The sequence below is a fragment of the Pedobacter sp. Leaf132 genome, from assembly GCF_920984695.1.
In the GTDB taxonomy this organism is placed as follows: Bacteria; Bacteroidota; Bacteroidia; order Sphingobacteriales; family Sphingobacteriaceae; genus Pedobacter.
Genome location: NZ_CAKLBO010000003.1, coordinates 377,332 through 435,002 on the forward strand (window position 1 = coordinate 377,332; position 57,671 = coordinate 435,002).

At 39.8% G+C, this 57,671-nt stretch carries 48 protein-coding genes and 1 riboswitch (1 of these 49 running past the window's edge); of the genes, 34 read left to right on the plus strand and 14 right to left on the minus strand.

Annotated elements, in window-relative coordinates; all coding sequences use genetic code 11:
* Positions 1 to 53: 53 nt before the first annotated feature.
* From LUA86_RS08930 to LUA86_RS08945, 4 genes are all read right to left on the minus strand, one after another.
* Positions 54 to 683 (minus strand): arylesterase, encoded by a 630-nt coding sequence (locus LUA86_RS08930; RefSeq protein ID WP_231460275.1) that lies wholly within the window; start codon positions 681 to 683, stop codon positions 54 to 56.
* Between the two features lie 194 nt (positions 684 to 877).
* Positions 878 to 4,108, minus strand: a complete 3,231-nt coding sequence (locus tag LUA86_RS08935) for an error-prone DNA polymerase (protein WP_231460276.1) — start codon at positions 4,106 to 4,108, stop codon at positions 878 to 880.
* Positions 4,109 to 4,136: 28 nt separating this feature from the next.
* Positions 4,137 to 5,597 carry a DNA polymerase Y family protein gene (locus LUA86_RS08940; protein ID WP_231460277.1) on the minus strand — a complete coding sequence of 487 codons (1,461 nt, stop codon included), beginning with the start codon at positions 5,595 to 5,597 and terminating at the stop codon, positions 4,137 to 4,139.
* A 32-nt stretch (positions 5,598 to 5,629) separates the two neighbouring features.
* Positions 5,630 to 6,367 carry an ImuA family protein gene (locus LUA86_RS08945; protein WP_231460278.1) on the minus strand — a complete coding sequence of 246 codons (738 nt, stop codon included), beginning with the start codon at positions 6,365 to 6,367 and terminating at the stop codon, positions 5,630 to 5,632.
* Positions 6,368 to 6,957: 590 nt separating this feature from the next.
* On the opposite strand from LUA86_RS08945, the gene LUA86_RS08950 reads away from it, so the two are divergent.
* The 13 genes from LUA86_RS08950 (at position 6,958) to LUA86_RS09010 (ending at position 20,297) form a co-directional block, all read left to right on the plus strand.
* The gene (locus tag LUA86_RS08950) at positions 6,958 to 7,410 is read left to right on the plus strand and encodes a JAB domain-containing protein (protein ID WP_231460279.1); all 453 of its coding nucleotides are present in this window, start codon (positions 6,958 to 6,960) and stop codon (positions 7,408 to 7,410) included.
* A 1,479-nt stretch (positions 7,411 to 8,889) separates the two neighbouring features.
* A complete protein-coding gene (locus tag LUA86_RS08955) occupies positions 8,890 to 9,999 on the plus strand; it encodes an XdhC family protein (protein WP_231460280.1) in 1,110 nt (369 codons plus the stop codon).
* Positions 9,999 to 10,589, plus strand: coding sequence for an NTP transferase domain-containing protein (locus LUA86_RS08960; RefSeq protein ID WP_231460281.1), 591 nt, complete (start codon positions 9,999 to 10,001; stop codon positions 10,587 to 10,589). Before LUA86_RS08955 ends, LUA86_RS08960 begins: the two co-directional genes overlap by 1 nt.
* The gene (gene moaA, locus LUA86_RS08965) at positions 10,586 to 11,566 is read left to right on the plus strand and encodes a GTP 3',8-cyclase MoaA (protein ID WP_231460282.1); all 981 of its coding nucleotides are present in this window, start codon (positions 10,586 to 10,588) and stop codon (positions 11,564 to 11,566) included. The genes LUA86_RS08960 and moaA overlap by 4 nt, the downstream gene beginning before the upstream one ends.
* 4 nt (positions 11,567 to 11,570) lie before the next feature.
* The gene (gene glp, locus LUA86_RS08970; protein ID WP_231460283.1) at positions 11,571 to 12,749 is read left to right on the plus strand and encodes a gephyrin-like molybdotransferase Glp; all 1,179 of its coding nucleotides are present in this window, start codon (positions 11,571 to 11,573) and stop codon (positions 12,747 to 12,749) included.
* Positions 12,750 to 12,756: 7 nt separating this feature from the next.
* On the plus strand, positions 12,757 to 13,497 hold the full coding sequence (locus LUA86_RS08975) for a sulfite exporter TauE/SafE family protein (RefSeq protein ID WP_231460284.1): 741 nt from the start codon (positions 12,757 to 12,759) through the stop codon (positions 13,495 to 13,497).
* Between the two features lie 32 nt (positions 13,498 to 13,529).
* Positions 13,530 to 13,763, plus strand: a complete 234-nt coding sequence (locus tag LUA86_RS08980) for a MoaD/ThiS family protein (RefSeq protein ID WP_231460285.1) — start codon at positions 13,530 to 13,532, stop codon at positions 13,761 to 13,763.
* A gap of 6 nt (positions 13,764 to 13,769) precedes the next feature.
* Positions 13,770 to 14,882, plus strand: coding sequence for a HesA/MoeB/ThiF family protein (locus LUA86_RS08985; protein ID WP_231460286.1), 1,113 nt, complete (start codon positions 13,770 to 13,772; stop codon positions 14,880 to 14,882).
* Positions 14,879 to 15,322, plus strand: a complete 444-nt coding sequence (locus tag LUA86_RS08990; protein ID WP_231460287.1) for a molybdenum cofactor biosynthesis protein MoaE — start codon at positions 14,879 to 14,881, stop codon at positions 15,320 to 15,322. The genes LUA86_RS08985 and LUA86_RS08990 overlap by 4 nt, the downstream gene beginning before the upstream one ends.
* Position 15,323: 1 nt before the next feature.
* Entirely contained in the window at positions 15,324 to 16,229 is a 906-nt protein-coding gene (moaCB, locus tag LUA86_RS08995) for a bifunctional molybdenum cofactor biosynthesis protein MoaC/MoaB (protein WP_231460288.1), read from the plus strand.
* A gap of 110 nt (positions 16,230 to 16,339) precedes the next feature.
* Positions 16,340 to 17,119 (plus strand): (2Fe-2S)-binding protein, encoded by a 780-nt coding sequence (locus LUA86_RS09000; RefSeq protein WP_370634340.1) that lies wholly within the window; start codon positions 16,340 to 16,342, stop codon positions 17,117 to 17,119.
* Between the two features lie 21 nt (positions 17,120 to 17,140).
* Positions 17,141 to 18,154 (plus strand): xanthine dehydrogenase family protein subunit M, encoded by a 1,014-nt coding sequence (locus tag LUA86_RS09005; RefSeq protein ID WP_231460289.1) that lies wholly within the window; start codon positions 17,141 to 17,143, stop codon positions 18,152 to 18,154.
* 16 nt (positions 18,155 to 18,170) lie between these two features.
* Positions 18,171 to 20,297 (plus strand): xanthine dehydrogenase family protein molybdopterin-binding subunit, encoded by a 2,127-nt coding sequence (locus LUA86_RS09010; RefSeq protein ID WP_231460290.1) that lies wholly within the window; start codon positions 18,171 to 18,173, stop codon positions 20,295 to 20,297.
* 264 nt (positions 20,298 to 20,561) lie between these two features.
* Here LUA86_RS09010 and LUA86_RS09015 read toward each other — a convergent pair whose 3' ends face one another.
* The gene (locus LUA86_RS09015) at positions 20,562 to 21,107 is read right to left on the minus strand and encodes a pyridoxamine 5'-phosphate oxidase family protein (protein ID WP_231460291.1); all 546 of its coding nucleotides are present in this window, start codon (positions 21,105 to 21,107) and stop codon (positions 20,562 to 20,564) included.
* Between the two features lie 856 nt (positions 21,108 to 21,963).
* On the opposite strand from LUA86_RS09015, the gene LUA86_RS09020 reads away from it, so the two are divergent.
* On the plus strand, positions 21,964 to 23,064 hold the full coding sequence (locus tag LUA86_RS09020) for an AI-2E family transporter (RefSeq protein WP_231460292.1): 1,101 nt from the start codon (positions 21,964 to 21,966) through the stop codon (positions 23,062 to 23,064).
* Positions 23,065 to 23,193: 129 nt separating this feature from the next.
* Here LUA86_RS09020 and LUA86_RS09025 read toward each other — a convergent pair whose 3' ends face one another.
* A complete protein-coding gene (locus LUA86_RS09025) occupies positions 23,194 to 24,102 on the minus strand; it encodes an SMP-30/gluconolactonase/LRE family protein (RefSeq protein ID WP_231460293.1) in 909 nt (302 codons plus the stop codon).
* 373 nt (positions 24,103 to 24,475) lie between these two features.
* Between LUA86_RS09025 and LUA86_RS09030 the strand changes: the two genes are divergently transcribed.
* The 4 genes from LUA86_RS09030 to LUA86_RS09045 all read left to right on the plus strand — a co-directional run bounded on the left by LUA86_RS09030 (position 24,476) and on the right by LUA86_RS09045 (position 29,348).
* Complete coding sequence (locus LUA86_RS09030) at positions 24,476 to 27,277, plus strand: PAS domain-containing protein (RefSeq protein WP_231460294.1); 2,802 nt, start codon at positions 24,476 to 24,478, stop codon at positions 27,275 to 27,277.
* Positions 27,278 to 27,657: 380 nt separating this feature from the next.
* On the plus strand, positions 27,658 to 28,332 hold the full coding sequence (locus LUA86_RS09035) for a YceI family protein (RefSeq protein WP_231460295.1): 675 nt from the start codon (positions 27,658 to 27,660) through the stop codon (positions 28,330 to 28,332).
* A gap of 218 nt (positions 28,333 to 28,550) precedes the next feature.
* Positions 28,551 to 28,973: a ribonuclease inhibitor gene (locus tag LUA86_RS09040; RefSeq protein ID WP_231460296.1), complete on the plus strand. Its 423-nt coding sequence runs from the start codon at positions 28,551 to 28,553 to the stop codon at positions 28,971 to 28,973.
* Positions 28,974 to 29,099: 126 nt separating this feature from the next.
* Complete coding sequence (locus LUA86_RS09045) at positions 29,100 to 29,348, plus strand: DUF3072 domain-containing protein (RefSeq protein ID WP_231460297.1); 249 nt, start codon at positions 29,100 to 29,102, stop codon at positions 29,346 to 29,348.
* 187 nt (positions 29,349 to 29,535) lie between these two features.
* Here the strand turns inward: LUA86_RS09045 and LUA86_RS09050 are convergent, their stop codons facing one another.
* The gene (locus LUA86_RS09050) at positions 29,536 to 30,528 is read right to left on the minus strand and encodes a GlxA family transcriptional regulator (protein WP_231460298.1); all 993 of its coding nucleotides are present in this window, start codon (positions 30,526 to 30,528) and stop codon (positions 29,536 to 29,538) included.
* A gap of 141 nt (positions 30,529 to 30,669) precedes the next feature.
* On the opposite strand from LUA86_RS09050, the gene LUA86_RS09055 reads away from it, so the two are divergent.
* On the plus strand, positions 30,670 to 31,107 hold the full coding sequence (locus LUA86_RS09055; protein ID WP_231460299.1) for a VOC family protein: 438 nt from the start codon (positions 30,670 to 30,672) through the stop codon (positions 31,105 to 31,107).
* Between the two features lie 174 nt (positions 31,108 to 31,281).
* Here the strand turns inward: LUA86_RS09055 and LUA86_RS09060 are convergent, their stop codons facing one another.
* Positions 31,282 to 31,584 carry a hypothetical protein gene (locus LUA86_RS09060; protein ID WP_231460300.1) on the minus strand — a complete coding sequence of 101 codons (303 nt, stop codon included), beginning with the start codon at positions 31,582 to 31,584 and terminating at the stop codon, positions 31,282 to 31,284.
* A gap of 630 nt (positions 31,585 to 32,214) precedes the next feature.
* Between LUA86_RS09060 and LUA86_RS09065 the strand changes: the two genes are divergently transcribed.
* The 6 genes from LUA86_RS09065 to LUA86_RS09090 all read left to right on the plus strand — a co-directional run bounded on the left by LUA86_RS09065 (position 32,215) and on the right by LUA86_RS09090 (position 39,936).
* Positions 32,215 to 34,605: a TonB-dependent receptor gene (locus LUA86_RS09065; protein WP_231460301.1), complete on the plus strand. Its 2,391-nt coding sequence runs from the start codon at positions 32,215 to 32,217 to the stop codon at positions 34,603 to 34,605.
* Between the two features lie 34 nt (positions 34,606 to 34,639).
* Positions 34,640 to 35,881 (plus strand): DUF4374 domain-containing protein, encoded by a 1,242-nt coding sequence (locus tag LUA86_RS09070; protein ID WP_231460302.1) that lies wholly within the window; start codon positions 34,640 to 34,642, stop codon positions 35,879 to 35,881.
* 198 nt (positions 35,882 to 36,079) lie between these two features.
* Positions 36,080 to 36,316, plus strand: coding sequence for a hypothetical protein (locus tag LUA86_RS09075; protein ID WP_231460303.1), 237 nt, complete (start codon positions 36,080 to 36,082; stop codon positions 36,314 to 36,316).
* A 5-nt stretch (positions 36,317 to 36,321) separates the two neighbouring features.
* Positions 36,322 to 36,600: a hypothetical protein gene (locus LUA86_RS09080; RefSeq protein WP_231460304.1), complete on the plus strand. Its 279-nt coding sequence runs from the start codon at positions 36,322 to 36,324 to the stop codon at positions 36,598 to 36,600.
* A 4-nt stretch (positions 36,601 to 36,604) separates the two neighbouring features.
* On the plus strand, positions 36,605 to 38,251 hold the full coding sequence (locus tag LUA86_RS09085) for a PepSY domain-containing protein (protein ID WP_231460305.1): 1,647 nt from the start codon (positions 36,605 to 36,607) through the stop codon (positions 38,249 to 38,251).
* A gap of 473 nt (positions 38,252 to 38,724) precedes the next feature.
* Positions 38,725 to 39,936, plus strand: a complete 1,212-nt coding sequence (locus tag LUA86_RS09090; protein ID WP_231460306.1) for a S41 family peptidase — start codon at positions 38,725 to 38,727, stop codon at positions 39,934 to 39,936.
* 63 nt (positions 39,937 to 39,999) lie between these two features.
* Here LUA86_RS09090 and LUA86_RS09095 read toward each other — a convergent pair whose 3' ends face one another.
* Together LUA86_RS09095 and LUA86_RS09100 are read right to left on the minus strand one after the other, a co-directional pair.
* On the minus strand, positions 40,000 to 40,290 hold the full coding sequence (locus LUA86_RS09095; RefSeq protein ID WP_231460307.1) for a hypothetical protein: 291 nt from the start codon (positions 40,288 to 40,290) through the stop codon (positions 40,000 to 40,002).
* Positions 40,291 to 40,377: 87 nt separating this feature from the next.
* Positions 40,378 to 40,866: an Hsp20/alpha crystallin family protein gene (locus LUA86_RS09100; protein ID WP_370634342.1), complete on the minus strand. Its 489-nt coding sequence runs from the start codon at positions 40,864 to 40,866 to the stop codon at positions 40,378 to 40,380.
* Positions 40,867 to 41,614: 748 nt separating this feature from the next.
* Between LUA86_RS09100 and LUA86_RS09105 the strand changes: the two genes are divergently transcribed.
* Positions 41,615 to 42,064, plus strand: a complete 450-nt coding sequence (locus tag LUA86_RS09105) for a hypothetical protein (RefSeq protein WP_231460308.1) — start codon at positions 41,615 to 41,617, stop codon at positions 42,062 to 42,064.
* A complete protein-coding gene (locus LUA86_RS09110; protein ID WP_231460309.1) occupies positions 42,061 to 42,768 on the plus strand; it encodes a transglutaminase-like domain-containing protein in 708 nt (235 codons plus the stop codon). The genes LUA86_RS09105 and LUA86_RS09110 overlap by 4 nt, the downstream gene beginning before the upstream one ends.
* 452 nt (positions 42,769 to 43,220) lie before the next feature.
* On the opposite strand, the gene LUA86_RS09115 is transcribed toward LUA86_RS09110, so the two are convergent.
* Complete coding sequence (locus LUA86_RS09115) at positions 43,221 to 43,682, minus strand: Lrp/AsnC family transcriptional regulator (RefSeq protein WP_231460310.1); 462 nt, start codon at positions 43,680 to 43,682, stop codon at positions 43,221 to 43,223.
* A 162-nt stretch (positions 43,683 to 43,844) separates the two neighbouring features.
* A riboswitch (cobalamin riboswitch) is annotated at positions 43,845 to 44,028 on the plus strand.
* A gap of 316 nt (positions 44,029 to 44,344) precedes the next feature.
* Here LUA86_RS09115 and LUA86_RS09120 point away from each other — a divergent pair.
* From LUA86_RS09120 to LUA86_RS09130, 3 genes are all read left to right on the plus strand, one after another.
* Positions 44,345 to 45,349 carry a putative oxygenase MesX gene (locus tag LUA86_RS09120; RefSeq protein WP_231460311.1) on the plus strand — a complete coding sequence of 335 codons (1,005 nt, stop codon included), beginning with the start codon at positions 44,345 to 44,347 and terminating at the stop codon, positions 45,347 to 45,349.
* 26 nt (positions 45,350 to 45,375) lie between these two features.
* Entirely contained in the window at positions 45,376 to 45,945 is a 570-nt protein-coding gene (locus LUA86_RS09125; RefSeq protein ID WP_231460312.1) for a hypothetical protein, read from the plus strand.
* A 117-nt stretch (positions 45,946 to 46,062) separates the two neighbouring features.
* Positions 46,063 to 46,437 carry a hypothetical protein gene (locus LUA86_RS09130; protein ID WP_231460313.1) on the plus strand — a complete coding sequence of 125 codons (375 nt, stop codon included), beginning with the start codon at positions 46,063 to 46,065 and terminating at the stop codon, positions 46,435 to 46,437.
* A 322-nt stretch (positions 46,438 to 46,759) separates the two neighbouring features.
* On the opposite strand, the gene LUA86_RS09135 is transcribed toward LUA86_RS09130, so the two are convergent.
* From LUA86_RS09135 to LUA86_RS09145, 3 genes are all read right to left on the minus strand, one after another.
* Entirely contained in the window at positions 46,760 to 47,569 is an 810-nt protein-coding gene (locus LUA86_RS09135) for a helix-turn-helix domain-containing protein (RefSeq protein WP_370634343.1), read from the minus strand.
* A 147-nt stretch (positions 47,570 to 47,716) separates the two neighbouring features.
* Entirely contained in the window at positions 47,717 to 48,616 is a 900-nt protein-coding gene (locus LUA86_RS09140; RefSeq protein ID WP_231460314.1) for an SDR family oxidoreductase, read from the minus strand.
* A gap of 780 nt (positions 48,617 to 49,396) precedes the next feature.
* Positions 49,397 to 50,830 (minus strand): arabinose isomerase, encoded by a 1,434-nt coding sequence (locus tag LUA86_RS09145; RefSeq protein WP_231460315.1) that lies wholly within the window; start codon positions 50,828 to 50,830, stop codon positions 49,397 to 49,399.
* Positions 50,831 to 51,094: 264 nt separating this feature from the next.
* Between LUA86_RS09145 and LUA86_RS09150 the strand changes: the two genes are divergently transcribed.
* The 4 genes from LUA86_RS09150 to LUA86_RS09165 all read left to right on the plus strand — a co-directional run.
* A complete protein-coding gene (locus LUA86_RS09150; protein WP_231460316.1) occupies positions 51,095 to 51,979 on the plus strand; it encodes an AraC family transcriptional regulator in 885 nt (294 codons plus the stop codon).
* Positions 51,980 to 52,328: 349 nt separating this feature from the next.
* On the plus strand, positions 52,329 to 53,810 hold the full coding sequence (locus LUA86_RS09155; RefSeq protein ID WP_231460317.1) for a family 43 glycosylhydrolase: 1,482 nt from the start codon (positions 52,329 to 52,331) through the stop codon (positions 53,808 to 53,810).
* 223 nt (positions 53,811 to 54,033) lie between these two features.
* A complete protein-coding gene (locus LUA86_RS09160; protein ID WP_231460318.1) occupies positions 54,034 to 57,237 on the plus strand; it encodes a TonB-dependent receptor in 3,204 nt (1,067 codons plus the stop codon).
* Positions 57,238 to 57,248: 11 nt separating this feature from the next.
* Positions 57,249 to 57,671: the beginning of a RagB/SusD family nutrient uptake outer membrane protein gene (locus LUA86_RS09165; protein ID WP_231460319.1), read on the plus strand. It continues 1,098 nt past the right edge of the window; only the first 423 of its 1,521 coding nucleotides appear in the window; the start codon lies at positions 57,249 to 57,251; its stop codon lies beyond the right edge, outside the window.

Genomic DNA, 57,671 nt, shown 5'->3' on the forward strand with positions numbered 1-57,671 from the left:
CTATTATTTTATTTATTAATATATCTTAGCTATTTGGATTGTACGAAGGAATTTTATTCTTCAAGGGTTGATTTGAGCAAAGGCCAAATTCGAGCTGAAATGATTTTGTAGCCCTCTTTATTAGGATGTACCAAGTCCGACATATTTAAATTTTTATTACCAATCACCTCTTCGAGCATAAATGGTAAAAAAACCAAATCGAATTTGTAAGCTAAGTCAGTATAAATATTTTGATATCCGCTCAAGCTTTGGTGCGCTATCCATTTAGGTAGTTCCATACCCAGGAGTATGATTTTTGAACAATGGTTTGCCAATCTTATTTTTTGAATTATTGATTCAATGTTGGCAGCCATTTTTTTTGGATCATATGCACGAAGTATGTCATTCGCACCAATACCGATAACAAAAATATCAATATAATCAGTCAATACTTTTGGGAGTCTCAGCAAGGCACTTTGGGTGGTATCACCACTAACGCCAGCATTCATGTAATTAAATTCAAAGCCTTCAGCTTTTGCTCTTTCTGCCAGCAAAGCAGGGAAAGATTCTAAAGACGGATTTGAAAGCCCATATCCTGCAGTAAGACTATCTCCAAAGAAAACAATACGCTTCATTTTTTTTTTGACGCTATTCATTATTATAAGGGTCAATATAGGTAATTTCAAAGGTAATTGAACAGACATTTAAGGTCAGGCTCAGATTGATTATCTATTGCCCCATCGACTTTCCTTGTTTATAAGTTTTCTAGCACCAAAAATCCGCACGAATTCCTGGCAATTGCTGATTGGCGGCAGCATTTATCGTAGTAAAAAGATTATGGAATTGAAATATACAAATAGCTGCTAGGTTAAGTTACATGAATAACTTTAAAATTTCTCTATTTAAAATTGCGTCCCCCATCAAACACTTGATGAGGGGAGACCTGACGAACCTGTGAGCGTTTGTTCTGAGTAGGATATGGTGGCTCTTTCTCACTTGATAGGGATAAGGTGAGTATAGGTAGGTGATCATCGTCTTTTTCAGTCAGTCCTTTAAGCAGTTTTGTGAAATCAAAGCATTTTGACACGATAACATTAGTCTCCTCGCCCTCTTTCTGAACTTTACCCTCCACCATTAGCAACCTTGAATGTAGAATTTCTTTTCGGTAGCTTTCGAACAGTTTTTCAAAAATCACCACATTAAACCATCCAAATTCATCTTCCAATGAGATAAAGCATACCCCGCCAGCTGTTCCGGGTCTCTGGCGAACGATAATTAATCCGGCGACCTTGATGTGGCTGCCATTCGAAATGGTTTTGATATCCTGTGATGACTTAATGTTAAAAAGTTGTAATTTTTCTCTTATCAGACTAACCGGGTGGGCTTTAAGTGAAAGGGAAGTTGAGGTGTAGTCTTGCACAACATGCTCTCCCTGAGACATTAATGGTAATTGTATCTGTTGTTCTTTTTCTGATGAAGATGGCTGTCCCTTGAAGGCACCTATGGGCCGGTCTTTTAATGCAGATATTTCCCAGAGAGCCTGCCTTCTATCCATACCTATTGATCTGAAAGCGTCAGCATCTGCAAGGATTTCAAGCGCAGCAATAGATACACCCGCATCCAGTAGTGAATGTAGGTTCTGATAGCCCGAGAATCTACTTTTTATCAAAACCTCTATATCCTCCTCTTTGACTCCTGATATTTGCCTAAATCCTAATCTTAAACCACAATATTTTCCCGTTTTCTCTTCTAATTTATTGTCCCAGTCTGATAGATTTACGTCTATTTCTTTAATTTCTACACCGTGATTGCGAGCATCGATAACCAATTGAGCAGGCTGGTAAAAGCCCATTGGCATAGAATTCAGAATCGCACAGGCAAACACGTCAGGATAATAGCATTTCAGCCAGCAGGAGACATACACTAAAAGCGCAAAACTTGCTGCGTGGCTTTCTGGGAAACCATAACTTCCGAATCCTTCCAATTGCTTAAAAACTCGGCGTGCAAATTCTTCTGTGTATCCGCGGGCGGTCATTCCGTCCACTAATTTTTTTTCAAATTTAGTCACCATTCCATGCATCTTGAAGGTAGCCATGGACCTTCGCAGTTCATCAGCCTCGGCTGGAGTAAAACCAGCGGCCACAATAGCGATCTTCATTGCCTGTTCCTGAAATAGCGGTACTCCGAGGGTTTTGCCTAAGATTTCCTCAAGTTCCTTTGAAGGATAGCTTATGGGCTCTTCTTTATTTCTTCTGCGAAGATAAGGATGGACCATATCACCCTGAATAGGTCCTGGACGTACAATGGCTACTTCAATAACCAAGTCATAAAAACAGGATGGGCGAAGTCTAGGAAGCATCTGCTGCTGTGCCCGGCTTTCGATCTGAAAGACGCCTATTGTGTCTGCATGGGAAATCATCTCGTAAACCTTGGCATCATCTTCTTTATTGATTGATGCCAGTGTAAGGTCTAAGTCATAATGTTTTTTAGCGAGATCGAAGGATTTGCGAATGCAGGTGAGCATACCTAAAGCTAGCACATCTATTTTGAGGAAACCTAAAGCATCAATATCATCTTTATTCCACTCAATATTTGTCCGATTCTCCATGCGTGCATGAAAGATCGGGCAGAGGTCGGTAAGTTTTCCAGCGGTGATCACAAATCCCCCGGTGTGCTGGCCAAGCTGACGGGGAAAGCCCATCATCTGTTTTGTTAAATTTAGTACTTTTACCAATAACGGATCTCTTGGATTCAAGCCCTGCTCAGAGACCCGTTCACTTTCAAACCACTCATCTGTAAATTCCCAGATAGAAGCAGACAGCCGGTCAATTGTATCGGTTGATAGACCCATTGCTCTGCCAACATCTCTCAGTGCTCCTTTTTGGTGGAGCTGAGTTACCGTAGCTACAATAGCTGCCCGGTCCCGGCCATATTTCTCATAAATATACTGGATCACTTCCTCCCTTCGCTCATGTTCAAAGTCTACATCAATGTCTGGGGGCTCATTTCGGGCAGAAGAAATAAAACGCTCAAATAGTAAGTCAAATTTTGTTGGATTGACGGAGGTTATCCCGAGGCAATAACAAATGGTGGAATTTGCCGCAGAACCCCTTCCCTGGCAAAGTATTCTCTGTTGCCTGGCAAACCTCACAATATCATAAACAGTCAGAAAATAAGAGGCATAATCCATTTCCTTCACAAACTTCATTTCATGGGTTATGTTTTTGATTACTTTTTCGGGTAGGGGAAGTCCAAACATTTCTTCAGCACCTTTCCAGGTTAGGTATTCCAGTTCTTCCTGTGGGGAACGCTCACCCGAAAGTATTTCATCGGGATATACATATTTTAGCGAGTCTAAACTAAATTGGCATTTTTCTGCAATAATGGTTGTATTCTCGATGGCCTCTGGATACTGCCGGAAAAGGCGGTGCATCTCTTCTATAGGTTTTAAATGCCTTTCGGCATTCATTTTTAAAAGAAAACCTGCATTGTAAATGGTTGATTTTTCACGTACACAGGTTAAGATGTCCTGAAGTTCTCTTCTTTGCTGGTGATGGTAAAGTACATCATTTGTAGCCACCATACCCAGTGCAAGCTTTTTACTCAGTTCATTCAGTCGGAATAGCCGTTTTTGGTCCTGCCCCTGGTACAATCGATTAGCAGCAAGGTAAAGCGAGCTGCCAAGCATGTCTTTGTATTCTTTTAATGCTGCAATAAAGCGTGAGTCAAATTCAAAGCCTAGTGAAAGTTCTTCCGGGGCAATGGCGATGAAAAGTATCTCCTTTTGGTTAATGTAGATGTCATTTTTATAGAGAAAACATTTTCCTTTCTCAGCGCGCATGTTGCCCTCGCTCAACAGAGCAGATAAGCTGCTGTAGGCCTCTTGTGTGGTTGGGTAGGCGAGTAGTGGTGGTCCGTCCAGCAGTTCAAGTCTGCAAGCCGGAATAATTCTAATATTATGATTTCTTGAAGCAGTGTGTGCACGTACAATTCCGGCCAGGGTGTTCACGTCTGTAATCGCAATCTTGGGATAGCCGAAAATCGCCGCCTGTTCGATGAGCTCCTCCGGATGGGATGCACCTTTCAAAAAACTAAAATTGGAGGTCGTTTGCAGTTCGCAGTAGCTCATAATGAATTCTATTCTTAACTTTTATGGTTTACGCGAAAAATCCGTGCAGGAACCACTCAGATGTATCCTCATTGTAGTGGCCCGATCTGAATACCCAATATCTGCATCCCTTATCATCTTCTAATATGTAGTAGTCACGGTGCTCTCCCTGAGAGAGCCACCATTCCTGCTCGATGCGCTCTGGCCCATCTGCTTTTTTTACCCAGTGCAGCTCCTCCTTGTAACGAAAGCTCAATGGCGGGTAATCAGGTATAGGCGCTGTGACTTTGATGGCAGCAGGATTATGCAACATTTCCATGGGGCGGGGATTTGCTTTCTGCCATTTAATTTCCGTTTTTTCATCCAGTGTTATGGCCTGACGAAGAGAGCGCTCCGGCCAGTAGTGGGCCTGAGGGATGTATCTTTTTATGGCTTGATGGCCAACCTTTCCTGCAAGTCTGTCCAGTAGCTGGGCAAGATTCTGATCTTCAAGCCCGAAGTTTCCGCCCCAAAGTTTCTCTTGCTCAATAAGGACCTGCTCGGTTTTACTTGCCGTCAAGATAAGAAGTTCTATGCCTAGCCCAGGCGCTATTTTATCTATCTTAAGCCCAAATAGTTTCGTCAAATGTTTAATGTTATGGGTGGACTGATTGGTGCCAATTTGTATTTCGGTTATTTTACCATCCAAACGGTAGCATTGCAAGTCGGCTAATCGGATTCCCTGTCCTTCCTTTGATAATCTTTTGCATAGCAATTCTAGCAGTTTCTCAATCCCAATTTCAATGGCTGAGCGGGTTTTGATAGGTTCTAAGCAAACCAGACGCTCCTGGTAGGGCGCTTTAAAAATGATTGGCGTAAAGGCTTCCTCTTCAGTGCCAAGTGCTTGTCCAAGACGGCTTAGCATTTCGGTTCCAAACCTTCTTCTTAATATGGATGCTGGCATTTGAATAAATTTTCCAATTTTATCAAATCCGAGTTTATGTAATCTTTCGATAACGGGTTGCGTTAGGCGTAAGGCGACAGGGGGTAGGTTAAGTAAGGCATTATACTGTTGTCCGGAAGGTATTATTGGTAATTTATGCCCAAATCTTGCGATAGCCCAGGAGGTACCTATTGAATCTGATAGGCCCCCAAGACAGTAATAACCGAATTGTTCAAGTTTGCTTAGAATGTTTTTCAGGTATTTTTCTTCTCCTCCAAAAAGGTGAGCGCAGCCAGTGCTGTCCAGCACTATGCCGTCCGGTAATTCTACGGCAACATTAGGTGAATAGCGTATTGCCCATTTTGCGATTCTAAAAAGTAGCTTTTGATTGAAATCAATCTTTTCATCAAATGCTAATATATCCGGCACTAATGCCTTGGCATCTGCAAGAACCATGGGAACATGTATGCCTTGCTTTTCAGCCTGGCGCGATGAGGCAGTCACCATCATTCTATTTTTCTGGGACATGGTAAAAACATAACAGGTATCCTTAAGTTCTGGTTTTCTGATGGCAAGACTATCTGTCAAAAGGTTTGGAAAGTATATACTTAGGTACCTGCTCATGCAATTTTTTCCTTCTCTTCTTTTAAAACAACTGGATGACTACTTTCTACCGGAAGAAACCTATTATCCGCCCATTCCAGAAGAAACGTACCGCCTTCAGCATTTTTGACCTTAATTAAATTTATCTCCCATCTTGGATTTCCTACCCCAGGCAGGTTATTTATCGTTGCTGATGGATAAGGTTTGATCGCCCACCTAGCGGTACAAGCAGTAGCGGAGATTCTTGATTTTGATCGCTTTCTTAAAATAAATCCGGTAACATGACTTTTTTCGGTAACAAGTTGCAACCTTCGACTTTGTGCAAAATCCACGTCTGGAAGCTCCGCAATCACGCAGGCAAGCCCCTCACATTTCAGCGCTTCTTCCAACACCCATAGAATATCTTTTTTATAGTTTAGGTCGATAAAGATGATGTGTTGTGGATCGGCACCAAAGATTTCCAGTGAGGGCGGAAAAAGTTTTCGCTCTTGGCTAATCCATAAGCAGGAGCGCCCGTTTTCCATGAGCTTTGACAGCAACCCTGTCATGAAACCTTCGCTTGCTGCCGCTTCTTCTGGGCTTTCTGCAAGAAATTCGTGAATGGTTCCAGTAGGAAAAGTGCTGGTTGGAAAACAGGATTCAATGGGACCGAGACCAAAGCTATTGCCTGATGCTTCCGGGAGTGATTTATACCCCTGCATTTCTAATAGCTGCTGTCGCAACTTAGCTAATATTTCCTGCTTTTCCACTATCATTGAATATAACTCTGCTAATTTTAAGCTGATTTCAACTTATTATTATACAAATATATTACTAACAATATTAGTAATTACTAACAAAATTAGTTATTTTTTCAACAATTTTACATTTCTTACTTCCCGGTTATAGACAAGATTATCATAAGTTTTATGCGTGATTAGGAGGGTGTTTTATTTCAATTCTTATTAGTTACGGATTATTCTACTACTTCCACTTTTTTTTATTGTCTCGGTATAAAACTATTACATAGGTAGATTAGCATTCTTATCTGATATTTGCTTCTGCCAATCTGTGATTGAAGGTTATATTTTTTAGGTAGGTCTTATCCTGAATGATATAAAAAATGGTTCCGTTTTACCTTGCATTTTACAGTTTCGTATTTCCTGAAAGTTCTCGAATTGATGTGTGATGAAGTGGGTCTATCTAATTTTGTTTCAAATTTAAGGTTCAGTTGCGGCATGCAAAGGAATTTCCGGCATAAACCCACTTATAGCCTTTTCAACTCGAATCCATTTATTCCATTCCTCCTTTTGCTTTGGCGCAAGGGCTGAACCTTTTAATGCACCATAATTAAATCTTAAATATTATGGAAAAGCAATTTAAAGTTTCAGAAATCGAAATCAGTTATCGTCCGGCTTATAAACTTTCGGAAAAACCTAAGGTAATTTCTTCGGATACTGCTTATGGGGTTTTCAATCAGTGTTGGAATGCTGACAAAATGCAATTACTTGAAGAATTCAAAGTGATGTTGCTCAACAGGCAGAATGGGGTGCTGGGTGTACTCAGTGTCGCTCAAGGTGGCTTTTCAGAAGTTATGATTGATCCAAAGGTGGTGTTCTCCGCGGCGTTGAAAGCTTGTGCGAGTGGGATAATCCTCGCTCATAATCATCCTAGCGCTGAACTATGCCCGAGTGAGGCCGACATCCGATTAACCAAAAAAATGACGGATGGCGGAACATTGCTTGGGATAAAGGTGCATGACCATATCATCCTTTCCGCTTATGGTTATTATAGTTTCACTGATGAAGGCATGATGTAAGATAGATAAGTATTTTGAGCTATTTCTGGGATTTTTAGCTTACAAGAGCGTTGTCCTTAAACAAAAAAACAAAGCTGAAATTCCCGGAAAAATCCAATACTTAAATAATCCAATAGCGACATAAATAACTTTCAGTTCTTGAGTTTAGGCTCTATTCGAAGGTTTTAACTTTTTCAGAATGCTTAAAAAAAGGATATTTAGATTTAGGGCTGGTAGCAGCTGCTATTAAAACAATGGTTAAAATGAAGGTTGGCCAGTTTACCTGAAAGCACCATTATTGGAATTCGCTTTGACTAAATCATTTTGTATCAATGTATTTTATAAACAAGCTTTTCTCACCGGGCATGAATCCCGTTTTAGGCTAAGCAGTCAATTGTAATATGATGCATGAATCAGTGCCAATTACCTTAGGATAGCCTTTTCTTATTTGTCCAGACCACAATCAAAAAATAAAGATATCAGATACTTAAAGACCCCAGCGGATGCTAGGGTTTTAATCTATCTTTAATTGGACGGTACTGAATTTGTGGTAGAATCCGTTCGGACAGTATCACTCATTTGCTGATTGTTGGTCGCTGTGGTGTCAATTGTATCGGTATTAATTTCCGACTCACGATTTTTCTCTTCAGTATTGTTATTGCATGCGCCTAAAAATAGGAACACTCCGGCAATGGCGATTAATCTTAATGTTTTCGTAATTTTCCTTATTGATGTAATTAAAGAACATCATAGTTACAGAAAGGTTCGAATTCTTTTAGGATGGATGAAATTTTAACTGAGCCATTATACAACTCCCATAATTTCCGGTTTTTAATACTTTCCGTTTTGCATCCAATCGCTGGATTTAACTATTCTAAATCTTGTTTTTTACAACTTCAAAGGATTGAACATGATTGTATAACTTTTAGACAAAAATCTTCGGCATAAGTATCTTAACCAATCAATACTTAATATTGAGTATTATTTGTAGAGATTAAATTATATAGGATTGCAGAAGACATTGTAGTCATGGGGATCAATGGATGACGATCCTCCAACCTTTCGGATGAAAGAAGAATCCTCTGATATGCAAATACCAGGGGATTTATTTTGTCTTTTTATTTCATTCGGTGTAAACGGTAATAGGTTTTCAGCCTACCAACTTTATTAGAAGATTAAGATTTTAAATATATCAAATTGGAAGAACAGGATCTTTTTGACATAGAAACAGATGAACATGCCGATACCATAAACCCCCTATTTTGATTTTTAGCATTGGAAGCCTGTTGTTTTAGCCTTGCTGATGTAGGCACACCGAGCATTAATCTGATGTGTGAAAAATAGCCGCTTTCAACGTTTCCGTATATATACTAAAACTGAAAATTATACATTGCGCTTATTGGTAATTTATTTAACACAACAACACTTTAAAGTCTTTCTTCTGTTACCTTTGGACGAGCTGATTTTTTATTTTGAATTTTTAAGTTTTGCAAAATACCTATGAAAGAAATTGTTGATATCCTTGATGCGTACAAAGAAGCTGTATCGACAGGTAAAAGAGCTGCTTTGGCGACTGTGGTAAAGGTGGATGGTTCCTCATATCGCAGGCCGGGCGCAAGGATGTTGGTCACCGATGATGGAAACCTAACGGGTGCGATAAGTGGTGGTTGCCTGGAAGGGGATGCTTTGAGAAAGGCCTTATCTGCAATTCATCAGGGTGAGAATAAACTGATAAGATACGATACCACCGACGAAGATGATGCTAAGTTTGGTGTGCAACTGGGTTGCAATGGTATTGTCCACATTCTCTTTGAGCCCATTTTTGCGCAGGATGAGATAAATCCAATCGAGTTATTGAAAGCGGCAAACGCCAGTCGAGAAAACTGTGTAATGGCTACACTTTTTGCGATGAATGATAAACAACAGCCTGGTTCTGTTATGCTTTTTAGGGAGAATGACTCGACGGATAAACTCGATTCTGAAATTGCCGGTTCGGTTAAAAACGATGCTTTTGATGTGCTCAAACTCAAACGCTCCACAATGGAGTCTTATGTAGTCTCGGGCAAAACATTTGATGCTTTACTGGAGTTCATTCCGCCTCCTATACAACTTGTGATTGCTGGGGCCGGAAATGATGCGCAACCGTTAGCAGAAATGGCGACCTTTTTAGGCTGGGAGGTAGTGGTTGTGGATGGGAGGCAAACCCATTGCACGGCCCAGCGGTTTCCAAAAGTGAGCAAGACCCTGGTGTTGAAACCTGAGCAGTTGCTGCATCAGCTACGAATTGATGAACAGACAGCCTTTGTGCTCATGACCCATAATTATAATTACGATTTAGCATTGCTGGGCATTTTGCTTCATTCAGAAGCCCGATATATTGGTACTTTAGGTCCCAAAAAGAAATTACTAAGAATGTTGGAGGATTTAGCGCAGGAAGATGACGCTGAAAGGGTGCACGGACCCATTGGCTTAGATATCGGAGCGGAATCACCGGAAGAAATTGCAGTTTCTATTGTAGCAGAAATTAAAACTGTTTTTACCGGCGCATCCGCAATGATGTTGAAAGAAAAGAAAAACCCCATCCACTTTTACCAGGTGAAAGCAGATTAATGAGTACGGCAATTATCATACTGGCCGCTGGGAATTCCAGCAGATTAGGCAGACCAAAACAGTTATTACAATATAAAAAGCAAACGCTTTTAGCCTCAGTGACCGCTTCAGCTTTAAATACCCCGTTTCATCCGGTCATCGTTGTGCTTGGTGCATACGCAGATGCTATTAAAGCCTCACATAATGATCCGCAGGTTATTTATCTGATCAATGAAGATTGGGAAAAGGGGATCTCATCAAGCATCAGCCTGGGCGTTAAGAAGGTTTTAACAGATTTTAAAAATATAGAAAACGTAATAATCACTGTCGCAGACCAGGCCCATATCAACCCGGAGGTATTTAAAGCATTGCATACAAAGCACCTATCGGATAAGAAAAACATTGTAAGCTCAGCTTATTCAAAAACAACAGGTACACCAACCTTGTTCAATAAGAAGTATTTTACTAAATTGGTAGGCGTTCAAGGCTCCCATGGCGCCAAAGAATTAATACAACAGCATATCGATGATAGTGCTTCAGTTGCATTTGAACTTGGAAGCATTGATATCGATACTGAGCTTGACTACCAAAATTTAATCAACCCTAAATGATAGCAGATTCCTTCGGCAGAGTGCATGATTATTTGCGTATATCGTTAACCGATAACTGTAACTTCCGCTGCTTTTACTGTATGCCAGATGAAGACTATGACTTCACACCAGCATCCAGGCTGATGCAGCCTGCGGAAATTTTATCGATTGCTAAAACTTTCATGGAACAGGGCGTAAAGAAAATCCGACTTACCGGTGGGGAACCCCTGGTCAGAAAAGACGCTGCAGAAATTATTTTGGGTCTTGGAAAACTTCCGATTGAATTGGTTATCACCACCAATGGCACCCGTATCGCTGAAATGCTGCCTGTTTTGCTGGAAGCAGGCATAAAAACGGTAAATATCAGTTTAGATACATTACAGGCTGAAAAGTTTTTGCTCATTACCAGAAGAGATGTTTTTCACCAGGTGCGGAGTAATGTTGAATTACTGTTGCAACATAAAATTTCGGTGAAGATAAACATGGTGGTGATGAAAGGTTTAAATGATAGCGAAATCAAAGATTTCATCGATTGGACCAGACATAATCCAATTCAGATCAGGTTTATAGAATTTATGCCTTTTGCAGGGAATAAATGGACCAGTAACAAGATGTTTTCGCTGGATGAAATCCTGAAAACAGTTGAGCAGCATTTTATAGTCTTGCCGGTTAAATCTGCTCCAAACGATACGGCAAAAGCCTTTATGATTCCAGGACATGAGGGCTCATTTGCGATAATCAGCACCATGACTGCGCCATTTTGCAGCACCTGTAACAGAATGCGCTTAACCGCTGACGGTAAATTAAAAAACTGTTTATTTTCAGTTGGGGAAACGGATCTATTAAGTGCTTTCCGCGCTGGGCAGGATATCCTGCCTTTAATAAAGGCCTCCATTTGGTCTAAAGAAAAGGCGCTTGGTGGACAGTTAGGTCAAAATTTTGAAAACCTGGACCCCCAAACCCTTAGCAATAGAAGTATGATTACCATTGGTGGCTAATTTAATGATAGGGGTAGAACAAGCAAAAGAGTTTATCGCCGGGCATTCGATAATGCTTTCACCGGTCGAGCAGCATATTTCCTGCTCACATCAGCATGTTTTAGCAGCAGACGTATTTGCCATCTGCAACATTCCTGCCTTCAAACAGTCCTCTATGGATGGTTATGCCATAAAATTTACCGATAGACATTCAGCGCTTGATCTGGTTGGTGAAATGGCAGCCGGAACTTCACAAGACGGTGAAATTTTAAGCGGGCAAGCCTGCAGGATTTTTACGGGGGCACCATTGCCAAAAGGCGCAGACACGGTAGTGATGCAAGAGAAAACAGGTTTCGATGGCGGCCAACTGGTCATTCAAGACCCAAATCTTTCTCTAGGTTCAAATACCAGAAACGAAGGCTCAGAAATTAAAACCGGAGCGCTAGCCATGCTCAAAGGTAATCTTTTGACTCCGGCAGCCATTGGATTTTTAGCTGGCATAGGCATCACTCAGGTTTTGGTGTATCCCATGCCGAAAGTTTCGATTATTCTTACGGGAAAAGAACTGACTAAGCCGGGTTCAGTCCTGCAGTTCGGGCAGGTTTATGAATCCAATTCCTATTCATTGAGGGCTGCGCTGCAACAGGCTGGAATAAAGGTGCTAAAAATATTTGAAGCGGATGATGATCTCGAGGTTTTAATACAGGTTATTCAGCAGGCGTTAGATATAAGTGATGTGGTGATTTTAACAGGTGGGGTTAGCGTTGGCGATTATGATTTTGTTTTAGATGCGTCCAGATGCTGTAATATTGAGCATATTTTTCATAAAGTAAAGCAAAAACCCGGTAAACCATTATTCTTCGGAAAACTCAATCGGAAACTGGTGTTTGGTTTGCCTGGTAACCCATCATCTGTTTTAAGCTGCTTTTATAATTATGTTTTACCTGCCATATGCGCTCTTTCCGGTAAGCAAAATCCCGTAAATCAAATTAAGGCAGAATTGTTAAATCATTATAAAAAACCTATCGGACTCACTCATTTTTTAAAAGGAAATTATTTGGATGGCAAAGCATCAACACTGGATGCACAGGAATCCTTCAGACTGCGTTCCTTCGCGCAGGCAAATTGCCTGATTATCCTGGATGAAGATCGTGACAATTTTACACCAGGCGAGATTGTGAATGTTTTATTAATACCCGAATAATAAGAGAATGCAGGCAGAACTCCTACTTTTTTTCGGGCTTTTATTCATTGTAGCTTTTCTCTATGCTTCCGTTGGGCATGGTGGCGCAAGTGGCTACCTTGCTTTAATGGCTATTTTTTCAATATCGCCTCTGATAATGAAACCAACGGCACTACTATTGAATCTTTTTGTATCCTCAATTTCCTTCATTCAGTTTTACCGTGGCAGGCACTTTAAATGGAAAATATTCTGGCCTTTTGCTTTAGCCTCCGTTCCGCTTTCTTTTTTAGGCGGCACGATGGCAACCGACAGCAATCTCTACAAAAAAATATTAGGCGTTTTATTGCTTATACCGGTAATACGTTTTTTCTTTTTTAAAAATACCGAACCAAAAGATTTTAAAGCGGCAAATTTTGCCCTTTCTTTAATTATTGGGGGTATTATCGGTCTGCTTTCCGGTATGATTGGTATTGGGGGAGGTATTATTCTTTCTCCTATTTTGCTCCTTTTGAAGTGGACAGATCAAAAACAAACAGCGGCCATAAGTGCGGCATTTATTTTCGTCAATTCAGTTTCAGGACTTGGCGGCCAATTGGTTAAAGGCATCACTTTTAATCAGGATATGATTGCCTATGTTCTTGTGGCCTTTGTTGGCGGCTGTTGTGGCGCTTATTTTGGCGCTTTAAAATTTCCTCAATCAATCTTAAAAAATGTTCTGGCCTGTGTACTAGCACTCGCAGCATATAAATTACTTTTCACTTATGCTTAAGATATCATAGATTCTTAAGGTAAATTAGCAATATGGAAATCAATATTCTGAGCTTTGGCAAAATTGCCGAAATTATGACCATCACTAGTCTGAAGACTGATGAGCCTATGGATACAGATGGCTTAAAACTGCAACTGGAAGAATCTTATCCTGCGCTTAAAACAATTAAATATAAACTGGCCTTGAACAAGCAAATTGTGCAACAAAACCGCAAACTTTTATCGGGTGATGTTGTTGCGATTATGCCACCTTTTTCCGGAGGATAGCAATAAATGAGTGAACGTTACAACAGGCAGGTGATATTAAATGGCTTCGGGCTGTCCGGTCAGCAAAAGCTTGCGAAGGCGAAGGTGCTCGTTATCGGGGTTGGCGGGTTGGGTTGTCCTGCGCTTCAGTATCTTGCCGGGGCCGGGATTGGCACACTGGGCTTTATCGATGGTGACAGGGTTTCGATTAGTAACCTGCACCGTCAGTTATTATTTAAAACCAGCGAGGTTGGCAGGTTAAAAGTTGAACTGGCAGCAATCAGTCTTTCAGCCTTAAATCCTGAAATTATATTTAAACCTTACCCCTATTTTATCAACCAGGATAACATCCTGGATATTCTGAGGGATTATGACTTAGTCATCGATGGAACAGATAATTTTAATGCCCGATATCTGATTAACGATGCCTGTGTCTTACTCAAAAAACCCTTAGTATTTGCAGCAGTTTCCGGTTTTGAAGGACAGCTGGCTGTTTTCAATGTGCCGGATGTGAACGGAATAAGCACCAATTACAGGGATGTTTTTCCAATCCCACCTGAAAAAGGAGAAATTTTGAATTGCGCTGAAAATGGTGTTATCGGTGTATTACCAGGTATATTTGGGACGATGCAAGCCGCAGAAGCAATAAAGGTGTTGAGTGGGATTGGTAGGCCGCTGGTAAATAAATTGCTGAACTATAATTTATTGGCGCAATCTGTATATGAAATTGAACTTTCTCCCGGACCGGCAGGCAGTTATGTACGAGCCAAAGATGAAAACTCATTCTTAAGTTTAAGATTTGAGAATTTAACCGCTGATAATGCCGGCGTGGTCGAAATAGATTTTGAAGAATTACAAATTATAAAAGCAAAGGGCAATTGCCTACTTGTTGATGTTCGTGAAGTTTATGAATCACCCAAGTTAAGCTCCGGCGAATACAGACAGTTTCCCATGTCTGAGATTGAAAAGCTAATGAAGGAAAACCTTTTGGAAAAAAATATAGTTTGTATTTGCCAGCATGGAATCAGAAGCCTGGGCGCCGGGGAACAACTCTGTGAAAAATACGGAATTACTAAAAATATTTACAGCCTCAAAGGCGGAATTGCCCGTTGGAAGCAATTTTTTACCTCCCGGTTATGAAAGAGAAGAACATAAAAAATATTTTTGTTGATGGTCCGATAAGCCCTGCTTTTATTGGCGGTAGTATTGCAAAACACAGTGCTAAAAAAGAGATCGGTGGCCATAGTATTTTCTTAGGCCAGGTCAGGGCAGATGAAATTGACGGCAAACGCGTGTCAGCAATCGACTACACCGCTTACCAGGAAACTGCTCTGGAGCAGATGCATGCCATCAGAGCGGAAATATTTGAGAAATATAACCTAACCTGCATGCATGTTTACCAGTCTTTGGGTACCATAAAAACTGGGGAGATTTGTTTATTTGTATTCACCTCCTCAGCCCATCGAAAACCAGCCATTATGGCTTGTGAGGAAATTGTAGAACGATTAAAGGCAGAACTTCCGGTATGGGGCAGGGAAATTTTCGAAGACGGTACGCACCATTGGAAAGAAAATATATAATATGGTAAACATTACGCATAAATCAAATACGCTCCGCATTGCCATTGCGACCGCAACGGTAAAAGTGTCTAAAAAAGAAACAATAGAAGCGGTGGAGCAACGTAGAGTGCCCAAAGGCGATGTCTTCGAATTTGCCCGTGCAGCAGGTTTACTTGGTGTAAAAAAAACAAGTGATGTTATACCCGATTGTCACCCGTTACCAGTAGAGTTTACGGCGATAAGCTATGATATCAAAGATTTATCTATCATCATTTCGGTCGAAGTACATACCATTTATAAAACAGGGGTGGAGGTTGAAGCCATGCATGGCGCATCGGTTACCGCATTGACGATGTATGATATGCTCAAGCCAATTGATAAAGGCGTTGAAATTGAATCGATTAAGCTCCTTAAAAAGTCGGGTGGAAAAACGGATTTTAATCCTTTGGATTTTATGGGTTTAAAAGCAGCGGTTATCGTCTGCTCAGATACCATTTCATCTGGTCGAGGAGTCGATCAATCGGGTAAAATTATTGTATCCAGACTGGAAACCTTTGGTATTCAGACCCAGTTTTATGAAGTCATCCCTGATGAGTATGATACCATTCAGGAAAAAACGAAGACATTGGCTCAAAAAGTTGACCTTCTGATTTTTACCGGCGGCACAGGACTTTCTCCCCGGGATGTGACCAGTGATGCCGTCGGGCCATTGATAGAAAAATCGATCAATGGCATTATGGAAACCGCCAGGCGCTATGGACAGGAACGTATGCCTTATGCGATGCTATCGCGAAGCGTTGGCGGTTTGATAGCCAGCACTTTGGTGCTGACCTTGCCAGGTTCGGTAAAGGGTGCCCAGGAAAGCATTGATGCACTCTTCCCCCAGGTTTTGCATGTTTTTAAAGTGATTAAGGGCGAACGGCATTAAATTCTGTAATATTTCTGATTGGCTGAAACCTTCGCACAATTCAACTGTTCTTTTATGGTAGAGCGGCTAATCAATCCCTCAGCCGCTATGATAACCAGCAGAACAAAAGAATGAATCAGCAAAAAACTCAACTTACAGCGGAGGAAATAAAACTTTTCGGCGACCTCATGCCTGAGGAATTAGCGGAAATTACGCAGTCGGGCTTAAATAGGAGGCATTTCATGAAACTGGTTGGCCTGGCTTCGGCTGGCTTACTGACCAGTCATCTTATCGGGGCTGAACAGCTTTTTGCCCGGGCTGCGGATATAAATATTGAAGATTTACCGGAAAGTGCCATTGAAAACGGTGTGATGGTAAGCTTTAAGGTAAATGCTGCTGATAAAAAGGTGCTTGTAGATTCCAGAAGTAGCTTGCTGGACACCTTGAGGGAAAGACTAGGTCTAACGGGTTCTAAAAAAGGTTGTGACCACGGTCAGTGTGGCGCCTGTACGGTAATCCTGGATGGAAAGCGAATATTATCCTGCCTGACACTTGCTGCAAGTTGTGAAGGTAAATCAGTGATCACGATCGAAGGCCTTGCCAAGGGAAATGAATTAAACCCGATGCAGGCTGCGTTTTTAAAACACGATGGTTTCCAGTGTGGGTTTTGTACACCGGGACAAATCTGCTCGGCAGTGGCATTGATGAAAGAAGCAAAAGATGGTCAGGTGAGTTACCTGACCAAGGACATCCGCACAAAGGCAGCACCGGTAATGCTCTCTGATGAGGAAATTGCAGAAAGAATGTCTGGCAATATTTGCCGATGTGGTGCCTATCCGAATATTGTGGCTGCAATTAAAGAAGCTCAAAGCGGAAAAGATGTTCAACAAAACTGGCTGTTTGCAGGCTAATATTTAAGCAATACCCCAATTATGAGACCATTCAAATATACTGGCGCCAATAGCCCTTCCGATGCGCTAAAGCTCTTGATAAAAAATCCAAATGCGCGTTTTTTAGCTGGCGGAACGAATCTAATTGATTTGATGAAGGAAGATGTAGAAAGGCCTGATGAACTCATTGATTTGACCCGCCTGGATTCGACTTCATTTTCTAAGATCAGTTTTGGTGTAAACACCGCCGGAGTCTCTCTTGGTGCGACGGGTAAAAATACAGATGCTGCACACCATCCCGAAATCCGGCAGAATTTCCCAATTCTTACCAAAGCTATTTTAGCCGGGGCATCTGCTCAGATAAGAAATATGGCTACAAATGGTGGAAACCTTTTGCAAAGGACCCGTTGCTCTTATTTTTATGATACGGCAATGGCTTGTAATAAACGATCACCTGGCTCAGGTTGTGCTGCAATGGAAGGCATCAATAGGATGCATGCCATCTTTGGATGGTCTGAAAACTGCGTGGCTGTATATCCCTCGGATATGGCTGTTGCTTTATCTGCTCTGGATGCGCGGATCAAGGTCATGCAGGCAGATGGTAATGTACGCAGCATCCCTATACACGATTTTCACAGGTTACCCGGAGACCATCCCGAAAAGGATAATAACCTAAACAGAACAGAATTAATCACATCGATTGAAATTCCTACTAATAAATTTGCTGCGCACTCCGCTTATGTAAAGGTGCGTGATCGCAACTCTTATGCATTTGCATTGGTATCAGTGGCGGCTGGTCTGGTGCTGGAGGGAAATAAGATTCTATCCGCACACATAGCCATGGGTGGAGTTGCACATAAACCCTGGCGAGCTTTAAAAGCAGAAGCTTTACTTAAAGGCAAAATCGCCAGTACGGCTAATTTCACCGCTGCAGCACAGGCAGAAATGACTGAAGCAAAACCATTATCGCATAATAAATTTAAGGTGGCTCTGGGCAGGAATACAATTGTTAGTGCTCTGGAAATTGCATTAAGGGGAGCCGAAAGCCCAATCTAATTTATCATTTATCATCATGGAAGAAAAAAATAAATCGATTGGTAAAGCCGTTAACAGGATTGATGGGATTTTAAAAATAACAGGCAAAGCTACGTATGCAACAGATTATCCTATCAAGAACATGGCCTTTGCGGTCATTTTTAAAAGTACAATTGCTTCGGGAACGATTGTAAATTTAGATACCACATCAGCCGAGCAGGCAAATGGGGTACTGGCTGTAATCACCCATAAAAACGCTCCAAAACTAAACGAAAAAGGTGGGATTCGGGGCGGAGCCCTATTACAAAGCCCGGAAATCCTCTTCTATGGTCAGCATATCGGTGTTGTTGTTGCCGAAACCTTTGAACAGGCTAGGCATGCCGCCCATTTAATAAAAGTTGATTATCAGAAAAAAGAAGGTAAAACTGATTTTGAAAAATTAGCTACATCAGCAGGCGCGCCAAAGGGTAAAGAATTGGCTGATCTGATTCGGGGTGATGCGCTAGGCATGTTGGATACTTCGGCAGTTAAGCTGGAAGAAGTCTATGAAACACCGATTGAACACCACCATCCCATGGAGCCACATTCGACGATTGCGGTTTGGGAGGGGGATAAGGTTGTTTTATATAACGGTTCCCAAATTATTAATGGTGCACAGGCTGCTGCAGCAGAAACACTGAATTTAAAACCTGAGCAGGTGAGAATTGTATCTCCTTTTATAGGTGGAGGTTTTGGCTCGAAAGGTGGCCAGTGGGCTAACCTGATCCTGACCGCGGTAGCTGCCAAGGTCGTTAGCCGGCCGGTAAAACTGGCTTTAACACGCCAGCAGATGTTTAATTCGGTTGGACTGCGGCAGCAAAACATTCAAAGAATTATTCTGGGGGCATCAAAAGATGGTAAGTTAATTAGTCTTGTACACCAAACTACCACGCAAACTGCAATAGACAGTGAGTTTTTAGAACCCTGTGGGGATTGTTCGAAAGTTATGTACGAGGTTCCAAATGCCCTGATTTCTTACAAAGTTGCCCCAATGCACATGATGCTGCCGACCTATACCCGCGGGCCTGGAAAGTCAACCGGAAGTTTCGCCTTAGAATCAGCCATGGATGAATTGGCTTATAAACTGCAGATGGACCCAATTGAACTCAGGATAAAAAACGAACCGCAGAAAGACCCTTCTAACGGCAAGCCCTGGTCATCCAGAAAAACAGTAGAGTGTCTCAAAGAAGGGGCGAAAGCCTTCGGCTGGGCTAACAGAAAAGTAGTTCCTGGCAGTAACAGGGTGGGTGATGTTCTAATTGGCTATGGCGTTGCCTGCGGCACTTATCCTGCCAGGCAAAGAGACAGTTCAGCGGTAATTAAGTTAACAAAATCCGGAGAAAATGTCTTTGCCATTGTAGAAATTGCAGCCTCAGATTTAGGAACAGGTACCAACACCATTCTTGCTCAAACTGCAGCCGACGGATTAGGGATCCCTTTAGTTCATGTCACAGTTAAACTCGGTGACTCTGACTTGCCACCCGCTGCAGGCTCTGTTGGTTCTGTTGGAGCGGCTAGTTTTGCAAATGCGGTTAATGACGCCTGCACGAAAATCACGGATGAACTTTTAGCTAGGTCAGCTAAACAGTTTTTCATCCGGCCTACGGCGTACCAGCTAATGGTCTCAGAAAACATCAAAAATTATCAAACCAGGGTGGATGCGAAGGCGCCAAAAGAAGCAGAGCAATATTCTGCACACAGTTTCAATGCGAATTTTGCGGAAGTTAGAGTGAATGCGCTAACCGGAATGGTAAAAGTAACGCGGTTTTTAGCGGTTACAAGCGCCGGAAAGATCCTTAACCCTAAAACTGCCCGTTCTCAGATTATAGGTGGTAATGTCTGGGGTATTGGGATGGCCCTTAGTGAGGAGTCGGTGATGGATCCCAGATGGGGTAATTTTGCAACACGTTCCTTTGGAGATTACCATGTGCCAGCAAATTTGGATGTTGGAAAACTAGATGCGATTTTTATTAATGAAGAGGATAAAATCCCTAATAAAATGGGTGTCAAGGGTATTGGTGAAGTCGGTATTGTTGGTGTGGCCGCAGCCATTGCCAATGCAATATTTAACGCTACCGGAAAACGCATTCGAAAATTACCAATAACGCCAGATAAATTAATATAGGTCGCTTTTTAAGAACGTATGGTTGGTGAGCTGCGTATTGCTTTAGCTGTACTTGTAGCCATTTATAAATGCTTCCTTACACACTAATTATTTCATCGTGGCGCTTGCTTGAAAGCGCTACGAATGTCTTCAACCATTCTGGTGGACGTTTGAAGCGAATCGGGCAGGTATTAGTATAGGATAGCTTCTACAAATGGTTTGAAAGGTTTGTACCAGATTTTAATGGAGGAAATAACGGAAATGAACTTTGCTATGTTTTCATTATCAGAACAAAGCGGTCGGTAGTTTATCGAGGCTTAATCTATTTTTTTCCTGTTTATATTGTTCTAGACCTTCCTCACCTTTATTTTCTGCCCATTTTTGTGCTTGGCTCCGCTCTCCGGCATAATTATAATATGGAACACTGAATCCACATGATGTCTGGACTTCAAATACGTCAGCCAGAATAATTTGCCGGGTACCCATTTGTAAATTAAAGTTTTCAGAAAGTGCTGCCCATTGCTTATCACCTGGCAAAACAGTTGTTCCTTTGCAGTATAAACGGAGTATGTTTGGTGGTCCTTCAAAGGCGCAAAACATGATGGTCAGTCGTCCGTTCTCAAGTAAGTGCGCAGAGGTTTCATTGCCACTTCCAACCAAATCCATGTAGGCAACTTTATTTTCACCAAGCACGCGGAATGAATCTAATCCTTTAGGGGAAAGGTTAACATGGCCTTGGCTGCCCAAGGGAGCCGAAGCGGTAAAAAATATTTTCTGTTTTTCGATGAATGCGATGTGCTTATCAAGTAACTGGTTGAAAAATTTTCCCATAATAATGTTATAATTCTGTGCAGAAATGGCCAATCGTTATAAGTTCTATCTTCATATAGTTCCTTAAATTAAGCCATGCCCATTCTCGTAATTAATCCGCATGTTGTTAGCGCGCTGCGCTAAATCTAAAATACTAAAAAATATAATATTTGAACAGTTGTATATGAGCCAGATTTGCTTTCGGGTCGTTTGGTATTTATCAGCTTTTTAATTATAAGCTGGAGTGTTTATTTCTACATCATACTGCTCTTTCTAAGAAGGATAGTAAATAAACCTGTGTGATATGGTTGAAACGATATCGGATAGGCGAGAAACATTCCAGTTTTGATAGACTTTGCCTAAAAATATTTTATCTGTTCAATCCTTTCCAGAGCGATTGATTTGTACATCGAATTTCTTGTTTTTTCATTGAACATGTAAAGGGGGCCAAGTATAATTTTTGAAACAAAAACAATTAGGGTCAAATTGAGTTTTAAGTCTAATTTCCGGTAAGCGGGGGCTTTGGCAGATGGGAATGAACGCCAAGAAATTTTTCAATCTTTTTTAATCCAATATGCACAAGATAGTACCACCAGGAAGTGGAGTACGGAAACTCAATACGGCCCACCAGGCTTCCCGGTCAGTCAAGAAAATTTCTGAAAAGTTTTCCCTCAGCTTATTGGTAACATTTAATGCTGGTGTTTGGCGTTCAGGCAATTGGTCATGAAGATTTTTATAATTAGTACAATTTGTTTTACGTGTGCCGAATGTATCCCCAATAGGATGGCCTACAATCAGCCGGATAATAAGAAGTTAATATAATAGTTGTGAATCCATCAATAAATTTTTCGAGTAATTTTTAGCTATCCAAAAACCAATGAAGAAAGAATTTCCATTTTACATCAAGGCCCCAGTGATTATGCTGGGTTTAGTGATTGCTGTTTTTATTTTAAGTGTGTTAAGAGATATTCTGGTACCACTTGCATTTGCAGCCCTGATTGCTATACTGCTCAATCCATTATCGGTGAGGTTGGAAAAAAAACTTCCGAAAATTGTTTCCATCATTATTGCGATGCTTATTGCGATATTGGTCGTCGCAGGTATTGCCTATTTTTTGTCTTCACAGATAGCGCATTTTTTCGATAATGTGGATGCGATGAAGCAAAAATTTTCTGCATTGCTGGATAATGCTCAAACCTGGCTGGAAAAAACCTTTGGGATAGGTGCCAAAAAACAAATAGAAATGGTTAATGAAGCGGCCAGCAACAGCAAGGCGGTAATCGGTCAGACTTTAAACGGGGCCTTAGGGGTACTGAGTGTTGTTTTCCTTATTCCTGTATACACATTTCTCATTATGCTGTATAAAACGCTGATTCTGAATTTCTTATACGAGGTTTTCTCTAGTGAGAACCAACAGAAAGTGGCTGAGATTTTAGCCGAAACCAAAGCAGCCATACAGAGCTATATTGTTGGTTTACTGATTGAAACAGGAATTGTTGCGGTCATGAACTCCTGCGCGCTATTGGTGCTGGGTGTGCCAAATGCGATATTGATTGGGGTTATTGGCGCCATATTGAACCTGATTCCCTACATCGGTGGAATCATTGCGATTGCTTTGCCGGTACTAATGGCAACGGTTAGTTTCGATGGCTATACTACCCAGCTGTTAATTGTAGCAGCCTATGCACTGATTCAGTTTATCGACAATAACTTATTGGTGCCAAAAATAGTCTCCTCGAAGGTTCAGATTAATGCACTTATTTCGATAATTATTGTACTAATGGGTGCCGCCGTGTGGGGGGTTCCGGGGATGTTTCTATCCATTCCTTTTATTGCGGTACTGAAAATCATTTTTGACCGGATTGATGGACTTAAACCTTGGGGTAAGCTTTTAGGCGATAATATTCCTACCGAACACCTTGGACAACTTAAAAGACTTCGAAGAAGTCGTATTCAGTCAAAACCCAATCGTCATTAATAGTGTAAATTTGATGTTGTTCACATTTGGTGGATGGTGAGGACGGTGATAAAAATCAAGTGGGTATTCCCTTCATGGATTCAGGAGGTCAGTTTTTTTGCAAAAAAATAATCGCTGAAGGTTAAGCAGTTATTCGATGCCACTGACCCGAATAGGAATGGTATAAATGGCGGTCGAAGCGGTAATGAAAAGCTCATTATGGTTTTTTCCGCCAAAACATACATTACTTGTCCATGATTCTTTGATTACTATTTGTCCAATCTTTATGCCTTTTGAATTAAATATGGTAACCCCATCGGCTGCAAGATATAAATTTCCTTGCTCATCAAGGGTAATACCATCAGCACGATGATTGACAAAGAGTTTCTGGCCATATAGCATACCTTTTTTACCTATGGAATAACAATATATTTTTGCCCCACCAATATCGGATACATAAAGGTACCGACCATCGGATGAACTCACAATACCATTTGGTTTGCTGACCTCCTCAGCTGCGACTCTCGCTTTATGGTGTCTGCCCGGGGGCAGGTAATACACTTTCTGTCCTTCTATTTCCGGCTTTTGCCTGGACCAGTAATTCCGCTGGTAATAGGGGTCTGTAAAATATATCCCACCAAATTTATCAGCCCAGAGGTCATTCGGTCCGTTGGGTTTCTTACCATCTATAGTGCATAGCAATATTTTTATTTTTTTATTTTTATCAACAGACCACAATTCATTGTTCTCATCCGCACAGATAAGTAGCTGGCCATTTCTATTGATGTATGTTCCGTTTGCCCGGCCAGCATTATCCATAAACAGGGAAAGTTTACCGTTTAGATCATATTTCCAGATCTGATTATTTGGCTGGTCGGTAAAAAAGATATAGCCCGCTGGATTAACTGATGGGGCTTCTGTGAAAGAAAACTGACGGGAAATGAGTTTTAAACTATCCTGGCTAAATAACTGCGCACCAGCTTTCAGGGCATTGAATAAAAACAGAAGTATGCACAGCAACGAAAAGGGCAGCGTGATTTTGGATTTTGGATATTTCATGATGATGAATATAGTTTTTAACTATTACCCATAAATATAACAAGTGAATCCTTATTTGATGATACATTATTGGGAAAAATGAGTTATCATGATTATGAGTTAACTTAACTCCAACTGTTGCTTGGGCTTCGGAATGCGCATTGAATAATTGTTTCTTCTGGCTTACGCCGAGCGGGCCAGTATATACTCTGGTAGACGCCCTCTTTAAGCCTTCTGGAGGGTATAGTTTTCTACTTTGATTAACCTTACTGTATAACTGAAACCACATTAATCTGGCAAATCCCGAAAATTAATTAAATTTATTACCGAACATTTATGGAATAAAAATCGTTATAAATAACCTACAAGCGTATTTGTCCGACAAAAATTATATATGAACCCTGCCATTTCTAGCGAGCGTCGTCTTGCTGCACTCTTATGTGATTCTGCTGATTTTGCTTTTTACCTCAGTCCAGACGGTCAGTCAAGACATGATCTTAATGTAACTTCACTACCCCTACTAGTCTGCGAAAGTTATGTTGATTGGCGCCAGAGGCATATTCATATTGATGATATTGATGCGTTCAATGAGCATTTTAGTAAAGCGTTAAATGCGCAGCACAAATTCGAGTTTGAACACAGGGTAATGCAAGAGGATGATTCTATAGGCTGGTCAAAAACCACAATTCTCCCGATCCGGGATGAATCAGGTGAAGTTTTAGAATGGTTTGGCACTACTAGAAATATCAGCGGGAAAAAAGAGGCAGAGACTGCGGTGCAATTGACCCTTCGTAAAGCAGAAGAGCAGCAGATTTTATTTGACACTATCACCTCCACAACGCCTGATTTGATATATGTGTTTCAGCTTGACTACCGCTTTAGTTATGCCAATAAAGCACTGCTCGAGATGTGGGGTAAAAGCTGGGAGGAGGCAATTGGAAGGTCTTTAATCGAAAATGGATACGAAACTTGGCATGCGGAAATGCACGAACGAGAAATTGATGAAATTATTAAGACCGGAAAGCCCATAAGAGGAGAAGTCGACTTTCCACATGCCAGCCTGGGTAAACGGGTATATGATTATATCCTGACTCCCGTATTTGATCATACTCATAAAGTAATTGCAATTTCAGGTGTTACACTTGATGTTACCCTTTATAAAGCACAGCAAGAAGAGAAAAATCAGCTTTCACTTGAGCTTAGTAATAGCACACAGGTAGCTGAAAAGGTTAACGATGAACTTATGGCTGCTCACCGGAAGCTGTCTTCATCACAGAATAAATTAAATGAGGCAAATCTTAATCTGAATCTGATAATCAATATGCTTCCGGCCTCAATAGTTGTGATACGAGGTTATGATCTAATTGTGGAGATGATTAATGAGAGTAACCTTAAATACTGGAACAAGACAAGTGAAGAAGTTGTTGGGAAAAAATTTCTTGATATTTTGCCAGATCTTGCCGAGCAGCCCTTTGCTGCCCAGCTCAGGAAGGTCATTGATACTGGCGAGGTTATCGATGTAAAAGAAAGTCCGGTACTATTTACCATGGAAGACGGTCATATTAGGGAGACTTTTGTGGACTACACTTACCAACCCCTTTATGGTGAGCAGGGAAACCGTAACGGAGTTCTGGTTATGTCATTTGAAATCACTGAAAGAGTGAATCAAAATCGACTATTGGACAAGTACTTAAAGGAGTCAACTGTGCTTAATGAATCCCTACATAATTTGAATGCTAAGCTTTCCGCTAGCGAGGCGAGGTTTAAGTTCTTTATTGAGAAGGCTCCGGTTGCTATTGGTATTTTAAGGAGCAGGGAACTGATAGTGGAAACAGCAAATGAAAAAATTCTGGAAGTTTGGGGCAAAACCGACCGTATCATTGGATTACCCTTGGCGCTGGCGCTACCAGAAATAAAAGGTCAACCTTTTTTGGGGATGTTGGATAACGTTTTTACATCTGGGCAGCCAATACATGCAAGCGAAATACGCGCTATGCTTGAACATGAGGGTTTTATGAAGGAGATTTTTTTCAATATGGTTTACCAACCGATAAAAGACCATAGCGAACAGGTAACAGACATTCTGGTTGTTGCCTCAGATGTAACTGAACAGGTACATGCCAGAAGAGTTGTAGAAAAAAGTGAGCAACATTTTAAGAAACTTTCAGATCTGATTCCTGCGAAGATATATAATGCGCTTCCAAATGGTGAAGTAACATTTTTTAATCAGCATTGGCTGGATTTCTCGGGCTTAGATTTTGAACAAATGAGGGCCTCTGGCTATCAGGAACTTATTCATCCTGATGATCTTGTCTTACTTCAAAAGGGCTTGGATAGGGCAGCTCAATCAGGAAAAGCATTTAGTTCAGAGATTCGGTTTAAAAATATCCATGGAACTTACATCTGGCATTTATATGTATCATCGCCCATCCTGGATGAAGACCAACAGATTACGATGTGGGTAGGTTCTGCAACTGACATTCATGCGCTTAAGGAAGAGGAACAAAGGAAAAGTGATTTCATAGCCATTGTCAGCCATGAGCTTAAAACGCCATTAACTTCCATGAAAGCTTACATTCAGGTACTGCAACTTAAAGCAAAAGCGTTAGCGATTCCATTTGCTACCCAGGCGTTGGATGGAGCAGAAAGGCAAGTACTTAAAATGACGGAGATGATTGATGGATTTTTAAACCTCTCGCGTCTGGAGAACGGCAAATTACGTTTAGATTTTCAAAAAACTGATGCGCAACAGCTAGTTGAGGGGGTAATTAAAGAATTCCAAGCTATTGACGAGACGCATCACATACAATACTTATGCGATAAATCTGTTTACATCACTGTAGACCCGGTAAAACTGGGGCATGTAATTAATAACCTGATTAGTAATGCGATAAAATATTCGCCTATCGGCTCCCTGATCACAATTGACTGCACTATCGATGAACATCGCTTTGTTTTTAGTATTAAGGATAGGGGTATAGGGATTCCTCAACAAGATCTTCCACACTTGTTTGAACGTTTTTTCAGGGTAGAAAGCAACCGTACTTCAACGGTGTCCGGATTTGGAATAGGGCTATATCTTTCTGCAGAAATTATCCGAGGGCATGGGGGTAACATTTGGGCAGAGAGCGAAGTGGATAAAGGCTCCATCTTCAGCTTTGAAATCCCTATAGCTAATCTAAAGATAAGTTATTGAAACTTATTTTTAAATGCTAGAATTTTATGACCTATATATTCAAATCATTATCATGAAAATAGCTTAAGATATAATGAGTAGATAAATAGCCCATTTATGACGATGAAACAGCCCGTAGGCTTGAGATAGGCAAAAATAAAGGTAAACAGTCATTGGCAAAGGAAGACTCCAGGGTATCTGCTGTGCTCTCGAGCGGATTTAATCGTTGACATCTAAGCAGGGTAGATTTTGCTCCCATGAAAGCACATACTCCCAAATGAGGATGGCTGGTTTTCAGTTTATGAGTGAAAATAATTAACATACATCAATATCTTCTTTGGGCAGAGTTTTTAACTTTGTTTGGATAATAAAATAACCTTGTTAACTAAAATTCAGAAATTATGAAAACAAAAATCTTTATCGCGGCGCTCCCTGCGCTTTTCCTCTTGGCATCATGCGGAGGTCAAAGCAGTGATTCAGCGAAAACCACTACCGAGCAGACAGCGGCTTCACAAAGCGGTGAAGTACTTAATATAGATACTGCTGCAACTATGGTAAGCTGGAAGGCAACCCATAAAGGTGGACTTGCGCCAAGGTGGGGCACAATTGGTGTGAGTAGCGGTAGCCTTTCGGTAGAAAAGGAGGCTTTGACCAGCGGTGAATTCATGATCAACATGAATGCCCTTTACGTGGATCCCGCTTCAGTGACGGAGAAAGATAAGAAATCAACGGACCTTGAAGGTCACCTGAAAAGTCCTGATTTTTTCGATACAGCTAGAATGCCAACTGCGAAATTTATTATTACGAAGGTGGAACCTTTCAAAGGAGATAAAAAATCCGCATTGATTGCAGACCCAAATTACCTTATTAGCGGGAACTTAACTCTTAAAGACAGTACCCTTAATGTGACTTTTCCGGCGAAAGTGGAAATCACTAAGACAGCAGTAAGCGCAACGGCGAAGTTTGTTATTGACCGGTCTTCCTGGGGCATTAATTATAAATCTGAAGGAAGCCCTGAAAACTGGGCAATATCTAAAGATGTGGAAATAGGTTTATCATTGTCTGCAAAGAAGTAAAATATGCCATTCCTACAGTAGCCTTTACATGCAGCTGCTGATTCAGATCTTATATTTTGAAGATGCTAAAGGTAATGTGCCTTTAGCATTTTTGATTTATGGGTTTAGGTACCTGTTTTTATCTGTAGTTTCAAATATATATCGATTTTCAATCAATATTGAATCATGTGGGCCGGATTTATGTGGAGTGATCAATTATAAATAGCTATAATTTACCTATGGATGAACACTGTATTGGTGACAACGCCACTATCTCTTCCTTTGCAATAGAGGGCAAGAATATAGATAATATCTTTTCATTTTATCAGGAGATTAACAGGGCTTTGATGTTCAACGAAGCTTGGCAATTAGGAGAAAGTCTGGATGGCTTGAACGACCTGTTGTATGGGGGATTTGGTATACTTAAAGTTCATCGCCATTTAAGGTTAATTTGGATTGACGCTGCGCTTTGCCGTCAGACTTTGGGCTATGAAACGACTAAAGCCTACTATTTGCAAAAGCTGATACCAGGCTCGCCCTTTAACAGGACCTATCATCAGCAGAAACTCGCAGAATTAGAAGCTGGTATTGGACAGACTTATTTTGAAATCGTTCTGGGAATTTTTGCGGATCATCCCAATATTGAGCTCATCTGTAAATAGGTTAGAGCGTATTTTCAAGGGATAATCAGAATTTTTTTCTCTTAGGCTTAATTAATATTCCTCATAAGAATCTTTCAAACTTCTGACTTAGATGATTGTTGTTTACTCGAATTAATTCCTATAAATATGATTAACGAAGAAAACCAACGGCCTGAGCAAAACAGTGATAAACTGAAAGGGGATAATACGGTTAAAAATCCGGATGACTGGACAACTGGTGATGAGCCAATGACAGGTGCACAAAGTTCATACTTAAAAACGCTGTCGGATGAAGCAGGTGAGCAGTTTAATGAGCACCTGTCTAAAGCTGAAGCTTCAAAGAGAATTGATGAACTGCAACATAAAACAGGTAGGGGTTTAAATGAATCTAAATAACACGGGGCGTTACTGGATTGAAAATTTGAAAAAAGCTCGCGCCATAAATTCTGATAGTCATTATCAGTATTCATGGCGCGTGCCAATCCTGAATTTTTCCAGGTTTCAGAACATCCACAACGCACCCTTGGATGTGGGAATTGCGGCCCTAAATCATTAGTGCCTCCAGTTCCCGCACCTCTTTAAATCAATAGACCGCCCCCTGTTCAATAAAACTTTTATTGTATTTATTTCTATACCCTACGGGTGTAAGACCTGTAATTTTTTTAAAAATCGAGCGAAAGGCCTTTGTATCAGAATAGCCAACATCGTACATGACTTCTGTGATATTTTTTCGGTTAGATTCAAAACTTCGCTTGGCGGATTCTATTTTTACCCGGTTGACATATTCCAGAACAGAATTGTTGGTTGCGGTCTTAAATCGTCTTTCAAAACTTCTTCTCCCTAGTGAAGTAAGATTTGCCAGTTCATCAACTGTTATCTTTTCTTGAATGTTGTTATCGATAAATTCCTGAGCCCGTTTTATGGCCTCGTCTGTATGATTTTTTTGCCCCTGAAACATTGCAAAAGCGGATTGACTTGCTCTATCAATATCGATTGCAAAATATTTCGATGCCAATATTGCTGTTTGCCTGTCGGTATATTTCTCAATCAAATGTAGTAATAAGTTCCAGTAAGAGTTTGCACCTCCACTAGAATAGATTCGGTGTTCTTCAGTAATAATGCTACCGCTCACTACCTTAACACTGGGAAACATCTGCCGGAGTTGGTTTTGAAACCCCCAATGGGTAGAGCACCTTTTACCATCCAGCAATCCTGTTGAGGCAAGCAGAAAAGCGCCAACACATAAGGACGCTATTTCTGCGCCGTCTTTATATTGGTTAATTATCCAGGGCAACATTTCTTGATTTTTCGCGACTGCGGATTTCATGTCACCAAATAAAGCAGGAATAATTACCAAATCGGTTTTATTTACATCCTGGAGGAGCTGGTGTGTATTTACAGTGTACAAACCTTCATTTAGGGTTACTGATCTTTTCAAACCTATTAACTTGACTTCGAATAGGGGTTTTTTTCCATTGATGATCATAAACTGATTTACAGCGCAGAATAAATATTGGGGATCTGCTATGGCTTGCAGAACCGAACTTTCTGGGACAAGAATACTTACTTGTTTCATCTTTCTAAGTTTATTCATCACAATATAATAAATTCTGTCGTAAATCACCCTTTTGTTGTCATTCTTGCACAGTGTCCGCTTCTAAAGTTAAGTGCATTTTTGTGTGGTTAGTTCAATTATGGACTGATTAAAATAAAAAATATGGCACTTATCAATCCACACATTAATTTTAATGGAAATGCAGAAGAAGCATTCACGTTTTACAAATCAGTATTTGGCGGAGATTTCGCACTAATTATGCGCTATAAAGACCTATCGATTCCAGGAAACCCCGTTGCAGAAGCAGATGCTCATAAGATTATGCATATTGCGCTGCCGATTGGTAAAAATGTATTAATGGGCAATGACGTCCCCGAATTCATGGGCCGGGTCAATGAAAGTGAAAACAGATCTAAAATCGTTATCGGTGCAGATAGCAAAGCGGAAGCTGATCAGCTATTCAACGGACTTTCAGCCGGCGGAACAATTGAAATGCCGATTGGTAATAGTCCATGGGGTTCTTATTTTGGTATGTTCAGAGATAAATATGGTATTGAATGGATGTTAGACTTCGATCCAAAACATATGGGACAAATCTAAGAAGGGATGCAATCCGCAAGCTCAAATTAGATTCGGAAATAAGAAGCGAAAACAACAAAGAAACCTATGCGTTTTTGATATTTTTTTTGAGATACTTTTGTTGGATAAACCATGGTTTCGAACTTATTTTGCCAGGCTCGATAAATATGGATGGTGCCACAAAATACTCCTTCTTTAATTTGTCAGGCAAATGCCTGGCTTGGTCTTAATATTTTCTGGTATCTGTAAAGTATGACCAGAAAGAAAAACATTTACGCTATAAGAACTGCCTGATATTCGTTTTTCAATGATGTAAAGGGCATTTTCTTCTAGTTTTGCGGGAATTGAACTCAAAAAGTTTATGGATAAGGTTCCTGACGAGCAGAAGCCTATCGAAACCTTAAATTCACGTAGGTCGAAAACGAGTGCACCCATAAGTTGAATGATATTTTTATCAATTAATTTCGCATCTTCCCGTATAAATTGTTTTTCAAACATATATTCATAACACAAATCCTGTTAATTTGATTGAAATATTTGATTCGAAAAAGTCGATCTCCCTAGTGACAGCTTTAAATGGAATTCTTTTAACACGTTATTGGATTTGTGTTTGATAATTTCACTTTGACTTCTTAGATGACGACTATACAGGTCCGTCCCATCATTGTACTCAACTTATCCTCAGATGGCTTTGCTGCATAATTGGAATCTGAGCAGATGTTCTTCACAGGCGGCAAAACATTTTTAGACTTTTTTTAGCAAATTAATTGTTCAAAAATCTCTTCTTAGCAATCACTCGCTAAAAAAATCGTATCTAAAAATTTCTGTAGCGGTCCGTTCCTGTTTGGATTTATTGTCCGCTCAGATAATTAACCGAAAATTTCTATTGGCATGTGAATCGCTCAGAGGGCTAAACCAGCTACAAATTCTCTCATTCATCCATATTAAAATCTCTAATCAGGAATTCTTAGAGCTAAGAACAAATTTAAAATTTGATATATAATTATTTATATTTGGACTTATTCTAAATAAGACCTATGTTTGTACTATAATAAAAAATGCCACATGGTTCGCACCCATGTGGCTAAACCGGACAAGCCGGCTCACCTTTAATCTCAGTTAAAAGTCATGCAATTTAAGAAAATTTTGCTAACGGGCATGCTATGTGCCTTTGTAATTTTCACATACGCCCAGAATCTTACCTCATCGGTTTCGGGCTATCTAAAAACCTCTGCAGGTGAAGCACTTTCAGGTGCTACTGTAAGACTCCTGAAATCTAATTTCGCAACAGTAACGGACACCAATGGCTATTTTAGATTGGCAAGAATACCACAAGGAAATTACCATATCAGTATTAGTGCGATTGGATATAAACCCATAAAGAAGGATTTTTATTTAATAGCTGGAATAGAAACTAAAATTAATCTGTCCATATCTGAGGATGCGGCGCACATGGAAACGGTTAATGTCCTTGGCCGTACCAAAGCGCAGGAAGTTAACCGGCAGGCATTCAATGTCACTGCGATTGATGCAAAAAAGCTCTACAACACAACTCTCGACATTTCTGGTGCATTGGATAAAGTTGCAGGTATACGTGTAAGGGAATCTGGTGGGGTTGGCTCAAATTTTAATGTTTCGCTCAATGGCTTTTCCGGTCGCCACATTCGCTATTTTATCGATGGTGTACCTATGGATAATTTCGGCTCCTCTTTTCAGATTAATAATATTCCGATAAATCTGGCTGAACGTGTAGAGGTTTACAAAGGTGTTGTACCTATTTGGTTGGGTTCTGATGCTTTGGGAGGCGCGATAAATATTGTGACCAATAACAGTCAGCGGAATTATTTGGATGCATCTTATTCTTACGGATCTTTTAATACTCATCGCAGTGTAATTAACACAGCTGTCACCACTAAGAGTGGTCTCACATTTCAAATTAATGCTTTTCAAAACTATTCAGATAATAATTATCGTACAGATTTGAGACTGTTGTTGCAGAATGATATGCAACCGGAATTAAGAGCTGCATCTGTAAAAAGATTTCATGATAACTACCATAATGAAACCTTAATCGCAAACGCGGGTGTTGTTGGGAAATCATGGGCAGATAACTTTTTAATCGGGATGACTTTGGGAAAAAACTATAAAGAGATCCAAACCGCTGCGAGACCTGAAGCTGTTTACGGTCAGGTACACAGACGGGGTAATATCGTTATGCCTTCTTTGAAATATAAAAAAGTTAACCTCCTAAAGGGGTTGGACGTAACCATTAATGCTAATTATAACTTTGGCTACGAAAACACCATTGATACCGCAAGAGCAGATTATGACTGGGATGGCATACGAGATCCAAAGGTGAGTATGGGAGAGCGTGGCGATGGGGGGCAATATAGCGAGTACAGAAATAATAATGGTTTGGCTACAGGGATGGTGAATTATCAAATTTCTGAGCATCAGTCATTTGCTATTAATAACGTGTATTCTACATTCAACAGGAGAACAGATAATCTTTTATTCCCGGATAGAAATGTTTTGGACCCAGCTAAAACGATGCATAAAAATGTCTTGGGTTTCGGCTATTCATATGCCATGCAGAATCAATGGAATCTGAATGTTTTTGGTAAATACATCACCTTAAAAAGTGTTATAGGAAGCATAAATAGGTCAAATAACGATAAGAAGTTGGGTTATGGAATGGCTCTATCCTATTATATAATGCGGGATTTACAGCTGCGGGGTTCTTATGAATTAACCAATAGAATGCCGGAAGCAAATGAAATTTTCGGTAACCTTGAAAATGAAGCTGCAAACCCTCTGTTAAAGCCGGAGAAGAGTGACAACTTAAACTTGGGGATTGTTTATGGTTTTAAGCTAAATGAGGTTAACCGGTTTTCAATTACCGCAAATGCGATTTACAGGTATTCTGCAGATTTTATCTTCAGCCGGTTTGTTGGAGGTACAAGTTCCCAAAGAGATTTTACAATTTGGGATAACCGGGATGGTGTAAGGACTACGGGGCTTGATGGTGAAATTAGATATTCATTTAAAAACTGGTTAACTGCGGGAGCGACAGTTACTTATCAAAAACTGATTAATTTACAGCAATACGATTACGATCCAAATGCCAAAAGGTACTACACAATAGAAAGTTTAACCTACTTGGATCAAATGCCAAACATTCCTTTCTTTTTTGGTAACGCTGATATTTCAGGAACATTTAAAGATGTATTTGTGAAAGGAAATAACTTAACGATAGGCTATAACCTTTTATATGTACATGATTTCTGGTTGGACTGGCCTAGTTTCGGCTCGCCCGATACAGAGTCAAAATATGGCATCCCAGCCCAGGTTTCCCATGATGCAAATTTCGTCTATTCATTCAAAAATGGAAGGTACAATGTCTCTTTTGAGGTAAGAAATATTGCAGATAAACCTGTCTTTGACAATTTTGCTTTGCAAAAACCTGGTCGCAGCTTTTATCTAAATCTCAGATACTTTATTAATAAATCACGAAAATAAATACATAATCATAAATCTTTTAAAAAAAAATAATATGAAAACAACAATTACCAGAACACTATTAGCCTTAGCTTTTGTAGGTGTATTAAGTTCTTGCCAAAAAAAATCTGATAGGGAAGTCATTCCCGAAAACCCCGGGAATTACATCATTGCCGTTAGCCCGACCGCGATTGCCAGTAAAGCAGATTATCTTGTAACTGCAAGCAGCTTAGAAAACGGCGCAGTTTCTATTGTGGGAAATGGTGTTGAGCAGGACGGACTATACCGGTACTACGTAACAGCGAAAAACAAGTTTTTTAGTATGTTGTATGGACAGGGTAGCCCTGGCGCAGTAACAGTTTACGGCGTTGCAGACGGTAAGTTGAAGAAATTGAATGACTTTACTTCAGCGACAGTACAAGCTTTTGCTCCGGTTAATGACGATATTTTAATGGTGAAAGTGCCAAGAAGACTTGCTGCAGATGGTACGCCGACTGTTTACGAGTGGTACCGTGTAAGTGCAGAAACCAATGCAGAAGTGGCTAAAGGTACTACCGATGCAATTATTCCCAGTGGTAACGGTGAGATTGCTCACTTTAGCTGGATAAAACAAGTTGGCAATAAAGTGTTCGCACCTTACTTTGGTATTTACGCCAATTTCTTTACAAGGTATCCAAACGAAGCAGGAATTGCGGTATTTTCTTATCCTGATATGAAATATGAGAAAACGATTAAAGATACCAGAACCAGCTTTATCGGGAGATACTTTACAGATGGTTTAGGTGTTGTGGAAAATGGTGATTGTTATGCATTTTCATCATCAGTAGCTATGGATGGTCTTACATCTGCAGAAGGTAAGTTAACCTCTACCAGGCCTTCTGCGATTACCCGCATTAAATCAGGAACTACAGAATTTGACCAAACTTATTTTTTCAATTTTGAAGAGGTTTCCAAAGGATATGTTATCACGAATTGGTTAAATATCGGTTCGGGCAAATTCATCGCAAACATGGAGCCCGTTGCAACAAAAGGTGCATATGTTGTGGGAAAACGCTTAGCTGTTGTTGATGTTGTAGCCAAAACTGTAACTCCGGTAACAGGCTTTGCAGACCCCGCAACCATCTCAAGTATTACCACTACTAACTATAGCCCCTTGGATGGCAAAACAGGATACATTGGCGTAAACCTGTTGGATGGTTCGACTTACGTTTATAAAGTTGATGCCCTTACCTCAGTGGCCACTCGAGGTTTGAAGGTTGAAGGCGGTTTAATTACGGCAATCCAACATTTGAAATAATCAGCGTTACATCTAAAGCGATAACAGTATAGCATCCAAATCAATATACGGTTCTGGATTCTACTGTTATCGTTTTTAATTGAAAATACTATTCAGAATAATTTTATGATAACCACTGCATTTCTAATCCTGCTCGCCGCCTTCGAGTCCTTTTATCTGACTTCAAAACAATTCAAGCATCGAAATCCGCCCCTCTATATGGCAAAGATTCGTTCCAATGCAAATGCATTCAGGGGTTTAGCCTTTGTGTTGTTGAGTCTTGCGACTATATTATTTGTATTCTCGTTTGGATGGTTGAGTGGGCTTGTGGCTATAATTGTAGCCATGATGACAGCAGGAAGCCTCGTGGTTTTACTTCAACCTTTTAGTTACGTTTCATTGAAAACTGTTGCCGGGATTTATTTTTCAGTGCTGTTATTAGAAATAATTATTTAAGTGATATGCCTGCAAATAAAAAATACCTCACCAAATCGCCTTGGCTCAGCCTGGCAAAAATTCTGGTTGGAACCGTTGGCGGCTATGCTGTCATGTTTTACTTTCATTTGCTTATCTGCAAAATGCTCCCACAAAGAGATGTTGTGGTCACCTCTTTCATTACTGGTTACATCATTTGGGCAATACTGTTGCTGCTGGCATTTTTAGCAAAAAATGTCTGGAAAATTCTGACAGTTTATATAATTCTCACTTTAATTTTTTCAGTCGGATTTACTTTTTTATAACTAAATGGATAACAGAAAATACAATATATATTTCCATACCCACACGATAAGTGGAATTATAATATGTGCGCTCTTGTACGTTATATTTTTCGCTGGATCATTCTCTTTCTTTAAGGAAGAAATCAGTGCCTGGCAGAAAAATACATCTTATGTAAAAAGCCGTAAAACACTTAACAGAGATTTTGATAAGATCATCGATTCACTTGGTCAAAAAAACAACCTCAAAGGAAGAGACTTCGATTTTTTTATTCAGCGAAATGATATCGGGGTCTATGTTTCCGTCACCGCATCCGCAGATACGACTTTGAAAAAGAAAGTTAAACCAACCTCCGAAGGCGCTGTTAAGAAGCGGCGTGGAAGGGGCAGGGGTGGAGATGATGATTCGATGTATTTTAATTACGATTTTGCCAGACAAAAATCTGGTGATTATGCTGAATCTTATGATATGGGCGAGTTTTTATATAGATTACATTTCCTGGCTCAACTTAATGCTGTTCCAATCCGTCTGGGTGCTCCATTTGGCTATTTATTGGCCGGAATAATTTCTTTTATATTCCTATTTGCGTTAATTACTGGTCTAATGCTACACTGGAATAAAATTATTTCAAATTTTTTTACTTTCAGGCCGTGGTCTAAATGGAAAACACTGTGGACGGATCTACATACGGCTATCGGGGTCATAGGTTTCCCTTTTCAGCTTGTGTTCGCCATAACTGGTGTTGTTTTGATTGCAAATACATTTTTAATTACCCCTTATACCAAATATTTATACAATGGCGATAGTGCCGCCTTGTATCAGGATTTAGAATATAGCGACACTACCAAATATTCTTATACTTACCAACCATTGCAAAAAAAGGTTGCTTTAAATACCTTAGTTCGTCAGCTTGAAAATAAATGGGACCATAGCAGGATAACAGGAATTGCAATTAAAAATTATGGGGATGAAAATATGCATATCATCTTTAGTGCTAAACCTCTTGCCAAAAGAAATTTTGCCGGCACAGGTAAAATTGTTTATAGAGTAAAAGATGATCAGATTTTAAGCGAAATATCGCCTTTAAAACAATCAACTTATGTCGATAAGGTTAAGAGCACGCTTTATCATCTACACTTTGGAGATTTCGGAGGGAAACCATTGAGAGTCATTTTTTTTGTGCTGGGTCTTATGGGGTGTATGGTAATTATCTCTGGAATATTGATCTGGCTTGTTGCCAGAGATAAAGTCAATGTGCCTAAACATAAACGTGTTTTTAATTTTTGGGCCGCCAATATTTTTCTTGCTGCTTGCCTGAGTATGCTTCCGGTTACCGCTTTTACCATGCTTAGTCTATTGTTCATTGATAAACCCAATCAATCTGATATCTTCCATCTTTATTTCTATTCTTGGCTAGTATTATCGATTTATCTTATTGCCTGGAGAAGTATTAGCAAAATTAACCAACACACGCTGATTTTATCGGCAATACTATGCTTTTCATTGCCTTTTGCAGATGGCCTAGTGCGTAACAATTGGTTCTGGTCGACTTTCAATGACGGTAAATTCGATATCCTCTTTATAGATTTGTTGTTCACGATTCTTGGAATACTATCGGTAGTTATTTTATTTAAGATGCAGCAGCATGAAAAATTCAAGGCGATAAATAGATGATGTCGTGGTTAGTTGATAAATGGTCATCGAAAGGATAGGGGTTTAATCCTAGTAATTCACAGAAGATAGTAATTTTTTTCTTTTTTCTTAAAGAAGATTTTAGTTGAATAGGCTTGACTGCTTAACTCTTTACTTTTGCTAATTTTCACATTTTCTAAGTTAAGATTTTGTCTAGAATAGCTTTCTTATATTTTAAATGATAAGCCTAGTATTTTAGTTTCTTTGTCTGCAACTCAAATTAGTCCATGATTTTAATAAAATTTTGTTTTCCCCTTTCCATCATTGATTAATAAATCCATCGAAGCAATGATAATGCTCGTTGAAAGGTTAAAGCAGAATAGCAATTTGTAAATTTAACTTATAGAAATATGGAGGTGTAGAGTTAGTATAAATTTTTAGGCATTTGGGATAATAATTTACCTCTTCACAAGTCTGTTTTATAGTTTCGTTACTAGCTTCTTAACTCATAAAGGATGACTTTTTATTTAAATGATAATCGCCTAGCTCATGTAGCTAGGAGAGGTATGCTATACATGTTGGTATTAGCCCTATTTACCACTTCAAAACTACTGGGGCAGGAAAGTAAAAATATTGCAGACCTTGACTTTTTATATCGTCAAATTCAGCACCTTCCTTCATATAAAGCTCAGCTTAAGGGTAAAAAATCTTACCAAAGCCTTTATCAAGAGATTAGGAAAGATTTGAGCTCTTCGGATGAGTTCGAAGTTTATCAGAAATTGCTGCTTTTGATTCACCCGATCAATGATAATCACTTGGGTTTTTGGAGAAAACCCGATCCCACTACCGAATTTAAACCCCGCGTAATTGCATTAGATACAACCGAGACTACGGCTAAATTTAGCCTTATTTCTGACAATAGTATTGAGGGGATCTATCTAAGAATTGATGGAAGTAAACATGCTTTACTTCAGTTTAAAACTAATTTTTATTATCTCCAGAATTTTAAAACAGGGATAATAGAAGCGATTATAAATCGTACTGCATTTGGAAGCTATGATGCTATACTATTCATAGGTTTACCAGTTCCATATGTCCTAAACAGGAATTTCAGAATTAAAAATGGCAAGTTAGGCAACTTAAATTTCTATAAAGTAAATCATAAGCTTACAAATCCGTTACTATTAGGACAGCGGAAATTCGAGTACAGGAAAATTAAGCCAGAAATAAGCTATTTAAGACTAAGTAGTTTTAGTGCTAGCAATGATAACTTCAGGATAGCAAAAGCTTTTTATGATAGCATACGAACGGAAATTACGACTCCATACCTAGTCGTCGATTTGAGAAACAATCTGGGTGGTGGATACAGAACTTCTAAACAATTTTTGACGCTATTGAAAAAATACCGCGGCACGATCTTTCTATTACAAAACAGCAATACAGTCAGTAATGCGGAACAGTTCCTTATTGACCTTAGAAGCAAAAAAAAGTTAATGACACTTGGTGAGACAACCCGTGGAACGATAACTTATGGAAGTAATTATGGAAACACCGTTACTCTGCCAAGTGGTCGTTTTATCTTTTACCCGACTGACATGAGGGGGAGGGCAAAGGATTTAGTATTTGAAAGTATAGGTATTGAACCAGATGTATTTCTGGGTAACGTTTCGGATGATTGGATAGAGCAGACGCTAAAATATGTAAACAATAGAAATATGAACTATTAGGTTATTCACTTTAGTACGGCAAAACGTCACTTAAATTCCCAACAGACACTATATCCCAATCCACTATTTCAAAGGCTCAATATCTTTATTTTCAAGGTGAGCGATGCGAGAAAGTTTTCTTGATATTATAGCAACATTCTCCTTTAATTCCTCCATAGAACAATGGTTCAGTACGCAAGGGATAGGTAGACCCTTAACCTCTTCTATAAATTCAAATTTATAGGCCGGTCGCTGTACCATATCAAAATTGCCCAATAAATTATGAAAAGATATCTCTAGCCAGATTTTTATCATTGCCAATGCAAACCTGCCATAGGTGATTTCTTTACCATCGGGGCACCCGTAGACTGACATCGATGAGGAAATGATTATCTATAACCACACCTCTTCTGGTAAAAGAGTCCTAATAACAAAAGGAGCCGCTTCAAGCGACTCCTTTTGTTATTGTATCTCGATATGTCTGGAAGCGGCCTTTGCCTCTTCTTTTTTTGGGATATTTAGATTCAGGACGCCATCTGTGTAGACAGCCTGTATCTTTTCAACATCTGAGCTCTCAGGAAGGGTGAATAACCTGGTAAAGGAAGAATAACCAAATTCCTTACGGTTATAGTTTCTACCCTCCATATTGTTTTCACTTTTCTGCTCACTTGAAATCTTCAGCGTGTTCCTTTCCACAGATACCGTAAAATCCTCTTTTTTTAGCCCCGGAGCGGCCAGCTCGATATGATAGGCTGCATCCGATTCCGAAATGTTGGCTGCGGGAACGTTGCTGATACGGCGGTCACTGAAAAATGTGTCTCCTAAAATCGATTCGAACATGTCATTGAATCCTGGTAATAATGCACTGTTCTTTTTTTCTGGATTAAATTTAACCAATGTCATAGTTTTTTCTCCTTTTAATGGTTTAATAATAAATGGACTATTAATCAATTAATTTTCTTTTAAACCTTCGTACCGAAGGTTATGCTCATAATTAATCAAGTGTTGTGCCAAAGCATCTTAACCTGCACCGTTCAGATTCTAACATGAAATATTTTCATTTTTTCTGAAAAATTTTCAGTTGCTACTGAAAAAATTTCACGCTATAGCGAAAGCTGGAAGGGGTCCAATGTATTGCGCCAGTACAAAAATCGCAATCCTCAATCCCACCAAAATGAACTAATCACAGCATATTTTCTTCCTTTGCAACATTCAATACCTAAACGGAATGATCAGGAACACTCTTTTAAAGTGTCGAATTGCCAAATCTGGCTACATCGTTGTTGCCTAATGACTGGATGGCGGATGTAAATAAGTTTTTTTGCGATGCAGTTCTTATACCTCGAGGTGAATTTCAATAGCAAAACAAATACTCCCGCACAACGGCTTGAAAAATTAATCTAGTTGTCTCTGTTCCTTTAGATCTATAATCGCAACACATTTAATAATTTCATTCAAAATTCATTTCCGGTGTGATGGGATCAAAAGGTTTTGGTTTTTCCAGCACCTCACTTATGGCATTTTTTTTCAAGGATTATATGTTAGATAAGTATTAAAAAAGCTACTTACGATATACACTGATTGCAGGTCTTTACACCAGGAAGGGGGCGTTAACCTTGCAATTTTTTTTTGTTTTCGTGCAACGTTGCAAAGCGTTCGAGCGTCTTTGCATTAAACCTGAACCTTAAACCAATTGAAAATGAAACACGTTATTCTATGCTTGCTCTTTTTTACACTAACAACTTCATTCGCCCAAAAGAAGCTTAAAGTTATCAAGGCAACTTCAACAGCTGTTGATATTAAAGATGATAACTATCCCATCACAAAGAACGCCTGGACAGTCATGCCTAAAGAAAAATTAGATGTATACACCACTTCAGCGAAAAAAGTAACTTTCTACACCGATCAGGAATCTATATCATTCAATGTTGATCCGAAGGTTGGTGAATATGATTTTATTATACTGGTCAACAGAACTGATACAGCAAGAACACAGGTGAAATATGATGTAGAGGCGCCAAGCAGGAGACCAGTTGCCTACCTGGATACACTTCAAAAAGCTGGAAAATATAATCTTTCTGATAGACGTGAAGTCCCGGTGTTCACCTATCAATCTATGGATAACCCTAACCTGGTGCGCATCGATTGAATCTCAAATTGGATTCGGTTGCAGGTAAAGGAAATGAGCTTTCTAAAATTTTCAATCTGATGCATTGGGTGCATAATCTCATTAGGCATGATGGGAGCAGCGACAACCCGACCCTTAAAAATGCAATTGAACTGGTTAAGGTATGCAGGGAGCAAAATCGTGGAGTTAACTGCCGCATGCTCGCCACGGTACTCAACGAGTGTTACCTTGCCTTAGGCATCACTTCCAGATACATCACCTGCATGCCAAGGGAAACGAACTTTGATGATTGCCATGTGATTAATATGGTATACAGTAAGGACCTTAGCAAATGGATCTGGATTGATCCCACTTTTGATTCGTATGTTATGGATGAGAAAGGCACCTTGCTAGGTATAAAGGAAGTAAGGGAACGATTGATAAAGGGGCAGCCGCTGGTTTTAAACGCGGACGCGAACTGGAACCGTACTGCGCTACAATCAAAGGAATATTACCTGCAGACCTACATGGCCAAGAATCTATACCGACTTGAAACGCCCGTGATTAGCCAGTATGATACCGAAACCTGGACCAGGGGAAAAGAAGTGTCCTATGTAGAGCTTTTGCCATTGGATGGTATTGTCCAAGGGCCGCAAAAAAGAGAATCAAGCAATCCAAAAACGGGCGTGAAGTTTATTCATTTTAAAACTAATAATCCTGAACTGTTCTGGACGACACCAAAATAATGTGTGATAAGAAGTTTAGAGATACTAGATTTAGGTATGCCAATAAAGGCATTGAAACGCCTGTATACCGACTGGCGTATCCTTTTTTTTTTGTTCAAAAACTTGAATCTATATTAATTGAAAGATTAGGGGGCAATAATGTAGGGTGAACTCGCTGGGGTCGAAAAACGATTAAGGAAGCTTATGGCCTGTAGGTTTCTTTCAGGAGAACACTACAATAGTCCTATAAACGATATGCTGAAAAATATCTCTTTAGTTCTTCGGGCTGGTCAATCAAGCCGGTCCTTCTGATTACTTAAATATTGATATATTCTAGTATAAGTATTTAAATATGGAATAATATTTATTAAGATGAAAGAGTAAGCGCCAGCAACATGTCACAGCAGTTATTAATGTACTTAAAGATTTGGTGAAGAGAAGCAGGTTTCCATCACTCCTGACTTCTGAGAATACTAAAAACTGATGTTGTGGTTATTCTTGATCTCGGCCATCACGAATGTGCTATGTGTACTGCCTATACTTTCAACCGATCCTAACTTATTAAATACAAAATCCTGGTAATGCTTCATGTCGCGGGCGAACACTTTCAGAAAAAAATCATAATCCCCAGAAATATTATAACATTCTACAACCTCCTCGATCTTGAGAATATCCTCCACAAAGCTGTGGCCCACTTTTCTGTCATGCTGCTTGAGTCTGATGTTGCAAAACACGGTAAAACCCTGGTTGAACATTCCGGGGTCAAGCAGCGCGATATATCTCTTGATATAACCACTGTTTTCCAGGCGTTTTATGCGTTGCACAACTGGTGATGCCGTCAAATTTACCATACCAGCGAGTACTTTAATGGTTTGACTGGAGTCAGTACTAAGTGCTTTTAATAATTTCAGGTCTATCTCATCTAAGGCTTCCATAGTATAAATTACTTTTTAGGTTTATAAAAATACATATAAAAAGTGAAAAAAGTCAATAATTTGGCAATTTATAGTGATTTTTGTTAAACTAATAATTTTTCCTTCCTGTAAATACTGTTTATGTATCTTTGTGTAGGGTTTTAAACTATTAGTTCTTTGCTTTTTTCGGCGATTGCGAAAGGTTTTATTTTGCGGTAAATGAATAGCGAGTCGTGTGCAAATCACGGGTTGTTTCGCAACTGTAATTAAAGCTAAAGGATTTTACCGATTATGCTCATTACGCAGACGAGAGGGCAGGTGAAGTCCGTTTCAAGTCAGAATACCTGCCTTTGCCTAACTGACAATACGTCCGCGTAAACAGGTTATTGGTTAGAGTGCATCGCTTAAAGGTGCAAGCCCTCAGAGGTTTTCGTGAGCCTGCGTGTGTACTTCTGGTCCATATACCTTTTCTTGCTCTGAATAATCAGGAAATTTTAATGATTATTCATGAGTTAAAAGGTTAAAAGCAGGCTACCAAATTCTTTGTCCATAGCGCTTAGGTGGACAGCGTACGCTATTGCTTTGCTCTCCGAGTTTCCCTCGGTGAAAAGCAATGGTTTAAGTAAGGATGATAAAAGGAACTGATACTATCAAATGATATAAAAACAAAAAACTAGGAATAAATGGAAAATTTACAGGATACCCAGGGTAATGATTTTGTTTTCTCGCTAAAGCGAACATGTTTAGACGAAAACTATTACCCCTCCGATCAGACCCGTCTTACAACCAACTTTGCAAACCTGGCCAGAGGAACAAACCGATGGCAGAACTTACATAATGCTCTGAATATGATTAACAATCGATTCAATTCCCTGGCCCATGTAAACAACCCGAAAGGCGATCGTTACCATGTACAACTCGAAATCCTCACCATAACAATGCGCATTGATGATCGAAAGGGCCTAAATGATCTGCCAATGATGGAGGTTTTGAAAACGAATATTTTTGACCGTAAAACTGGTCAGCAAATTGAAGGTGTTGCTGGCAATAACTTTTCTTCTTATGTGCGCGATTACGATTTTAGTGTTTTATTAACCGAACACAACAAAGATAAACCTATTTTTACTGTCCCTGAAAATTTTGGAGACCTACACGATAAACTTTACAAGTGTTTTGTCAATTCCCAAACTTATAAAGATCACTTTAAAACTTCTCCCATTATTTGTTTAAGTGTATCGGGCAATAAATCCTACACCCGCACGGAATATCATAATGCTGTTTTGGGTTTTGAATACCTGCAGGATCAGTATTCTCTTACCGATGAATATTTCTCTAAAATGGGTTTAAAAGTTCGTTATTTCATGCCTCCGAACGCGGTGGCCCCGATGGCTTTTTATCACTCCGGGGATTTACTTTGCGATTATACGGACTTTGGGCTAATCAGCTCAATCAGTACGATGGAGACTTTCCAGAAAATTTACCGACCAGAAATTTACAATGCAAATTCGGCTGCCGGCAAAATCTTCAAGCCTAGTCTTAAAAACGAAGATTATTCACTGACCCGAGTGGAATATGACCGCCTGGAGCGCAGCCGGTTAGCTGTTGAACAGGGTAAATATGCGGAACAGCATTTCATCAAACCTTATCAGAATGTTCTTGAGCAATGGTCTGCTAATTTTACACTTTAATTGATCGCACACATTAAAATTATCGTATGACCAATAAATTAGTATTGCCCACCTCAATTGTTGGGAGTTTACCCAAGCCTGCCTGGCTTGCAGCACCAGAAAAACTATGGTCACCATGGAAACTGGAAGACCTTCAGTTGCTTGAAGGGAAACAGGATGCCCTGCGCATTACTCTGCAGGAACAGGACCTGGGCGGATTGGATATCGTATGTGATGGTGAGCAGACACGTCAGCATTTTGTCACCACTTTTATCGAGCATCTTAGCGGTGTGGATTTTGAGAACCGTAAAACGGTGCGCATCCGTGACCGTTATGATGCGAGCGTTCCCAGGGTTGTGGGGAATGTTGCCCGTAAAAAATCAGTTTTTGTGGAGGATGCAAAGTTTTTACGTAGCCAGACTAATAAACCAATTAAATGGGCACTTCCGGGACCTTTGACCATGGTCGATACTTTGTTCGATAGTCATTACAAGAGTCGTGAAAAATTAGCATGGGAATTCGCCAAAGCACTTAATCAAGAGGCAAAGGAATTGCAGGATGCAGGAGTAGAAATCATCCAGTTTGATGAGCCTGCATACAACGTATTTTTCGATTAAGTAAAGGATTGGGGAATAGCTGCGCTGGAAAGGGCCATAGAAGGCTTACACTGCCAGACTGCGGTACATATCTGCTATGGTTATGGAATATAGGCTAATAATGACTGGAAAAAAACATTGGGGTCAGAATGGCGTCAATACGAAGAAGTCTTTCCGAGAATTCAAAAATCTAAAATTGACATAGTATCCATAGAATGCCACAATTCGAATGTACCTTTAGATTTAATGGAACTGGTTCGGGGCAAAAAAATGATGGTTGGTGCAATTGATGTGGCGAATAACAATGTCGAAACCCCTCAAGAGGTTGCTAATACGCTGCGCAACGCCCTCGAGTTTGTAGATATTGAAAATCTCTACCCAAGCACAAACTGTGGTATGGCTCCTTTATCCCGAGAGCTTGCCAGAGCTAAGTTAAGCGCCCTAAGCGGGGGAGCAGAAATTATACGCAAAGAATTTGGTTGTAGTGCTAATAAAATGATAAAAAAAAATTGAAAAAGGTATCAGCAATATAAAGAAAGCTGGTTTCGGCCATTTCCTATTCATGATTGGCATTCTAACTTTTCCAGACTACTTTTCCCCAGGCCGGGCATGGTCAAAGTGCCCGTTTAAATCGTTCAGCTAGCAAACTCAATTGTTTCATTGTCTCTTTTTTTTGGACGGAGATTTGGGTGTGGATGAATTAAATACGAGGCTGGCTGTTTAGACAATGCAAATTGATGTTTAAACGAGAGGCGCTTTGTTTTTGGCTCACCCCGTTAGTATTCCGCCTGGCTGTTCGCAGGCGATGGTTCTTAAGTGCTTTGGTTGTTTATATTTAGATCAGGGACTTTCTGAATTCCAAAGGCGAAATATCAGTTTTGGCTTTAAATAATTTACTAAAGGATTGAGAGTGTTCAAACCCCAAAGCATAAGCAATTTCGCTCACTGAAAGTTCGGTGGTTGAGAGTTTTTCTTTGGCTTTCTCTATTAGCTTTTCGTGAATGTATTGCTGGGTGGTCTGTCCGGTTAAATTTTTCAAAAGGCTGCGCATGTAGTATTGAGACATATTGAACTGCTCTGATAGAAGCTGAACATTCGGCAAACCTTGTTCTTTAAGGTTGCGGCTTTCAAAATAATTTTTAAACAGAATTTCCAGTTTTTCCAGAAATAGATGATGCGCTTTGTGACGGGTTAGAAACTGCCGCTGGTAAAATCTTTCAGCGTAATTCAATAGCGTTTCCAACTGGGAAATAATAATATTCTGACTGAATTTATCAATATTGGTCTGATACTCCTGCCTGATGTTATCAGTGATTTGCTGGATTATTGTTTCTTCGTCTTGGGATAAAAATAGTGCTTCGTTGACAGAATAATCAAAAAATTCATACTTTTTGATTGCAGTTGCCATCGGCGTATTCCAGAGAAAATCCGGATGTATCAAAAGTGACCAGCCTGTAGGATTTTTAGCATTTTCTTCCCTCATAATCGTCAGAAGTTGATGAGGCGCCATACAAAACAGGACGCCTTCATCAAAATCATAATCCTGTTGCCCGTATCTGTATTTATGATTCATGTCCCGCTTGACAGAAATCATGTAAAAATCAAACATCAAACGCTGCTGACCAATCACTGGATTTTTTGCCATATCTTCAAAATTAAGCACACTGATAAGTAGATGTTTTGGCTTCGGTAAACCACGCAAGCTATGGAATTCGGATATGGTTTTTATTCTTATCGGAACATCGGACATCGGTTTAATATTTAGCAAGTTAAATGATGATAAAGGTACACATTATTGTAACTTAGAGAAATAAACGCCGCTTTTCAAATCTTCCATCAAGGTAGGATGTTGTGGTTTCCAGCCCAAGGCAGCTTTTGTTTGTTCGCTTGAAGTTAGATTATTGAGTTGGACAAAATGTGTAAACCAGCCGAAATGTTCTGCTGCTTCCTGCTCTGTCAGGGAAACCACAGGAAGGCCCAATTTTTCCGCAATCTCCGTTGATATATCTTTTAACTGAATCCCCTGTTCTCCAACTGCGTGATACTTTGTTCCGCTTTCAAAAGGCTTTTCTAAAGCCAACCGATATAATTTTGCAGCATCTAATTTGTGAACGGCAGGCCAAAAATTATGACCTTTATGGATAATTGCAGAAATTCCTTTTTCTTTTGCAATTCTTATTAAAGTCGGAACAAAACCAATGACATCACCTTTGCCATGGACCGATGGCGACAATCTTATTACCGCAACTTTCACTCCTTTTGCAGCAAGAGAATCAGCTGCGTTTTCAGTTGCAATTCTCGGATGCGGATTTACTGAGCGGTCTGTTTCTACAGTCACACCTTGTTTTGAAAAAAGGGCAGTTCCTGAAGTGATAAGAAAGGGTTTTTCTGTTCCTTCCAAAGCTTTTCCAATGGCTTCAATCACTTGTCCGTCAAGTTTACACATTTCCTCAAATCTTGTAAAATCGTGGACAAATCCTAAATGAATGACTGCATCTGAATGGCTAACCCCGGATTTCAAACTCTCGAAATCAGTTAAATCTCCGCGGTGTGCTGCTGCGCCGGCTTCAATCAATTTATTTACTGATTCTTCTGAGCGAGCCAATCCCAAAACCTGGTGTCCATTGTTTAGTAATTCCTGTACTACGGCAGTTCCTACGAAACCTGTAGCGCCTGTAACAAATACTTTCATTTTGATATAATTTTATGAACCAAAGCTCAGGTTTCGCTTCTTTACTTCTGTAGCCGAAAACTGTTTTCTTGTAGCCGAAAACTTAAATAGATGCCAGCCTAATCGTAATCCTTTAGATTCTTTGTTAGCTTGATACACATAAGGTTTGAAAAAAAAGGTCGTCTGCCAAGCCTGTAAATTTTGGCGAAATTGACCAGAAGATTAGGAGGCTAACGGAACAACTGAATTGCTGGCAAATGATTGCAGCTTTTACAACAAAATTATTTGGATACCTGTCTTATTCTTTGAGATTTGCTTCGTTCAGAGCAGTCAGGCACAGCGCACAGTACAGATCCAGGATAAGCACCTCATACAATGCTTTCATTCGGTCAGATTGATGTTTTAGAGAATCCTCAAGCTACTCTGAATGTCGCGCGTATAGTTAGTAAGTGGTAATAATAAGTATAATATTGGCATTGCAACTTATTTGATGCCCCTCGCCAATTTCCTAATTATCGAGCAATTGCCCTTATAACTCAACCTAATTTCGAGGAATGGGTAAACTGTAGCGGGACTTTCTATAGGTGGTTGTTGAACTAATGGATAAGCAAGTCAAGGTGACTCTGATCCATCAAATTTATAATCGCAGCAGAATTATAAATTTATTTAAATATCATTTCCTGTGGTATGGAGTTGATGAGGTGTGGTGGTCTATTGTTAATCATGGGGCAGAGTCTATTCAAATTCTGCCATCCATCGGCCACAGCTCATGTTAGGTTTAATCTTTTTGATAAAATAAAATTAGAGAATTTGTACCACTTCTATATTTAAAATCGATCCCAGTTTTTTCAGCCTTGAAGCCAGTTTCCCTTTACCAACTGCGCAGTGGTGTGCCGGCCCATAACTGTTCCAGCTTTCGACAAAATTCCGTGCACCAATCGGAAAACGGTACCTTGAATTGGTGTTCCCGATTTCAAGAATTTCACCTGTCACCGACTCGCCTTCGGCGACTAACAAGAACATTCCACCGCTAGCGTTTTCCACAACAGATAACAGGGTAACTGGTCCCTGAGCAACAGACATTTCAACAGATAAACCATTGCCCACCTTTCCGTGGTAGACATGTAGCGGTTTTACCTTTATTTTACCCTCCGCTATCGCCGGATGGCATGGTCCGTCATGTCCCATCAATACCACATCATCTTTGAAGTCCATGGCGTAATATTCTGTAAAAGAGCCCCCTGAATTAAAACTGTCCAGAATCTTCATCGCATGAATATTTTTTAATTCAAACTCTCCAGCAACCGGAACGTTTTTTCCTGTCAGAATAGAGTTTCCAAGAATAACCGAGCTGGCTGTACTCTCATTATCTGAATTGCCAGTCCCCTTATAATAATAGGCCAGCGAACCCAGCTCGTATTTTGCAATCAGTTTATCCAATGCTACCGCAGTGATAGCTGCCCGATTTAATTCTTCATTATCGCAGTCTGCCTGTACTTCAAATACAGTATTGATTTCCGCTATTTTCAACTGCCTTTCTTCGGTGCTAACTGATTTTCTTAATGTAGAAAGCTCATCAATTTCCAGCACCTCAATATATCCTCCAAAGGTTGCTGTAAGAAGAGTGATATCCGTGTAGATGTCCATCATGCCCCCGTAGTAATTTCCCATTATGCCCAGCCGATTATAATACATGACTTTAGCTGTGCTTGCAGCTTCAAGCCACTCCCGGATTTGAACATCTACGTGATCATCATCCTGCAGCATACCTGTGATTTGAAAAAATGGAATTTTGCATCTTTTGAATACGTTGGCGATCTCCGGTACTGAACAAGAAGAACAATGGGCTAACCATTCGCCGGTCATCTTGGTCCGGTCTTCCATTGCATTGAAAATTTTGTAATCGATACTGGCACCAGGAGAGAGGTTAAGTACAATTACAGGCACATTTGCTTTTTTGACTACAGGCAGAACGGTGGCAGAAAGTGCATAGGTGGAGACATATAGAAATAAAATATCAATATTTTCTGACCTGAATTTATCTCCTGCTTTAAATGCCTTGTCAGCATTGTCTATTAGGCCAAGATTAATAACCGCTGTATCAAGGAGATGAAGCTTTTCCTCAACTAATTCCAAATGCCCGGTTAACCTATCCTTTAAACCTGGAAATTGTGACCAGTAGGTATCAAGCCCCACCCCAAACAATCCAATTCTTAGAGTCGAATTTAATATCATGCTTATTAATAGTTATGTAGACAATTATAAAAGTTTCGGTTCCAAAGTTATCCAACGGGCTACTTTTATAAATGTTGATTTTGATACTAAACCTGTAGAATTTGATTTGGCGTGATTTTTTAAATGTTTTTGTGTTCATTTGTATCAGGTAGAAATTTAGTTTAGTATATGCGGATTTAGTTGTTCTATTCTTCAATAAAGGCGGAGGAGTGGGGCATATTTAAGCAAGGTGGGCATCTAGGCTTTTTAAACAATACTTGTCAGATGATAAATTTTTTTAAATATCTTCCAATTAGCCAGGAAGATGAAGGTTGGGGTCTGACTGTTTTAAATGCAGGGCGTACTTGCATCCAGGCTTCAACTGATTATCCTTTCAAGAATCATCCTGGGCACCATCAGTTCAAATGGGATAGGTGGCGCATCCTGCAGGAATACCAGGTGATATATATAACCAATGGTCAAGGTATTTTCGAATCTGACAGTTGTAATCAGGTGAATGTTGCAGCTGGTTCTGTCATTTTTTTATTCCCCAATGAAAGGCATCGTTACAGGCCTGATGTAGATACTGGCTGGAATGAACATTGGATTGGACTCAACGGAAAAATAATTGATGAATTAGTTATTGCTGGCTATCTCAACCCAAAATCGCCCTGTATCTATATCGGTTTCAATGAAGCGGTACTGGATTTATATGATTCCATTATTGACAATATCCGGGATGAGAGACCTGGTTATCAGCCTTTGGTTTCCGGTGCTGCGTTTCATCTCATTGGAATATGTTGCGCAGTCACAAAGCAGCGTATTGGATTAACCAAAGAAGAAGAATTTATTATAAATAAATCAAGACTGCTTTTTAGGTCTAATATCTGTAATGCTTACTCGCCAGAGCAAGCAGCAGAAGAGCTCAATGTGGGTTATTCCTGGTTCAGAAAGCTGTTTAAAAAACATACAGGCCTCTCCCCGGGGCAATATTATATTCAACTTAAAATAGAGAAAGCGAAAGAACTGCTGAGAAATGAAAGCATACCAATAAAAAGTGTTTCCTTCGAGTTGAACTTCCAATCAAGCTTTTATTTCTCGAAGATATTCAAGGAAAAAGTCGGCTTGAATCCAACCCAGTTTAGAAAAATTAACCTCTTGGGTAACTGAACTGATTTTCAAATGTAAGTGAATTGCCACCTTCTAGGCTAGCGGATATGTTATTAATATCAGCGCCTATTGCCCACCACTATACAAAACTAGATAAGCTGACAACAGTTTATTATACCTCGTTACGGTTACACTACTTCGATGTTCAACGCTTTCCAGATTCGCGCAAGAGTAGAAGTTGAATACAGTCAGTTCGCTAAAAGTTCTATGGGACTGACATTCTACAGGTCATAAAATACAAAAATATTGTCAAATAATATAAAGAGAGTTTTAATTAACAAGTTAATTTTGTTTAAACGTTTTACTGCTCCTTAAAATTTTAATCAATAAAATGCATAACCAAATAAATATGATGAAATTCTGTCCGCTGTTCTTCCTTATTTTATGCTTTAGTATTATTTCTAAAGCACAAGTGACCAACTTTTCCGCCACTGGCAAGCAACTTACAAGATTTGACATTTTAGGGAATGCTGTTGATGCTCATGATGGAGAGATCGCCCTATTTAATGGAACATATTACCTTTATGGAACCAGCTACGATTGTGGTTTTGAATGGAATAATAAAACCGCACCATTTTGTGGTTTTAAAACATACTCTTCTAAAGATATGGTCAATTGGAAAGACGAAGGGTTTCTATTTGATGCAAAGAATCCACTTTGGCAATCCAGATGTGATGGTAAAACCTATGGATGCTTTCGCCCGCACGTCATCTATAATAAAAAGAATAAAAATTATGTGCTCTGGATAAATGTTTACGATAATGTTAGTGGTTATCGGGTTTTTACAAGTAAATCACCAATTGGACCATTCATAGAGGCTGACGAACCAAAAATTGCAGTGAATAGTAAAATGCCGGCGGCGGGGTTAAATAATGGAGATCACGATCTTTTTATTGACGATGATGGAACCGGATACCTTGCACTTACGGATTGGCGGACAAAAGGCAGCATAATTGTAGAACAGCTCACCGAGGATTATTTGTGCGGCAATGGAAAAGTATCTAGCCCGGTTACCGAAGGTAAAACTGAAGCCCCTGCATTGTTCAAAAGAAATGACATTTACTATATAACCTATTCGGATCCTAATTGTGGATATTGCTCTGGTACAGGTACATCCTACAAAACAGCCAAATCTCCTTTTGGCCCTTGGTCGGCTGGAAAAAAGATAAGTGACAATTCCTGCGGTGGGCAACCTTCTTTTGTCTCAACAATGAAGATAAATTCCGAAACAATATATCTTTACGGTAGCGATTTATGGAACAATGCGGCTAAAAACGAGGCGCAGGCGAATTACTACTGGGCTCCACTCAGTTTTGCAGATGACGGTTCCATCAATCCAATGAATTGTCTGGCAACGTTTTCCGTTAAAAAAGGGACAAATGCCTCACCTGAGGCATATTCAGCCAGTTGCGATTTAAATAGAAACAGACAACGTAGCCAGATATTTACTGCCGGCAAATCCGGAAATTTGTATTCATTCAAACTTAATACCCTCAAAAGTGGCTATCCGGATGCAGACCTCCTGCTTGATTTTTTTGAAATAATGACAAGTGTTTCGGCAAAGAATAATTTATTGAAAAGAATAGCTATTCCGCAGGATTCAATAGGCTGGTCAGCAAAAACTATAGAAATGCATCCAAACATTAATCTTTCGAAAGGTAAGAAATATCTATTGGTGATTTCAACAGAATCCAGCAAGGGATGTTACGGGTTCTCAATAGGTAATTTATTGGAAAACACAACAGATTTTACATCATCAAGCCAGGATACGGGAGCAAGTTTTCAGCCAGAGAAAAACAGGAAAATATTATATAGCTATACAATTAAATAGCAGAGCCGAAATCTTTTGACCACAAGTAATTATAGGTAATCGCCACAGAACGCCGCGATGAGGAATTTCTATGTCTATTCCCTATCAGGTAAAGATCGCCCAAGATATACTATCAATAGCGGTATTGGATAGTTGTTTAGTAATGTTTTTCCGGCTGGAGTCTTTCAGCCGGAATAATTATCCATTGAACTAACAAATAATCACTTAACAAACCAAATAAACTATGGAAAAATTTACTACAAAGAATGCCTATGCGCTTATAAGAAGCAGTGCCGGGCGGGCTTCAAAGACTACAGTCTTTGTGCTCAGCTGCTCACTTGCAGCCCTCAATACTGTGAGCTTTGCTAATCCTGTATTCGGAAAGGATGAACATAGCGCTTGGTTTAAAACAAATCGCATAGATGTATCCGGACGAATTGTGGATAAGGACGGTCAGCCAATACCCGGCGCAACAATTCGAGTTAAATCAGGTAAAATAGCAACACTCAGCGACACCGATGGACGTTTTACGATTAAGGGAATTACTGCGGGGGAGGTATTAATCATATCCTACCAGGGATATTCCCAAAAGGAAATTTCAGCTGGAGCAAACCTTAGTGCTATTCAACTAACTGATGCTGAAAATAATCTGACAGAAGTTGTGGTTGTGGGCTATGGAACCACGCAAAAGAAGGATTTGACGGGCTCAGTTTCCACCATTTCTTCAGCTCAGGTTAAGGATTTGCCGTTTAGCTCTATCGACCAGAAGCTTGTTGGGCAGATTGCTGGTGTGCAGATAAGTGCGCCAACCGGAGCGCCTGGAGGCGGTGTTAACGTAAAGATAAGAGGAACAGGTTCTATTACTGCCGGGAATAATCCATTGTATGTAGTTGATGGATTTGCGATATCAAATTCGGGTGGTCAGGTTTATAATCCATTAAATGTTATTAGTCCGGATGATATTGAAACGGTAACCGTTTTAAAAGATGCATCTTCTACTGCAATCTATGGCTCACGAGGTTCTAACGGTGTCATCGTAATTACCACAAAACGTGGTAAAAACGGCCCTCCCGTGGTAAGTATCAATGCATACATTGGTGCTCAGCAAGTGCCACAAAAGGGTCGTCCTGATGTGTTGAATGGTACGGAATATGCGCAGTTTAGAAAAGAAATGATTACTGATTTGCGCACTGCAGCCGGACAAACAACGACAGATGCCGATATTCCGTTTGAATTCAGAAATCCGTCTCAATATGGAGAGGGTACAGACTGGTATGATGCGGTGTTAAGAACAGCAATGCAGAGCAATATTGATGCTAGTATTCGCGGGGGTTCTGAAAGTACACGATATTCTGCTTCAATTGGCCGGCTTGAACAACAAGGTACGATTAGGTATACAGATTACAGAAGATATTCAGTAAATTTTAACATCGAATCCGATATTAGTAGAAAAATAAAACTTGGCTTGAGTATTGCACCGAGTGGGGGTATTCAAAACAGGAATGGTTTTGAATCTGGTCAACGTGATATTTTGACACGAACCTTATGGCTTAGTCCACTTGTTCCAATTACGGATGCTGCCGGCAACAGAACTACTTTTATTACTTCCCCAGGTGCGATAGGCGCTGGTAATCCACTAAATACACTTGAATTTGCACGTACAAAAGCAAAATATTTCAGGGGTTTGGCTACTGCATTTGCAGAGTATAAAATTATCGATGGACTTAAAGCTAGATATAGTTTCAATTATGACTATATTAACAATAGTTCATTCACATTTAGTCCATCGTTCGTTATCGGTGAAACCGGTAATGTAAACCCAAACCCATCTGTTCCTTCATCGAGTACCGCTCAGAATACAACATCCAACTGGCTATCGGAAATTACTTTATCTTATGATAAAGATTTTGGTACCGACCATAAAATTAGTGCAGTTGCGGGTTATACCGCACAGCAAGAACGGTATGAAGGTTTTAATTTTGGAGCAGCAAACTATCCTGATAATTTGATTCAGACTATAAACGCTTCTACTCTGCTAAATGGAGCAGGAGCAGGGATTGAAAAATGGGCATTGATTTCTTACCTAGCCAGGGTAAATTATACTTTTAAGGATAAATATTTACTAACCGCAACGGTCAGATCTGATGGTTCTTCACGATTCGGCTCAAATTACCGTTATGGTACCTTTCCATCAGCGGCGTTTGCATGGAGAGCATCTGAAGAGCAGTTTTTGAAAAATGCAACCTGGCTAAGTGACTTAAAATTTAGAGCGAGTTATGGACGTACGGGTAATTTTAACATTCCGAATTATCAGTACGCAGCGAGCATTGGTTCCTCAAATTATTCTTTTGGTGGCGGATTAGCCAATGGTAGAGTTTCTGGCTCAATAGCCAATCAAAATCTAACCTGGGAAAAAGCAGATGAACTGGATTTAGGTTTTGACTTATCGGTTTTTAAAAGCAGATTAGGCTTAACTTTCGATTTCTATAATCGCATAACCAGTGATTTACTTTTAAATGCAGAACTCCCTTCTGCTTCTGGTTTCTCTTCCTCAACAATCAATTTGGGAAAAGTTAGAAACAGGGGTTTTGAAATTGGAGTGACTTCAAAAAACTTGACTGGAGAATTTACCTGGAGCACCAACGCAAATATTAGCATTAACCGAAATGTTGTTTTAGAACTTAATCCTGGCAATAACAATGCGCCTATATACAGCGGAAGAAGCGGTGGTGGTTATTCAACACACAAAACAGAGGTTGGTCAACCAATCGGGCAATTCTTTGGTTTTCAGTTCGACGGTATTTATCAAAATGCAGCGGAACTCGCCAGTCAGCCTAAGCATGGTTCATCTGTAGTTGGTTCTGTTCGATATAAAGATATTGACGGAAATGGTATTATCGAAGAAGTAAAAGATTTTACTGTTATTGGAAATGCTCAGCCTGATTTTACCTATGGTATCACCAATAATTTTACCTACAAAAATTTCGACTTAAATATATTAATCGTTGGAACAAAGGGTGGCCAGATCATGAAAACCGGAAATGAATTCTTACTAAATACTGACGGGGTTTTCAATGTTGATCGCCGGGTGCTTGACAGATGGAGATCACCCTCGAATCCAGGAAATGGTTTTGCGCCAACCACAAACGGTGGAAGGACACTCTATCGCGAAGTCAATTCTCAATGGATAGAAGATGCAAGCTTTTTGCGTATTCAAAATATCTCTTTGGGCTATAATTTCAAACAGAAATTTATCACTTCATCAAAATTTGTAAAAACCCTTAGGCTGTATGCTAGCATTCAGAATCTGGCAACATTCACTAAATACAGTGGTGCAAATACTGAAGCAGGTACTAACGATGGTTTTTCAGCCCTCACACCAGGACGTGATTTCACCGCGTATCCCCTTCCAAGAATTATCACCGCAGGTATTAACATGACCTTTTAATTAGAAAGAATATGAAAACTCATTCAAGATATTTATCAATTGCTATTTTGCTTTTTGGTGCAACATTTTTCTCTGCATGCAAAAAGGATTTTTTGAATCAAACGCCAGAATCCAGTTTGACAGATGTGAACTTCTGGAAAACAGAATCAGACCTTAAGCAGGGTGTTAATGGCGCCTATAGTTCGTTACGCGGACTCGGAACTTTCAGCTTCTGGCTGTTTGGTGAAATGCGTTCTGATAATACAACATTTCAATACAATGCACCCCAAAGGGGACAGGAAAATAGGGAACAGGTTGACCAGTTTCTTGCCAATTCTGCCAATACACTTATACAGGATTTTTGGAGGGACACTTACACCTCTATTTTTAGATGCAATGACGTACTCGATCATGTAGATGGAATCACCATGTCTGCTGCTGCAAAAACGCAGGCC

Coding starts and splice junctions, on each gene's coding strand:
- LUA86_RS09090 (WP_231460306.1), top strand. CDS start 38,725: ATGACTTTTTATTTAAATGATAATCGCCTAGCTCATGTAGCTAGGAGA.
- glp (WP_231460283.1), top strand. CDS start 11,571: ATGATAGGGGTAGAACAAGCAAAAGAGTTTATCGCCGGGCATTCGATA.
- LUA86_RS09070 (WP_231460302.1), top strand. CDS start 34,640: ATGAAAACAACAATTACCAGAACACTATTAGCCTTAGCTTTTGTAGGT.
- LUA86_RS09140 (WP_231460314.1), bottom strand. CDS start 48,616: ATGAAAGTATTTGTTACAGGCGCTACAGGTTTCGTAGGAACTGCCGTA.
- LUA86_RS09025 (WP_231460293.1), bottom strand. CDS start 24,102: ATGAAATATCCAAAATCCAAAATCACGCTGCCCTTTTCGTTGCTGTGC.
- LUA86_RS09085 (WP_231460305.1), top strand. CDS start 36,605: ATGGATAACAGAAAATACAATATATATTTCCATACCCACACGATAAGT.
- LUA86_RS09160 (WP_231460318.1), top strand. CDS start 54,034: ATGGAAAAATTTACTACAAAGAATGCCTATGCGCTTATAAGAAGCAGT.
- LUA86_RS09020 (WP_231460292.1), top strand. CDS start 21,964: ATGAAGAAAGAATTTCCATTTTACATCAAGGCCCCAGTGATTATGCTG.
- LUA86_RS09050 (WP_231460298.1), bottom strand. CDS start 30,528: ATGAAACAAGTAAGTATTCTTGTCCCAGAAAGTTCGGTTCTGCAAGCC.
- LUA86_RS08980 (WP_231460285.1), top strand. CDS start 13,530: ATGGAAATCAATATTCTGAGCTTTGGCAAAATTGCCGAAATTATGACC.
- LUA86_RS09115 (WP_231460310.1), bottom strand. CDS start 43,682: ATGGAAGCCTTAGATGAGATAGACCTGAAATTATTAAAAGCACTTAGT.
- LUA86_RS09105 (WP_231460308.1), top strand. CDS start 41,615: ATGAAACACGTTATTCTATGCTTGCTCTTTTTTACACTAACAACTTCA.
- LUA86_RS09060 (WP_231460300.1), bottom strand. CDS start 31,584: ATGTTTGAAAAACAATTTATACGGGAAGATGCGAAATTAATTGATAAA.
- LUA86_RS09150 (WP_231460316.1), top strand. CDS start 51,095: ATGATAAATTTTTTTAAATATCTTCCAATTAGCCAGGAAGATGAAGGT.
- LUA86_RS09075 (WP_231460303.1), top strand. CDS start 36,080: ATGGCAAAGATTCGTTCCAATGCAAATGCATTCAGGGGTTTAGCCTTT.
- LUA86_RS09035 (WP_231460295.1), top strand. CDS start 27,658: ATGAAAACAAAAATCTTTATCGCGGCGCTCCCTGCGCTTTTCCTCTTG.
- LUA86_RS09145 (WP_231460315.1), bottom strand. CDS start 50,830: ATGATATTAAATTCGACTCTAAGAATTGGATTGTTTGGGGTGGGGCTT.
- LUA86_RS09155 (WP_231460317.1), top strand. CDS start 52,329: ATGATGAAATTCTGTCCGCTGTTCTTCCTTATTTTATGCTTTAGTATT.
- LUA86_RS09135 (WP_370634343.1), bottom strand. CDS start 47,569: ATGGCAAAAAATCCAGTGATTGGTCAGCAGCGTTTGATGTTTGATTTT.
- LUA86_RS09030 (WP_231460294.1), top strand. CDS start 24,476: ATGAACCCTGCCATTTCTAGCGAGCGTCGTCTTGCTGCACTCTTATGT.
- LUA86_RS09010 (WP_231460290.1), top strand. CDS start 18,171: ATGGAAGAAAAAAATAAATCGATTGGTAAAGCCGTTAACAGGATTGAT.
- LUA86_RS09055 (WP_231460299.1), top strand. CDS start 30,670: ATGGCACTTATCAATCCACACATTAATTTTAATGGAAATGCAGAAGAA.
- LUA86_RS09000 (WP_370634340.1), top strand. CDS start 16,340: ATGAATCAGCAAAAAACTCAACTTACAGCGGAGGAAATAAAACTTTTC.
- LUA86_RS09065 (WP_231460301.1), top strand. CDS start 32,215: ATGCAATTTAAGAAAATTTTGCTAACGGGCATGCTATGTGCCTTTGTA.
- LUA86_RS08935 (WP_231460276.1), bottom strand. CDS start 4,108: ATGAGCTACTGCGAACTGCAAACGACCTCCAATTTTAGTTTTTTGAAA.
- LUA86_RS08960 (WP_231460281.1), top strand. CDS start 9,999: ATGAGTACGGCAATTATCATACTGGCCGCTGGGAATTCCAGCAGATTA.
- moaA (WP_231460282.1), top strand. CDS start 10,586: ATGATAGCAGATTCCTTCGGCAGAGTGCATGATTATTTGCGTATATCG.
- moaCB (WP_231460288.1), top strand. CDS start 15,324: ATGGTAAACATTACGCATAAATCAAATACGCTCCGCATTGCCATTGCG.
- LUA86_RS09095 (WP_231460307.1), bottom strand. CDS start 40,290: ATGTCAGTCTACGGGTGCCCCGATGGTAAAGAAATCACCTATGGCAGG.
- LUA86_RS08985 (WP_231460286.1), top strand. CDS start 13,770: ATGAGTGAACGTTACAACAGGCAGGTGATATTAAATGGCTTCGGGCTG.
- LUA86_RS09015 (WP_231460291.1), bottom strand. CDS start 21,107: ATGGGAAAATTTTTCAACCAGTTACTTGATAAGCACATCGCATTCATC.
- LUA86_RS09045 (WP_231460297.1), top strand. CDS start 29,100: ATGATTAACGAAGAAAACCAACGGCCTGAGCAAAACAGTGATAAACTG.
- LUA86_RS08950 (WP_231460279.1), top strand. CDS start 6,958: ATGGAAAAGCAATTTAAAGTTTCAGAAATCGAAATCAGTTATCGTCCG.
- LUA86_RS08930 (WP_231460275.1), bottom strand. CDS start 683: ATGTCTGTTCAATTACCTTTGAAATTACCTATATTGACCCTTATAATA.
- LUA86_RS09005 (WP_231460289.1), top strand. CDS start 17,141: ATGAGACCATTCAAATATACTGGCGCCAATAGCCCTTCCGATGCGCTA.
- LUA86_RS09040 (WP_231460296.1), top strand. CDS start 28,551: ATGGATGAACACTGTATTGGTGACAACGCCACTATCTCTTCCTTTGCA.
- LUA86_RS09125 (WP_231460312.1), top strand. CDS start 45,376: ATGACCAATAAATTAGTATTGCCCACCTCAATTGTTGGGAGTTTACCC.
- LUA86_RS08975 (WP_231460284.1), top strand. CDS start 12,757: ATGCAGGCAGAACTCCTACTTTTTTTCGGGCTTTTATTCATTGTAGCT.
- LUA86_RS09080 (WP_231460304.1), top strand. CDS start 36,322: ATGCCTGCAAATAAAAAATACCTCACCAAATCGCCTTGGCTCAGCCTG.
- LUA86_RS08945 (WP_231460278.1), bottom strand. CDS start 6,367: ATGATAGTGGAAAAGCAGGAAATATTAGCTAAGTTGCGACAGCAGCTA.
- LUA86_RS09120 (WP_231460311.1), top strand. CDS start 44,345: ATGGAAAATTTACAGGATACCCAGGGTAATGATTTTGTTTTCTCGCTA.
- LUA86_RS08990 (WP_231460287.1), top strand. CDS start 14,879: ATGAAAGAGAAGAACATAAAAAATATTTTTGTTGATGGTCCGATAAGC.
- LUA86_RS08955 (WP_231460280.1), top strand. CDS start 8,890: ATGAAAGAAATTGTTGATATCCTTGATGCGTACAAAGAAGCTGTATCG.